This is a genomic window from Psychromarinibacter halotolerans, from assembly GCF_029168315.1.
Lineage (GTDB): Bacteria > Pseudomonadota > Alphaproteobacteria > Rhodobacterales > Rhodobacteraceae > Psychromarinibacter > Psychromarinibacter halotolerans.
Map to the genome: position 1 here is coordinate 1 of NZ_JARGYD010000009.1, position 56,802 is coordinate 56,802.

At 66.4% G+C, this 56,802-nt stretch carries 51 protein-coding genes (1 of these 51 only partly in view); 23 read left to right on the top strand and 28 right to left on the bottom strand.

What is annotated here, in order from left to right:
• From P1K30_RS18930 to P1K30_RS18940, 3 genes are all read left to right on the top strand, one after another.
• On the top strand, nt 1–187 hold a 187-nt coding region (locus tag P1K30_RS18930), incomplete at its 5' end, for a methylenetetrahydrofolate reductase (RefSeq protein ID WP_275634343.1).
• 73 nt (nt 188–260) lie between these two features.
• Nucleotides 261–752, top strand: a complete 492-nt coding sequence (locus tag P1K30_RS18935) for a PaaI family thioesterase (protein ID WP_275634344.1) — start codon at nt 261–263, stop codon at nt 750–752.
• A 160-nt stretch (nt 753–912) separates the two neighbouring features.
• The gene (locus P1K30_RS18940; RefSeq protein ID WP_275634345.1) at nt 913–2,127 is read left to right on the top strand and encodes a DegT/DnrJ/EryC1/StrS family aminotransferase; all 1,215 of its coding nucleotides are present in this window, start codon (nt 913–915) and stop codon (nt 2,125–2,127) included.
• 210 nt (nt 2,128–2,337) lie between these two features.
• Here the strand turns inward: P1K30_RS18940 and P1K30_RS18945 are convergent, their stop codons facing one another.
• Nucleotides 2,338–3,309: a LysR family transcriptional regulator gene (locus P1K30_RS18945; protein WP_275634346.1), complete on the bottom strand. Its 972-nt coding sequence runs from the start codon at nt 3,307–3,309 to the stop codon at nt 2,338–2,340.
• Between the two features lie 111 nt (nt 3,310–3,420).
• On the opposite strand from P1K30_RS18945, the gene P1K30_RS18950 reads away from it, so the two are divergent.
• Nucleotides 3,421–3,807, top strand: a complete 387-nt coding sequence (locus tag P1K30_RS18950) for a GFA family protein (protein ID WP_275634347.1) — start codon at nt 3,421–3,423, stop codon at nt 3,805–3,807.
• 8 nt (nt 3,808–3,815) lie between these two features.
• On the opposite strand, the gene P1K30_RS18955 is transcribed toward P1K30_RS18950, so the two are convergent.
• The 6 genes from P1K30_RS18955 to P1K30_RS18980 form a co-directional block, all read right to left on the bottom strand.
• Complete coding sequence (locus P1K30_RS18955) at nt 3,816–5,594, bottom strand: gamma-glutamyltransferase family protein (RefSeq protein ID WP_275634348.1); 1,779 nt, start codon at nt 5,592–5,594, stop codon at nt 3,816–3,818.
• Nucleotides 5,595–5,648: 54 nt separating this feature from the next.
• On the bottom strand, nt 5,649–6,533 hold the full coding sequence (locus tag P1K30_RS18960) for an NAD(P)-dependent oxidoreductase (RefSeq protein ID WP_275634349.1): 885 nt from the start codon (nt 6,531–6,533) through the stop codon (nt 5,649–5,651).
• Between the two features lie 97 nt (nt 6,534–6,630).
• Nucleotides 6,631–7,887: a lytic murein transglycosylase gene (locus P1K30_RS18965; RefSeq protein WP_275634350.1), complete on the bottom strand. Its 1,257-nt coding sequence runs from the start codon at nt 7,885–7,887 to the stop codon at nt 6,631–6,633.
• 111 nt (nt 7,888–7,998) lie between these two features.
• On the bottom strand, nt 7,999–8,871 hold the full coding sequence (locus tag P1K30_RS18970; protein WP_275634351.1) for a glucosamine kinase nucleotide-binding domain-containing protein: 873 nt from the start codon (nt 8,869–8,871) through the stop codon (nt 7,999–8,001).
• Between the two features lie 68 nt (nt 8,872–8,939).
• A complete protein-coding gene (locus tag P1K30_RS18975; protein WP_275634352.1) occupies nt 8,940–9,674 on the bottom strand; it encodes an SDR family NAD(P)-dependent oxidoreductase in 735 nt (244 codons plus the stop codon).
• A gap of 64 nt (nt 9,675–9,738) precedes the next feature.
• Nucleotides 9,739–11,109: a glutamine synthetase family protein gene (locus tag P1K30_RS18980; protein ID WP_275634353.1), complete on the bottom strand. Its 1,371-nt coding sequence runs from the start codon at nt 11,107–11,109 to the stop codon at nt 9,739–9,741.
• Nucleotides 11,110–11,362: 253 nt separating this feature from the next.
• Here P1K30_RS18980 and rpe point away from each other — a divergent pair, with 253 nt between their 5' ends.
• The 5 genes from rpe to P1K30_RS19005 all read left to right on the top strand — a co-directional run bounded on the left by rpe (nt 11,363) and on the right by P1K30_RS19005 (nt 14,397).
• A complete protein-coding gene (gene rpe, locus P1K30_RS18985) occupies nt 11,363–12,061 on the top strand; it encodes a ribulose-phosphate 3-epimerase (protein ID WP_275634354.1) in 699 nt (232 codons plus the stop codon).
• A gap of 142 nt (nt 12,062–12,203) precedes the next feature.
• Complete coding sequence (locus tag P1K30_RS18990; protein ID WP_275634355.1) at nt 12,204–12,746, top strand: CHAP domain-containing protein; 543 nt, start codon at nt 12,204–12,206, stop codon at nt 12,744–12,746.
• A gap of 76 nt (nt 12,747–12,822) precedes the next feature.
• On the top strand, nt 12,823–13,380 hold the full coding sequence (locus tag P1K30_RS18995) for a thioredoxin family protein (RefSeq protein ID WP_275634356.1): 558 nt from the start codon (nt 12,823–12,825) through the stop codon (nt 13,378–13,380).
• A complete protein-coding gene (locus P1K30_RS19000; protein ID WP_275634357.1) occupies nt 13,377–14,039 on the top strand; it encodes an HAD-IA family hydrolase in 663 nt (220 codons plus the stop codon). Before P1K30_RS18995 ends, P1K30_RS19000 begins: the two co-directional genes overlap by 4 nt.
• Before the next feature lie 187 nt (nt 14,040–14,226).
• The gene (locus P1K30_RS19005) at nt 14,227–14,397 is read left to right on the top strand and encodes a hypothetical protein (protein ID WP_275634358.1); all 171 of its coding nucleotides are present in this window, start codon (nt 14,227–14,229) and stop codon (nt 14,395–14,397) included.
• A gap of 149 nt (nt 14,398–14,546) precedes the next feature.
• Here P1K30_RS19005 and P1K30_RS19010 read toward each other — a convergent pair whose 3' ends face one another.
• Nucleotides 14,547–14,660 (bottom strand): VPLPA-CTERM sorting domain-containing protein, encoded by a 114-nt coding sequence (locus tag P1K30_RS19010; protein ID WP_275634359.1) that lies wholly within the window; start codon nt 14,658–14,660, stop codon nt 14,547–14,549.
• 496 nt (nt 14,661–15,156) lie between these two features.
• Here P1K30_RS19010 and P1K30_RS19015 point away from each other — a divergent pair, with 496 nt between their 5' ends.
• Nucleotides 15,157–16,023, top strand: a complete 867-nt coding sequence (locus P1K30_RS19015) for a hypothetical protein (RefSeq protein WP_275634360.1) — start codon at nt 15,157–15,159, stop codon at nt 16,021–16,023.
• Nucleotides 16,024–16,109: 86 nt separating this feature from the next.
• On the opposite strand, the gene polA is transcribed toward P1K30_RS19015, so the two are convergent.
• From polA to P1K30_RS19040, 5 genes are all read right to left on the bottom strand, one after another.
• On the bottom strand, nt 16,110–18,917 hold the full coding sequence (gene polA, locus P1K30_RS19020) for a DNA polymerase I (RefSeq protein ID WP_275634361.1): 2,808 nt from the start codon (nt 18,915–18,917) through the stop codon (nt 16,110–16,112).
• A 73-nt stretch (nt 18,918–18,990) separates the two neighbouring features.
• Entirely contained in the window at nt 18,991–20,307 is a 1,317-nt protein-coding gene (locus P1K30_RS19025; RefSeq protein ID WP_275634362.1) for an MFS transporter, read from the bottom strand.
• Nucleotides 20,308–20,414: 107 nt separating this feature from the next.
• A complete protein-coding gene (locus P1K30_RS19030; RefSeq protein WP_275634363.1) occupies nt 20,415–21,575 on the bottom strand; it encodes a WD40/YVTN/BNR-like repeat-containing protein in 1,161 nt (386 codons plus the stop codon).
• Nucleotides 21,576–22,312: 737 nt separating this feature from the next.
• Nucleotides 22,313–23,224, bottom strand: coding sequence for a pirin family protein (locus P1K30_RS19035; RefSeq protein WP_275634364.1), 912 nt, complete (start codon nt 23,222–23,224; stop codon nt 22,313–22,315).
• A 117-nt stretch (nt 23,225–23,341) separates the two neighbouring features.
• Nucleotides 23,342–24,010: an HAD-IA family hydrolase gene (locus P1K30_RS19040; protein WP_275634365.1), complete on the bottom strand. Its 669-nt coding sequence runs from the start codon at nt 24,008–24,010 to the stop codon at nt 23,342–23,344.
• Between the two features lie 127 nt (nt 24,011–24,137).
• Between P1K30_RS19040 and glmU the strand changes: the two genes are divergently transcribed.
• Genes glmU through P1K30_RS19055 form a run of 3 tightly spaced genes read left to right on the top strand, consistent with a single transcriptional unit; the run spans nt 24,138 to nt 27,986 of the window.
• A complete protein-coding gene (gene glmU / locus P1K30_RS19045; RefSeq protein WP_275634366.1) occupies nt 24,138–25,493 on the top strand; it encodes a bifunctional UDP-N-acetylglucosamine diphosphorylase/glucosamine-1-phosphate N-acetyltransferase GlmU in 1,356 nt (451 codons plus the stop codon).
• A gap of 1 nt (nt 25,494) precedes the next feature.
• Nucleotides 25,495–27,309: a glutamine--fructose-6-phosphate transaminase (isomerizing) gene (glmS, locus tag P1K30_RS19050; RefSeq protein ID WP_275634367.1), complete on the top strand. Its 1,815-nt coding sequence runs from the start codon at nt 25,495–25,497 to the stop codon at nt 27,307–27,309.
• Complete coding sequence (locus P1K30_RS19055; protein ID WP_275634368.1) at nt 27,306–27,986, top strand: DNA alkylation repair protein; 681 nt, start codon at nt 27,306–27,308, stop codon at nt 27,984–27,986. Before glmS ends, P1K30_RS19055 begins: the two co-directional genes overlap by 4 nt.
• Nucleotides 27,987–28,107: 121 nt before the next feature.
• On the opposite strand, the gene lpdA is transcribed toward P1K30_RS19055, so the two are convergent.
• From lpdA to P1K30_RS19090, 7 genes are all read right to left on the bottom strand, one after another.
• On the bottom strand, nt 28,108–29,505 hold the full coding sequence (gene lpdA, locus P1K30_RS19060) for a dihydrolipoyl dehydrogenase (protein WP_275634369.1): 1,398 nt from the start codon (nt 29,503–29,505) through the stop codon (nt 28,108–28,110).
• Nucleotides 29,506–29,705: 200 nt separating this feature from the next.
• Nucleotides 29,706–29,903, bottom strand: coding sequence for a hypothetical protein (locus tag P1K30_RS19065; protein ID WP_275634370.1), 198 nt, complete (start codon nt 29,901–29,903; stop codon nt 29,706–29,708).
• Between the two features lie 59 nt (nt 29,904–29,962).
• Nucleotides 29,963–30,169, bottom strand: a complete 207-nt coding sequence (locus P1K30_RS19070) for a hypothetical protein (RefSeq protein WP_275634371.1) — start codon at nt 30,167–30,169, stop codon at nt 29,963–29,965.
• 64 nt (nt 30,170–30,233) lie between these two features.
• On the bottom strand, nt 30,234–30,806 hold the full coding sequence (locus P1K30_RS19075) for a DUF924 family protein (RefSeq protein WP_275634372.1): 573 nt from the start codon (nt 30,804–30,806) through the stop codon (nt 30,234–30,236).
• Between the two features lie 87 nt (nt 30,807–30,893).
• Entirely contained in the window at nt 30,894–32,150 is a 1,257-nt protein-coding gene (locus P1K30_RS19080; protein ID WP_338052386.1) for an MFS transporter, read from the bottom strand.
• A gap of 71 nt (nt 32,151–32,221) precedes the next feature.
• Nucleotides 32,222–33,292: a tRNA preQ1(34) S-adenosylmethionine ribosyltransferase-isomerase QueA gene (gene queA / locus P1K30_RS19085; protein ID WP_275634373.1), complete on the bottom strand. Its 1,071-nt coding sequence runs from the start codon at nt 33,290–33,292 to the stop codon at nt 32,222–32,224.
• An 85-nt stretch (nt 33,293–33,377) separates the two neighbouring features.
• Entirely contained in the window at nt 33,378–36,659 is a 3,282-nt protein-coding gene (locus P1K30_RS19090) for a hypothetical protein (protein WP_275634374.1), read from the bottom strand.
• 112 nt (nt 36,660–36,771) lie between these two features.
• Between P1K30_RS19090 and bcp the strand changes: the two genes are divergently transcribed.
• From bcp to P1K30_RS19105, 3 genes are all read left to right on the top strand, one after another.
• A complete protein-coding gene (gene bcp / locus P1K30_RS19095; protein ID WP_275634375.1) occupies nt 36,772–37,233 on the top strand; it encodes a thioredoxin-dependent thiol peroxidase in 462 nt (153 codons plus the stop codon).
• A gap of 168 nt (nt 37,234–37,401) precedes the next feature.
• A complete protein-coding gene (locus P1K30_RS19100; protein WP_275634376.1) occupies nt 37,402–38,724 on the top strand; it encodes a M23 family metallopeptidase in 1,323 nt (440 codons plus the stop codon).
• Nucleotides 38,714–39,229 carry a bactofilin family protein gene (locus P1K30_RS19105; RefSeq protein WP_275634377.1) on the top strand — a complete coding sequence of 172 codons (516 nt, stop codon included), beginning with the start codon at nt 38,714–38,716 and terminating at the stop codon, nt 39,227–39,229. Before P1K30_RS19100 ends, P1K30_RS19105 begins: the two co-directional genes overlap by 11 nt.
• Nucleotides 39,230–39,324: 95 nt before the next feature.
• Here the strand turns inward: P1K30_RS19105 and P1K30_RS19110 are convergent, their stop codons facing one another.
• From P1K30_RS19110 to P1K30_RS19135, 6 genes are all read right to left on the bottom strand, one after another.
• Entirely contained in the window at nt 39,325–40,101 is a 777-nt protein-coding gene (locus tag P1K30_RS19110) for a DUF2189 domain-containing protein (protein ID WP_275634378.1), read from the bottom strand.
• Nucleotides 40,102–40,177: 76 nt separating this feature from the next.
• A complete protein-coding gene (locus P1K30_RS19115) occupies nt 40,178–41,584 on the bottom strand; it encodes an amidase (protein ID WP_275634379.1) in 1,407 nt (468 codons plus the stop codon).
• 161 nt (nt 41,585–41,745) lie between these two features.
• A complete protein-coding gene (prfB, locus tag P1K30_RS19120; protein WP_275634380.1) occupies nt 41,746–42,870 on the bottom strand; it encodes a peptide chain release factor 2 in 1,125 nt (374 codons plus the stop codon).
• 114 nt (nt 42,871–42,984) lie between these two features.
• The gene (locus P1K30_RS19125; protein WP_275634381.1) at nt 42,985–43,455 is read right to left on the bottom strand and encodes a hypothetical protein; all 471 of its coding nucleotides are present in this window, start codon (nt 43,453–43,455) and stop codon (nt 42,985–42,987) included.
• A complete protein-coding gene (locus P1K30_RS19130; RefSeq protein ID WP_275634382.1) occupies nt 43,452–44,297 on the bottom strand; it encodes an arylamine N-acetyltransferase family protein in 846 nt (281 codons plus the stop codon). The genes P1K30_RS19125 and P1K30_RS19130 overlap by 4 nt, the downstream gene beginning before the upstream one ends.
• Nucleotides 44,298–44,323: 26 nt before the next feature.
• A complete protein-coding gene (locus P1K30_RS19135; RefSeq protein WP_275634383.1) occupies nt 44,324–45,076 on the bottom strand; it encodes a DsbA family protein in 753 nt (250 codons plus the stop codon).
• 217 nt (nt 45,077–45,293) lie between these two features.
• On the opposite strand from P1K30_RS19135, the gene P1K30_RS19140 reads away from it, so the two are divergent.
• Nucleotides 45,294–46,433 (top strand): pyridoxal phosphate-dependent aminotransferase, encoded by a 1,140-nt coding sequence (locus P1K30_RS19140; RefSeq protein WP_275634384.1) that lies wholly within the window; start codon nt 45,294–45,296, stop codon nt 46,431–46,433.
• A gap of 258 nt (nt 46,434–46,691) precedes the next feature.
• Entirely contained in the window at nt 46,692–47,903 is a 1,212-nt protein-coding gene (locus tag P1K30_RS19145) for an N-acetylmuramoyl-L-alanine amidase (protein ID WP_275634385.1), read from the top strand.
• Nucleotides 47,904–47,913: 10 nt separating this feature from the next.
• On the opposite strand, the gene P1K30_RS19150 is transcribed toward P1K30_RS19145, so the two are convergent.
• Nucleotides 47,914–48,522 carry a class I SAM-dependent methyltransferase gene (locus tag P1K30_RS19150; RefSeq protein ID WP_275634386.1) on the bottom strand — a complete coding sequence of 203 codons (609 nt, stop codon included), beginning with the start codon at nt 48,520–48,522 and terminating at the stop codon, nt 47,914–47,916.
• Between the two features lie 161 nt (nt 48,523–48,683).
• Here P1K30_RS19150 and P1K30_RS19155 point away from each other — a divergent pair, with 161 nt between their 5' ends.
• The 4 genes from P1K30_RS19155 to P1K30_RS19170 all read left to right on the top strand — a co-directional run bounded on the left by P1K30_RS19155 (nt 48,684) and on the right by P1K30_RS19170 (nt 55,355).
• Nucleotides 48,684–51,233, top strand: coding sequence for a penicillin-binding protein 1A (locus P1K30_RS19155; RefSeq protein ID WP_275634387.1), 2,550 nt, complete (start codon nt 48,684–48,686; stop codon nt 51,231–51,233).
• A gap of 202 nt (nt 51,234–51,435) precedes the next feature.
• Nucleotides 51,436–53,817 (top strand): mechanosensitive ion channel domain-containing protein, encoded by a 2,382-nt coding sequence (locus P1K30_RS19160; RefSeq protein ID WP_379561447.1) that lies wholly within the window; start codon nt 51,436–51,438, stop codon nt 53,815–53,817.
• 127 nt (nt 53,818–53,944) lie between these two features.
• On the top strand, nt 53,945–55,057 hold the full coding sequence (locus P1K30_RS19165) for a pyridoxal phosphate-dependent aminotransferase (RefSeq protein WP_275634389.1): 1,113 nt from the start codon (nt 53,945–53,947) through the stop codon (nt 55,055–55,057).
• Between the two features lie 100 nt (nt 55,058–55,157).
• A complete protein-coding gene (locus P1K30_RS19170) occupies nt 55,158–55,355 on the top strand; it encodes a hypothetical protein (protein WP_275634390.1) in 198 nt (65 codons plus the stop codon).
• 60 nt (nt 55,356–55,415) lie between these two features.
• Here the strand turns inward: P1K30_RS19170 and P1K30_RS19175 are convergent, their stop codons facing one another.
• Nucleotides 55,416–56,612 carry a pyridoxal-phosphate-dependent aminotransferase family protein gene (locus P1K30_RS19175; protein WP_275634391.1) on the bottom strand — a complete coding sequence of 399 codons (1,197 nt, stop codon included), beginning with the start codon at nt 56,610–56,612 and terminating at the stop codon, nt 55,416–55,418.
• A gap of 130 nt (nt 56,613–56,742) precedes the next feature.
• On the opposite strand from P1K30_RS19175, the gene P1K30_RS19180 reads away from it, so the two are divergent.
• A protein-coding gene (locus tag P1K30_RS19180) for a tyrosine-protein phosphatase (RefSeq protein ID WP_275634392.1) crosses the window boundary here: on the top strand, nt 56,743–56,802 show its start. Its footprint extends 633 nt past the window's final position; 60 of the gene's 693 nt are visible here — the first part of the coding sequence; the start codon lies at nt 56,743–56,745; the stop codon falls past the right edge of the window.

Genomic DNA, 56,802 nt, shown 5'->3' on the forward strand with positions numbered 1-56,802 from the left:
AAAGGCCCAGCGCGACGACCGCCACGACCTGCTGGCCGTGTCGCTGTGCAGCGAACTGTGCACCGACCTGATCGAGGGCGGCGTCGAAGACCTGCACTTCTACACGCTGAACAAGCCGCACCTCACCCGCGAAGTGGCCCATGCCCTTGGCGTGGTGCAGCCGGCGTCGCTGCGCGACGTAGCGTAAGAACGCGATCCCGGCGTTGCCGGGGTTTCCGGATAAGACCTAGGCTTCGGTCGTCATCGACCGGAGCCTTTTCATGTCCGCCTTTCCCGCCATGTCCCCCGACCAACTGCCTGACCTGTCGCTCGTCACCTCGATGTCGGGGCTTGCCTACATGCAGGCCGTCGCCCGGGGCGAGATCGCGGGCGCCCCCATCGCGGGTACGCTCAATTTCACCATCGACCTTGTCGAGGACGGCCGCGTCGTGTTCAGCGGCACGCCCGAGTTCGGCGGCCTGAACCTGATGGGAACGGTGCACGGCGGCTGGTACGGCACCCTGCTGGACAGTTGCATGGCCTGCGCGGTGATGACCAAGGTGCCGCAAGGCCGGGTGCAGACGACGATGGAGTTCAAGGTGAACATCATCCGCCCCCTGCCGCTTGGTGTCGCGGTCCTGGCCGAGGGGCGGGTTCAGCACGTTGGCCGGTCCACCGGCATCGCCACCGGCGAGCTTCGTGGCGAACAGGACGGACGCCTGTACGCGACCGGCTCGACCACCTGCATGATCATGGCCCCGCCCCCGGCCTGACCGGCCAAATATTACAGTTTTATGAAGAAATCCCGGAATCCGCCTGTGGCTTCCGCGCCGTAACGGCGTGTTTTCGCGCAGCCGTGAAGGGAAAAGAGCTTCCCTTTTCGGGCCCCGCTTTATAGGCTTCCCGAAGGTAGTTTTCGGAAAAGGTGAAAACATGACGCCCGCCCCCAACGTCTACGACGCCGAGCCAATTCCCGATTCCGCCCGCGCCGAGATCGAGCGGCTGCTGCAAAGCGGTGACCTGTTTCGCTATACCGATCCCGGCGACAGCCCGGTGTCGCTGCTGGAACGCGAATTCGCCGATGCCGTCGGCGCCAAGTACGCGCTGGCCGTCGCGTCCTGCTCGGCGGCGCTGTTCCTGTCGCTGAAGGCGCTGGACCTGCCGCGCGGCGCCAAGGTGCTGATCCCGGCGTTCACCTTCGGGGCCGTCCCCTCGTCCATCGTGCACGCCGACTGCGTGCCGGTGCTGTGCGAGGTGAAGGACAACTACCGCATCGACATTTCCGACTTCGAGTCGAAGCTCGACAGCGTCGACGCCGTGATGATCAGCCACATGCGCGGTCACACCAGCGACATGGACGCGATCATGGCGCTCGCCGAACAGCGCGGCCTGCCGGTGATCGAGGACGCGGCCCACTCGCTGGGCACGACGTGGCACGGCAAGACCATCGGCACCCTCGGCAAGATCGGCTGCTTCTCTTTCCAAAGCTACAAGCTGCTGAACTCGGGCGAAGGCGGCATCCTGATCACCGACGACCCCGAACTGATCGCCCGCGCCGTGATCATGTCCGGCGCCTACGAACATAACTGGAAAAAGCACAAAGGCCCGCGCGGCGAGAACTCGCCCGAGCTGGAGCAGGCCTTTGCCCGCTGGCAGAACAAGCTGCCGCTGTACAACACCCGGCTTGGCAACCTGTCGGCCGCCATCGTGCGCCCGCAGATCGCCGAGATCCCGCGCCGCGTCCGCGATGGCCGCCGCAACCACGATTATGTCGCCGCCGCGCTGGACAAAAGCGCGTGGCTGACCGTGCCGGACAAGCTGGGCCCGGAAGAACGCGCGCCGGATTCGATCCAGTTCAACCTTGTCGACATGACCGACGCCGAGGCCCGCGCCTTTCAGGACGCCGCCGCCGCGCGGGGCGTGAAGGTGCAGATCTTCGGCATGTCCACCGACAACGCCCGCGCGTTCTGGAACTGGCAGTTTCTGGGCGACGTGCCGGACCTGCCGCAGACCCGCGCGATGCTGATGCGCGCCTGCGACGCCCGCCTTCCCGCACGCCTGACCCGCTCTGACTGCGACTTCGTGATCGCGGCGCTGACCGGCGCGGCCGAGGACGTGAAAAGCCCGGAACTGGCCTACGGAACCTGACCCCGCTCGGGTCACGGTCGAAACCAATGAAAGCCGGGGCCTCCACCCCGGCTTCTTCTCTTTCCAAGTACCTCGGGGGGCTGTGCGCAGCACAGCGGGGGCAGCGCCCCCTCCTGCCCCGTCGGGTCGCGCGACCATGATGGGGTGAAACCCCATCCTACGCGGGGCCAGCAGACGGCGTGCCGCCCAGACAACCGCGAATGCACCGGCCTAATCGCCTTCGACCCGCAGCGCGCCGTCCAGCCACGGCATCCGCTCGATCGCCGGCGTAACGATCAGGTCTTGCAGGTAGCCGCGCAGCGTGTCGGCGGTGCGGGCCGGGATGTCCTCCATCACGCCGCGCCGCGCGGTCAGCGAGATCCGGCGGGACAAGGGCGCGAACGGCAGCGGCATCACCTCGGCCTGATCGCGGAACCGGGCCGCGTGCAGGAACCCCAGCGGCGTCAGGATCGTCCATCCCTCTCCGGCCGCGACCATCGCCATGATGGCGTGGTAGCTGTCCAGTTCGAACCGGTGCGACAGGCGGAAGTTCTGCTGCGCAAGGTGCGACCGGATCACCCGGCCCATGTGGTGCCGCTCCGTGTACAGGATCAGCGGCATTTCTCGCAGCACCGCCATCAGGTCCGCGCCCTCGGCCACGGCGCCTTTCGGCACGGCGGCGACGAAAGGCTCGGTCAGCACCGGGTGCACTTCCATCCACGCGGCTTCCGCCCCCATCTCGGCGGCGATGATCATGTCCAGCGCGCGGGTTTCCAGCTTGTCGATCAACCGGTGGGACGCGCCGGTCTCCAGCAGGAACTGGCACCCCGTCATCTCTTGCGACAGGTCGCGCAGCAGGCGGGGCGTGACCTCGGCGTCGAAATCCTCGATCACCCCGATCCGCAGCCGGGTCAGCATCCGGGGATCGCGGCGGGCCAGCTCGGCCTTGGCGCGCGCCGCCTCGTTCAGGATCGCCTGCGCCCGCCGCAGGAACAGGCTCCCCGCAGGTGTCAGGCTCATCGGTCTCTCGTTGCGGTTGAGAAGCGCGGTGCCCAGCGCCGCTTCGAGGTTGGTCAACTGCTGGCTGACCGACGACGGGCTGGCCCCCAACCGCTGCGCCGCGGCAGAGATCGAGGCTTCTTCCGCCGTGGCGACGAAGACCTCGATATGCCAAAGCGTTATCCGTCCAGCCGTTTCAGCCATCGCGTTCCGTCCGCCCGTGTCCGCTGCAGACGCTAAGGCCATTGCCCCCGTTTCGCAACGCGGACATTCTGGCGGCAACGCAACTTGGAAACGCAGAAGGGAACGCCCGCGATGCTGGAAGGGAAAGGCCGCTGCCTGTGCGGGCACATCACCTACAAGTTCGACCCCGACGCGGTCCTGTGGCAGTCCCATTGCCACTGCGAAAGCTGCCGCCGCGCCTGTTCCGCACCGATGACGACCTTCTTCGGCGTGCGCGACACCGCGTGGCGCTGGTCCGGCGGGCGGCCCTCGGTCTTTGCCAGCCCTGCCGGGGTCGAACGGTTTTTCTGCCCCCGGTGCGGCAGCCAGATGGCCTATCGGTCGGATCAAAGCCCCGGAGAGATCCACGGCTATGTCGCAAGCCTCGACCGGCCCGAGCTTGCGGAACCGACCAGCCACGATCACTGGGACGAGCGGCTGCCGTGGCTGCCGCTGTCCGACAGCCTGCCCCACACCTGACGGGCGCCCTACCGACCGACCGCGTAAGCCTGCATCAGCCGCGCCGTGGCGGCCCCGTGCAACAGCCCGTCCGCATCGCGCGCGGCGGCGGTCAGGCGGCCAACGTCCCACGGTCCCGACACCTCGACCCGGTGCCCCCTATCGCGCAGCGCCGCGATGGTGTCCGGCGCAAAGCGGTCCTCTAGCTTCAGGTGTCCGGGGCGCGCGTTGCGCGGATAGAAGCTGGCCTGCAGGTGGTCGGTGTAAAACAGCGGCGCGTCGATGGCCTGTTGCACGGACATGCCGTGGTGGACGTGGCGCAGGAAGAACATCAATTGCCACTGGTCCTGCTGGTCGCCGCCGGGGGTGCCATAGGACAGCCAGCGGCCATCCGCGTCGCGCGCCAGCGACGGCGACAACGTGGTGCGCGGGCGGCGGCCCGGCGCCAGCGAGGTCGGCAGCCCCGGCTCCAGCCAGAACATCTGCGCCCGCGTGCCCAGCGGCACGCCCAGCCCCGGGATCACCGGGTTCGACTGCAGCCATCCGCCCGACGGCGTGGCCGACACGACGTTGCCCCAGCGGTCGATGACATCAAGGTGCACGGTATCGCCCCGGCGTTCCGACAGGTGCGCCATCGTCGGCTCGCCCGCGCCGGTGCCCGGCCCCGCCGCATAGGGCGTGGCGGCGCGGCGCAGGAAGGCATCGGCAAGCCGGTCGTAACCCGGGATCGCGCCGGGGCGGTGATCTAGGCTGGCCGCGTCCGTGATGTCGGCGCGGCGCGTGGCGGCATAAGCCTTGGACAGCAGCGTGTCCGCCGGGATGTCGCCGTCGCCGTAATAGGCTTCGCGGTCGGCGAAGGCGCGTTTCAGGGCTTCGGTGGTCAGGTGGACAAAGGCGGGCCCCTGCGGATCGAGGCCGGAAAGATCGTCCCTTTCCAGCATGTTAAGCGCCTGAAGCTGAACCGGCCCCTGCGACCAGAAGCCGGGCTTGTGGATCTCCCAGCCGTGGTGCGTGGTGCTGACCGTCGGCTCGTAGCTGGCGCGCCAGCCCGCCATGTCGTCAGCGGTCAGCACGCCGGGTCGCCGGTCGCCCTCGGCATCCATCACGCGGGCGTCGCGCAGATAGCTGTCGATCGCCTCGGCCACGAAGCCTTCGGCGAACACGCGGCGGGCGGTTTCGATCTGGGCGTCCCGGCCGGTGGCGGTTTCGGCCTCGTCCAGCAGACGCGTCCAGAACGCCGCCAGCGCCGGGTTGCGGAACATCTGCCCCGGACGCGGGACTGCGCTGCCGGGAAGCCACGTCTTGGCAGAGGTTGGCCATTCGGCGCGGAAGAACTCTGCCAGACCGGCGATGGCGTCGCACATGCGGGCAAGCGCCGGGTGTCCGTGTTCGGCATAGTGGATCGCGGGTTCCAGCACCGCGCGCAGCGGCAGACGCCCGTGGTCGCGCAACAGCAGCATCCACGCGTCGAACGCGCCGGGCACGCAGGCGGCCAGCAGGCCCGAGCCGGGAATGCGGTTCAGGCCTTCATGCCGGTAACGGTCTATCGTGGCGGCGGCGGGGGCCGGACCCTGCCCGCAGATCACGGTCGGCACGTCTGCCCCGGCGGGGCGCAGCAGAAGCGGCATGTCCCCCAACGGGCCGTTCAGGTGCGGCTCGACCACGTTCAACGTGAAGCCAGCAGCGGCAGCGGCATCGGCGGCGGTGCCGCCCTGCTCCAGCAGCCGCATCCCGACGGCCGAGGCGATCCAGTGCGTCGTCGCCACCATGCCGAAGGTGCCGGTCAGATCAGGACGGGTGGTAAACATGATTACCCTTACACTTTTCGAATATTCTAACGGTAAAGCGGCGGGAAAACCGCATCATTTCTTACGAATTTCCGACAACAGGCTGTCCGCTACCACAGCGGCGCCAACCTGCCTCGGGTCCGCTGGCGGGGGCACGTCGGCGGCGGCCAGACGCCGTTGCCAGCCCACCGTCGCCTCTGCCATCGCCGAGGGCAGGCCAAGGTCCGCAAGCGTCTTCGCGACCTCTTCCATCTCGGCGGCGCGGCGGTCGCCGTGGACCATCGCGCGTTCCATGTTGTAGGCCATCTGCGCCGCCCAGTCGACGCCGGGATAGTTGTTCGACAACGAGGGCACGACCTCGTCCGCCACCCCCGCCGCCACGGCGGCAAGCGCGCATTCGGCGGACAGCGCCTCTATCCCTTTGATCATCACGGACCGGATCATCTTGATGGACGAGGCACGGCCCACCGCCCCCTCGACCACCCGCAACGCCATCGGCAGGACCTCAAGCCGCGGGGCGACATCGGCGGCGTGGGGGCCCGAGATCAGCAGCGGCACCATGTTCAGCTTCGGATGCACCGGCGACATCACCGCGACATCCACATAGCGCCCGCCTGCCGCCTCGATCACCTTGGCCGAGGTTTCCTTCGAAGACGGCGCGCAGGAATTCAGGTCCAGCCAATACGCCCCCTGCGGAAGATGCGGCGCGGCGGCGCGCGCGGCCTCGACCGCGCGGTCAGCGGTGACGGTGCAGAACACAAGATCCGCCTCGCCCACCGCATCCGCCGGGCTGTCGCACGCGGTGACGCCCAGATCCGAGCACCGCGCGCGCATGGCGTCCGCAGTGACCGGATCGTCAAGCTTCACGTCATAGGCGCGGATGCCCGGATGCGCCCCGGCCCACCCGGCGACAAGCGCGCCGCCGGCCTCCCCCATGCCGATGAATGCGATCCGGGTCATGATGTCCTCTCTTTCAACCGGGCGACTCGTGGGCCTGGTGGGCAAGATCCTTCAGAAGATTTTGCCACCAAGGATTGTTCAGAAAATCCTTGCGCGATCAGCCCCTTAGCCGTTGCAGGATGGCCAGCGTCGCCTCGCCCGTCACCGGCAAACCCATCGCCGCCTCGTAGGCGCGGATCGCGTCGCGGGTGCCGCTGCCGACCACGCCGTCCGGCGTTCCGGCGTCAAAGCCCGCCGCCGTCAGCCGCCGCTGAAGCTCTTGCCGGTCGGCCAGCGTCAGCCCCTGCGCGTCGGGCGGGAAGCTGCCCCGCAGCGGGCCACCGCCCGCGATCCGGTCTGACAGGTGCCCGACGGCGATCACGTATTTCTCAGAGTTGTTGTACCGCGCGATGGCGCCAAAGTTGCGGAAGATCACGAAGGCCGGGCCGGTGGTGCCCGACGGCAGGATCACCGAGGCGGGCCCGTGATCCGGGATCGTACCGCCGCCCGCAAGGCGCACGCCCTGCGCCGTCCATTCCGACACCGACCGATTGCGCCCGCGCCCGGCCTGCCCGGCGTTGAACCCCGACGGCAGCGACACCTCCAGCCCCCAAGGCCGACCACGCTGCCAGCCTGCGTTCGCAAGGTAGGACCCGGTCGAGGCAAGCCCGTCGGTCGGGTCCTCGCTCCAGATGTCGCGGCGGCCGTCGCCGCGAAAGTCGACGGCATAGGCCTCATAGGATGTCGGAATGAACTGCGTGTGCCCCATCGCCCCGGCCCAGCTTCCGGTCATGCGATCTACGGTGATGTCGCCGTTCTGCAGAATGCGCAGCGCCGCCACCAACTGCTGTTCGAAAAACTGACCGCGCCGCCCGTCGAAAGCCAGCGTCGCCAGCGCCGAGATGACGGGAATGTCGCCCATCCGCGCGCCGAACCGGCTTTCGACGCCCCAGATCGCGACAACGACCTGCTTCTCGACGCCGAACCTTGCCTCGATCTCGGCCAGCACCCCGGCATGGCGGCGCAGCATCTCGCGCCCCGTGGTCACGCGGGCGTCGTCCACCGTCAGCGCAAGATAGTCCTGCAGCGACCGGTCCACCTCGGCCTGATTGCGGTCTCGCTCGATCACGTCGGGCAGGAACCCCGCGCGGCCCAGCGCGGAATCCAGCGTTGCGGCGGAAATGCCCGCCGCCGCCGCGCGGCCCCGGAAACCCGCCAGCCACGCGTCGAAGGCGGGGTTGTCGACGGGGCGGTAATCGGTGCTGGTCACCGCCGGGCCGGTCGACAGGCGACCGCCGCCACAGGCGGTCAGCGCCCCGGCGCCCAGCATGAGAAGAAGCGCGCGGCGGGACGGAGGAAGTGCGGGAAAATGCATGGGGTGCCCTGTTCTGGTGCTGATTTGCGACTGCTCTGCCGCCACCATAACGCGAGCCACCCCGGTCGGTCGAGCCGCCCCGGCACGGGTCGCGGGTTGCCGCCGGGGCGATCAGCCCGCGGCCAGTTCCCGCGCCAAAAGCACCGCGCCGTCCATCGACGTGCCGCGCGGTTCCAGCAGGTTTCGCGTCAGCGCGTTCGGCAAATAATCGGCATAATACGGCCCGATGCCGCCAATCAGGCACACCGCCTCGCCATCCGCCGCGCCCATCGCGCGCAGGCCCTCGGCGACCCAGTCGGCGCCCTCCTGCATCAGCCGCCGCGCCACCGCGTCGCCATCCGACGCCGCCGCGATGATGCGCGGCGCATATCTGGCGAATTCCGTCGGCGTCGCGCGCAACGAGAAGAACACCGCCTCTGCCACGCTGCCGAACTCGGCCACGATCCCGCGCAACAGCTCTGAATCCGGCCCCATGTTGTCGTGGTGATCGACCACCGCCCGCAGCATGTTCCGCGCCAGCCACGCGCCCGAGGCCTGATCCGACACCTGAAGGCCCCAGCCGCCCACGAAGAATCTTTCGTCCCCCGCCTGTCGGCCAAGGAAAGATCCGGTTCCCGTCGCCACAAGACAGCCGTCGCGGCCATCCAGCGCGCCGGTCATGCCGGTCGGGCGGTCGTCGCTGACCCGTACCGATCCGAAGGGCAGCGCCGCCTCGACCCGGGCGCAGGTGTCCGCGTCGATGGCACCGGCAAGCCCCAGCCACGCCGGTGTCGCGGCCAGCGTCGCGGCATCCAGCCCGGCCTGATCTGCGGCCCGGCCAATGGCGTCGGTCAGGTGCCGCAGCGCCTTGTCGAAATCCGAGGCGACGTTCGCCTCGGCCCCTTCGGCGCGCGCCACCGGCGTTCCATCCACCCGGGCGATCGCCACCCGGCATCCCGTGGCGCCACCGTCGACGCCCAGCACATATCGTGTGTCACTGCTCATGACGGCTGAATAGAACAGCCGCGCCGCCTTTGGAACTGCCCCTTGCGCATTCCGCGGCGCGGCGCCGTTCAGTAGGTCGCGCGCCCCCCCGACAGGTCGAACACCGCGCCGGTGGTGAACCCGTTCTCGCGGCTGGCGACCCAGACGATCATTGCCGCCGCCTCGTGCACTTCAAGGAAGCGTCCGCGCGGGATCTTGGACAGCATGAACTCGATGAACTCGGGCTTCATCTGGTCGAAGATCCGGGTCCGCGCCGCCGCCGGCGTGACGCAGTTGACCGAGATATCCTCGGACGCCAGTTCCTTGCCCAGCGACTTGGTCAGGCCGATCACCCCCGCCTTCGACGCGGAATAAGCCGAAGCGCCCGGGTTGCCTTCCTTCCCGGCGATCGAGGCGATGTTGACGATCCGGCCATAGCCCTGCGTCCGCATCGCGGGCACCACGGCCTTGTTGGTGTGGAAGGTGCCCAGCAGGTTGATGTCGATGATCCGGGCGAATTCCTCGGGCGGGTAATGCTCGACCGTGTCGTTCAGCCCGGCGATCCCGGCCGAGTTCACCAGCACGTCGATCCGGCCCTCTGCCGCCAGCGTCGCGTCCCGCGCGGCGGCGACGGCGGCCCAGTCGGTGATGTCGACCTGATCAATCCGCGCCCCGTCCAACGCGCGCGAGGCCTCGGCGGCGGCCGCCATATCCATGTCCCAGATCACGATCCGGGCGCCGTGGGCGTGCAAAAGCTCTGCCACCGCGCGGCCAATGCCCTGCGCGCCGCCGGTCACCACGGCCACCTGTCCTTTGAAATCCATTGTATATATCCTCCCGCCGCGGACTGTTCCGTGTCGCGGCGGGATGGTCAAGCGCCCTTGGCGGTCACGACCGTTCGAAGCCGCGGGCCACTTCCCAGTCGGTCACGCGGCGGTCGTACTCGGCCACCTCCCACTCGGCGGCATGGACATAATGGTCGATCACCGCATCGCCCATCGCGGCCCGCAGCATCTTGGACCGCTTCAGCAGCTTCGCCGCGTCGCGCAGCGTGCCGGGGATCTCGCGCGCTTTCTTGGCGCCATAGGCGTCGCCGGTGAATTCGGGCTCAAGCTCCAGCCCCTCTTCGATCCCGGCGATCCCGGCGGCCAGCATCGCGGCGAAGGCAAGATAGGGGTTCAGGTCGGCGCCGCCGACCCGGTTCTCGATCCGGATGCCCTTGCCGCCCTCGCCCACCAGCCGGAACCCGGCGGTGCGGTTGTCGCGCGACCAGATCGTCTTCGTCGGCGCGAAGGTGCCCGCCACGTACCGCTTGTAGCTGTTGATGTTGGGCGCAAGGAACACGGTCATGTCCGGCGCATAGGTCAAAAGCCCGGCGACATACTGCTCCATCAGCTTCGACATGCCATAGGTGCCGTCCGGATCAAGGAAGGCGGGCTTGCCGTCCAGCGTCCACAGCGACTGGTGGACATGGCACGAAGACCCGGCGGGCGCGTCCGCGTATTTGGCCATGAAGGTCACCGCGTGCCCGGCCTGCAGCGCGATCTCTTTCGTCGCTTCCTTGGTCAGAACGTGATTGTCCGCCGCCGTCAGCGCGTGGGCGTATTTCACGTTGATCTCTTCCTGCCCGGCCCAGGCCTCGCCCTTGGAATTCTCCACCGGGATGCCCGCGCCGTACAGGCCGTTGCGCAGAGCCCGCATCACCACCTCGTCGCGCTGGGTGGTGAAGATGTGGTAATCCTCGTTATAGGGGCTGACCGGATCCAGCTGGCGATAGCCGGTGGCGTGCGCCTCTTCGAAGCTTTGGCGGAACATGTAGAATTCCAGCTCCGACGCCATCATCGCGGTCAGGCCCATCGACTCCAGCCGCGCCAGCTGCGCCTTCAGGATCGCACGCGGGCTGACCTCGATCGGCCCCTCGCCAAGGTGATCCAGCGTATCGCACAGCACCAGCGCGCAGCCGTCCAGCCACGGCAGCCGCCGCAGCGTCGACAGGTCGGGCTTCATCATATAGTCGCCATAGCCCTGCGCCCACGAGGCCGACTTGAAGCCCGGCACCGGCTCCATGTCCATGTCGACGGTCAGCAGGTAGTTGCACGAATGGGTCTCGTGCACCCCGGCCTCAAGAAAGTTCGACACGTGGAACCGCTTGCCCATCAGCCGCCCCTGCATGTCGATCTGCGCCATGATCACGGTGTCGATCTCGCCGCTGGCGGCGGCCGCCTTCAACTCGTCAAGGCTCAGCGGGGCGTCGGTCATGTCTCTCTCCTGTCGGTCTGGTCTTGTGCGTTACGGCGAACATGAGCGGATGCGCGCCGGGTTGTCGAGCCTCGGGGCCTGCCTCCGGGCGCAACTCTCCTTCTTCGGACGAAAAATATCCTCCGGGGTGAATGCGCCGCAGGCGCAGAGGGGGCGGACAGCCCCCTTATTCGGCGTCCGCCGAACATCGACACGGCTGGACCCCTGCCCCGGATGGCGTTAATCCGCGCCCAGCCAAACCGGAGGTGCCCCCATGTCGTTCGACCGCTCGATCAAGATCGCCCCGTCGATCCTGTCCGCCGACTTCGCCGATTTCGGCCGCGAGATCCGTGCCGTCGAGGATCAGGGCGCCGACTGGGTGCATGTCGACGTGATGGACGGGCATTTCGTGCCCAACCTCACCTTCGGCCCCCCTGCGGTGAAGGCGTTCCGCCCGCACGTGAAGACGGTGATGGACGTGCATCTGATGATCGCGCCGGTCGATCCCTATATCGACGCCTTCGCCGAGGCGGGCGCCGATATCCTGACCGCCCATGTCGAGGCCGGGCCGCACATCCACCGCACCCTGCAAGCGATCCGCGGCGCGGGGATGAAGGCCGGCGTCGCGCTGAACCCCGGCACCCCGGCGGACGCGGTGGCGCATCTTCTGGACCTGACCGACCTTGTCTGCGTGATGACGGTGAACCCCGGGTTCGGCGGGCAGAAGTTCATCGACCTGACCGACAAGATCCGCACCCTGCGCGCGATGATCGGCGACCGCCCGGTGCATATCGAGATCGACGGCGGCGTGACGCCCGACACCGCGCCGCTTGTCGCGCGCGCGGGCGCCGACGTGCTGGTCGCGGGCTCGGGCGTGTTCAAGGGCGGGTCCGTGGCCGACCCCGCGCCCTACGGCGAGAACATCCGCGCGATCCGGGATTCGGCAGAGCTGGCGACCGGGCAGTTCGCGTAACGTTCCGGCAAACGGTCCTTCTGTCGCGGGAAACTGGGCGAAGGTCGGTTAATAAAAGCTTGATTTCGCCTCCGGATTTGGCAACCTTCTTGGCGCAGATCCGAAAAGGATCGGGGGCGGACAACGACCGGCCGAGGGACACATGACGACCGACCACGTTTTCAAGCCGTCACGGCTTCGATTCCCGGCGCTTTGCGCGCTGCTTCTGATGACCGCCGCCTGCGGGCAGGTAAAGCGGGAAGACATCCCCGGATTGAACAGCGATCTTGTGGGCCGCGCGGTCAGCATCGCCACCGATATGCGCGCCGCCGGACAGCGGGTCTGGTGCGTGCCCTTCGCGCGCAACGCCAGCGGCATCGAGATTCGCGGCAACGCCGATACGTGGTGGGGTCAGGCCGAAGGCAAGTTCGCCCGTGGCCACACCCCGGCCATCGGCGCGGTCATGGCGTTCTCGGGCACCAGCAAGCTGCCGATGGGGCACATCGCCGTCGTGTCCAAGGTCGTGTCCGAGCGCGAGATCCTGATCCACCACGCCAACTGGCACCGCAATCAGGTGTCGCTGGACATGTCGGTCATCGACGTGTCCGCCGCCAACGACTGGTCCGAGGTCCGGGTGATGACCAACCCCGGCTCGTACGGCAGCGTCTATCAGGTCGACGGCTTCATCTGGGCCCCGCAGGTCTAGGCACCGCGACACCGCGCGGCTGGCGCGTGCGCGTGCCGGCCCTATAGTGCTCCTTCAGAACCGGAAGGAGATCCCGATGGCCACCACCCCGCCCGTCTGCGACTTTGGCGCCAAGGCGCCCGACTTCACGTTGCCCGCAACCGACGGCACGACCCGTTCCCTGTCCGACATCGCCGGACCGAAGGGCACGCTGGTCATGTTCATCTGCAACCACTGCCCCTATGTGAAAGGCATCCTCGACCGCCTGATCGTAACCGCGCAGGACCTGCAGACGATGGGAATCGGGGTGGCCGCGATCTGCGCCAACGATGCCACCTCGCATCCCGCCGACAGCTTCGACAACATGAAGGCGCTGGCCGAGCGGCACGCCTTCCCCTTCCCCTACCTGCACGATGAAAGCCAGCAGGTCGCCAAGGCCTACGGCGCCGTCTGCACCCCGGATTTCTTCGGCTACAACGCGGGTCTGGAACTGCAGTACCGGGGCCGGCTGGACGATGCCGGCAAGAACGCCGCCGGGCCCGACACCTCGACCGACCTTCTGGACGCGATGCACGCCATCGCAGAAACCGGCAAGGGCCCCGAGTCGCAGGTGCCGTCGATGGGCTGCTCGATCAAGTGGAGGACACCGGCATGAGCGCCGTGATCTTCGACCTCGACGGCACGCTGATCGACGCCACCAAGGACATCCACCTGTGCGCCACCCGGATGCTCGAAGCCGAGGGGCTGCCGCCCCTGCCCGAAGAGACGGTGAAAAGCTTCGTCGGCAACGGGCTGGCGCAGCTGATCAACCATTGCATCGCCGCGCAGGGGCTGGAGCCCACGCGCGAACGGCACGACCGCATGTATGCCGAGTTTCACCGGCATTATGAAACCGCCGTCCACAACACAACGGTTTACCCCGGCGTGTTCGAGGCGCTGGATCGGCTGAAGGCGGACGGCTATCGCCTTGCGCTGTGCACCAACAAACCCGAGACCCCGGCCCGCGCGGTGACGGCGCATCTGGGTCTGGACCGCTACTTCGACGCATGGGCCTTCGGTGACGGCCCCTATCCCCGCAAGCCCGACGCCGCCGCCGCACGCCATGTCATCGACCAGCTGCCCGCCCGCCGGTTCCTGTTCGTCGGCGACAGCGCGGTGGACGCAGGTACCGCCCGCAACGCCAAGCTGCCCTTCGCGCTGTATTCCGAGGGGTTCCGCAAAGAGCCGATCGAGCAACTGACCCACGCGGCGGTGTTCTCGGACTATGCGGACCTGCCGGGCATCGCCGCGAAATTCGCGCCCCGACCCGAGTGACACGACGTCGCTGCCTCGGCCCGCACAGGCGACAGCGCGGCCGGGGAAGGAATAAAATTATTCCTTAATTTTCGACAGTTGCAGGCAGCCCCGCTTGCCGTCTCGGCCGCAGACCGCCCCAAAGCGGACGTTACGTCGCCAGCTGCCAACCTTGCCGGACGCACCCGGATGCCTTAAATCCATTGTCATGATAAATACGAAAAGTGACCTGACCCCGACGACCGGCCTTACCACCGTCGCCCATAAAATCTGGACTGCCCTGAACCCTGCCGAGCCCTCGCCGTACTTCCTTGTCGGCTTCATGGCGTGCTCGATCATGATCTTCGCAGCCGGACTCGCCATCGGCGGTCACATCTAAAGCCCCCACGCGGTTTTACAGCTTCTAACCACCGCCGGACTGCAACGTCCGGTGATAGCGGTCGCGCGGCTCTGACTTCGTTTCGGCAGGCGCAGAATGCAAAAGGGGCCGGTCCGCTTCGGACCAGCCCCCCGTCAGATCAGGATTGATCAGGCGCGCTTGCGACGGCGCAGCGCCAGCGAGCCAAGCCCACCCAGCAGCAGGAACGCGCTGGCCGGTAGCGGCACCGGAACCGGCGCATCGATGTCGCCACCGTCGTTCATCAGCGAGGTGCCGGGCAACTCACCCGACGCGCTGTAGACAATGCCGCCGGACGTATTGGTGAACGAGAATGTCGAGGTCTATTTTGACTTCGCCCTTTAAACTATTGACCAGTTCCCCGCGGATCGGATCATCTAAATACAAAAGATGATATGAATTTTGATAAGGATTGCCCCCAACTCACTGTGACCAAAACGGGCGCGATGCTCCTTTTTAACGTCAATAGATAAGTAACGATCGCTCGACCACCGCAGGCCTACCGGGAACCAACAAGCCCTTGGCTCCGTAGAAAGCTTCCTCAACATTGCGAATCAAAAACGAGAAAACTATCGATCCAAAACACAATCGAGATTTAATTTCTCGTGGAGATCATTAAAATAAAAAATTGAATCAATAGATATATACCAATGTGTATAAATAATAATACATGCACTTGATAAAATAAAATAAGATACACGAAGTCATATAAAATAAAGGATGACGCAAGGAAATATGTCTATGAAGAGTATCCTGCAGGACATTCTAGATAAGATCGACGGAATGAAAGTCGCGACCTACATCGGAGCCGTTGCCGCACTTTCTACCCTAGCCGCAACAATATTTTTGACGCTGCCAGGCTATCGCCTTAGCACCAAACAGCTCGGCTTTATAGAGGAAAACCTCGAAATTATCTTTTCGAATGCGCAACTAATCGGTGCAAGCGAGTGTTCTCTGTTTTTTGATCTGAGCTTTTCAATAGTAAACCCGTCAGACAGAGCCATCGTGATCGATGAGGTCGGCTATAGCGAACAAACTCTTCGAGGGCAAAACTTAAGCAGATCAGATTTTCCAATCGAGAGCCTAAGAAATCGATCAATTCTTCCAGGTGAGGTCGCGAACTTCAGTTTCATACATTCCAGAGGAATTGAATATCCAGCCTTGGATTTATGGCAATCGCATTTAGAAGAAAAAGCCTCCATTGCCTTGGACGGTTGCAGCTTCCCATCCAGAAATGGCATAATTTTAGATCGGGAAGAGACAATTAGCGTCTTACAAAATATCTGGCACGCAGGTCTGGGCCTCGAAGGTTCAAGATTCACACCGCCCGAGGCGGAAAACTCGGTATTCATGATGCGCCCCACGCGGAGAGGGGGAACTTGCGGGGAGGCTGTTCTTGTTTCCGCGATTGGTTGCACGAATTTTCAGATCCGAACACTTGCTGGGAATATCTTCGGGCTGGAGCCTATAATTTTCGGAATAGTGCCTTTCTATCTCACCGAAAATGGTCCCTTTGATTATTGGGATTTTTTTTCTATCCGTGCCGAAACCGACGCCGTAACGGTCGAAGACAGCCGCAATCGACCGCGGGGCGGCCGAAGAGAGTAAGTTTGGCGTAGCTAAGGCCGGGGTACTACCCTTAGTTTAGTGCACATCACGATCTTCTAGAAGATCGTGCTCCGGCAGCCGCGGGCCTAGTGCGCTTCGGCCCAGTTGGCGCCCTGTCCGGCATCGACGACCAGCGGCACCGCCAGTTTCACCGCCGGATCCGCCGCGCCTTCCATGACCTCGCGGACGCGGTCGATGACCTTGTCCTCGGCGCCTTCGTCCACCTCGAAGATCAGTTCGTCGTGAACCTGCAACAGCATCCGCGCCGGCAGCCCTTCAATCGCCGGGTCCATACGCGCCATCGCGCGGCGGATCACGTCGGCCGCGGTGCCTTGGATCGGGGCATTGATCGCCGCGCGCTTGGCGAAACCGGCGTGCGGGCCCTTGGCGTTGATCTCGGGCGTGTGGATGCGGCGGCCGAACAGGGTCGAGACATAGCCGTGTTCCTTCGCGAATTTCACCGTCGCGTCCATATAGTCGCGGATGCCGGGGAAGCGTTCGAAGTAGCGGTCGATGAAGCCCTGCGCCTCGGCGCGCGGGATGCGCAGGTTGCGCGCCAGCCCGAAGCCCGAGATGCCATAGATGACGCCGAAGTTGATCGCCTTGGCCTGTCGCCGGATCTCTGGCGTCATCTCGTCCAGCGGCACGTTGAACATCTCGGACGCGGTGGCGGCGTGAATGTCCTGCCCTGCCGCGAAGGCCTCTTTCAACGCCTCGATGTCGGCGATGTGGGCTAGGATGCGCAGCTCGATCTGGGAATAGTCCAGCGACAGCAGGGTCTTGCCCTCGGACGCGACGAAGGCCTCGCGGATGCGGCGGCCTTCCTCGGACCGCACCGGGATGTTCTGCAGGTTCGGATCGGTCGAGGCGAGACGCCCGGTGTTCGCCCCCGCGATGGAATAGGACGTGTGCACCCGCCCGGTGTCGGGGTTGATATGTTCCTGAAGCGCGTCGGTGTAGGTCGACTTCAGCTTCGACATTTGCCGCCAGTCCAGCACCCGCGCGGGCAGGTCGTGTTCGGTCGCAAGGTCTTCCAGCACGTCGGCGGGCGTCGACCATGCGCCGGTCTTGCCCTTCTTGCCGCCGGGAAGGCTCATCTTGTCGAACAGGATCTCGCCCAACTGCTTGGGCGAGCCGACGTTGAACTTCTCTCCGGCCAATTCGTGAATCTCGTCCTCAAGCTGCGCCATCTTCTGGCTGAACGCGTTGGACATGCGCGACAGGGTATCGCGGTTCACCTTGATCCCCGCCATCTCCATCCGCTTCAGCACCGGCACCATCGGGCGTTCCAGCGTCTCGTAGACGGTGGTGACGCGGGCGCGGTGCAGCTGCGGCTTGAACAGCTGCCACAGGCGCAGGGTGATGTCGGCGTCCTCGGCGGCGTATTTCACCGCCTCTTCGATCGGAACCTGCGCGAAGGTGATCTGCGATTTGCCCGAGCCGATCAGGTCCTTGATCGGGATCGGGTTGTGGCCAAGGTATTTCTCGGACAGCAGGTCCATGCCGTGCCCGTGCTCGCCCCCGTGCATCGCGTAGGACATCAGCATGGTGTCGTCGATCGGCGCGATCTCGACCCCGTAGCGGCTGAAGATCTTGGCGTCGTATTTCATGTTCTGGCCGATCTTCAGGACGGCCGCATCCTCCAGCACCGGCTTCAGCATCGCCAGCGCGCGGTCGAGGTCCATCTGCCCCTCGGCCAGCTTGCCGTCGTCGAACAGGCCGCCGTCACCGGACGCCTTGTGCGCCAGCGGGATGTAGCACGCCTGCCCCGGCTCGACCGACAGCGAGATGCCGACAAGATCGGCGCGCATCTCGTTCAGGCCGGTCGTCTCGGTATCGACGGCGACCCAGCCGCATTGAAGGATGCGGTCGATCCAGACCTGCAACGCGGCCTCGTCCTTCACCCACTCGTACGCCTCGGGCTTGAACGGCACCGCTTCGGGCGCGGGGCCCGCGTCTTCGTCGGGCGCCGTGGCCGCGGGCTTATCCTCGATCACCGGGGCCTCGGCCCCCAGCGCCTCGGCCACGCGGCGGGTCACGGTGCGGAACTCCATTTCAGCCAGCCACGGCAGCAGCACCTCGGCGTCGGGCTCTTTGACGTCCAGCTCGTCCAGCGTGACCTCGACCGGCATCTCGCAATCAAGCGTCACCAGCTTCTTGGACAGCTCGATCTGTTCGCGGTTCTCGATCAGCGTCTGCCGGCGCTTGGGCTGCTTGATCTCTTCCGCGCGGTCCAGAAGCGTTTCCAGATCGCCGTATTCATTGATCAGCAGGGCCGCCGTCTTGATGCCGATGCCGGGTGCGCCGGGCACGTTGTCGACCGAGTCGCCCGCCAGCGCCTGCACGTCGATCACCCGTTCCGGGCCCACCCCGAACTTCGCCTCGACCTCTTCGACCCCGATGCGGGTGTTCTTCATGGCGTCGAACATCTCGACCCCGCCGCCGACCAGCTGCATCAGGTCCTTGTCGGACGAGATAATGGTGACGCGCCCGCCCGCCTCGCGCGCCTGACAGGACAGCGTGGCGATGATGTCGTCGGCCTCGTATCCTTCCTGCTCGAGACAGGCGATGTTGAAGGCACGGGTCGCGTCGCGGGTCAGCGGGATCTGCGGGCGCAGATCCTCGGGCATCTCATCCCGGTTCGCCTTGTACAGGTCGTACATGTCGTTCCGGAAGGTGTGCGACCCCTTGTCGAACACCACGGCGACATGAGTCGGCGCGTCGGGGCCTTTGTTGTCCTCGACCATCTTCCAGATCATGTTCACGAACCCGCTCACCGCGCCGATGGGCAGCCCGTCGGACTTGCGCGTCAGCGGCGGCAGCGCGTGGAACGCCCGGAAGATGAAGGCAGAGCCGTCGATCAGATGAAGGTGACAACCTTTGCCGAATGCCATGAACGGGCCCCCTGTTCGCGTTGGCCTTCTAGGTAGCCGTCCGCGCCCCGAGGGTCCAGCCGTCGCAGCCGTCTCATGGGGCGCCCCAGTGGCGGTGATGGTCGTCGATCACGTAATCATGGCTGTGCGTCCGGTGGCCCTGAAGGTGCGGATGGTCCAGCGGCAGGTTCTCATGCGTGTGTTCCACCTTGACCGGGTCGTTGGCGGGCCACAGGCGCAGCGTCAGCGCGATGCCCAGCGCGGCAAGCGCCGCCAAGGCCACGAAGGCAGCCGTCGCGCCCTGCGCCGTCATCAGCCAGCCCGACAGCGGGTAGGTCACCAGCCAGCAGGCGTGGGACAGCGCGAACTGGGCGGCGAACAGCGCCGGGCGGTCGCCGGCATGAGCAGAACGGCGCAGAAGACGGCCAGAGGGCGTCAGGACGGCGGAATAGCCCAGCCCCACCACCAGCCAGACCGCCAGCAGCATGGCCCACGACAGCGCCGCCGCGCCGGTCGCAACCGCGGCGGCCAGCAAAGCGGCGACCATCGCAACCGCGCCCGCCAGCATCACGGCGCGGTCCGCGACCCGGTCCAGCAGGCGCGGCAGCACCAGCGCCGCCGCCATGCTGCCCAGCCCGAACACGCCCATCGTCCAGGCCAGCGCGGTTTCGCCCAACCCGAGGTCGGCACGCACCAGCACAACCGAGTTCACCAGCACCATCGCCCCCGCCGCCGAGGCGGCAAGGTTCAGCCCCAGCAGCCCCCGCAGGCGCGGAGTCGCAAGATAAATCCGGATGCCGCGCGTCGTGCGGTCGTAGATGCCCCGACGCGGCGCTGGCGTCGGGCTTGGCAGCAGCACCGAGAGGACAAGCAGCGCCGACGCTGCGAACCCGGCCGCCGTTCCAACAAAGAGTGCATTGTAACTCGTCACCGCAAGCAACAGGGCCGCCAAGGTCGGAGACACGATGTTCTCTAGGTCATACGACAGCCGCGATAACGATAGCGCGCGTGTATATCGGCCCTCGTCTGGAAGGACGTCGGGGATCGTGGCCTGAAAGGTTGGGGTGAACGCGGCAGAGGCCGATTGCAGCAGCGCGATCAGCAGGTACACCTGCCAGAGTTCGGTGACGAACGGCAGGCATAGGGCCGTGCCCACCCGCACAAGGTCCAGCGCAACCAGCAGCGCGCGCCGGTTCACCCGGTCGGCGAAGGCGCCCGCGAGCGGAGCGATACCGACGTAGGCGACCATCTTGATCGTGAAAACTGCGGCCAGAACCGCCGCAGCGCCGCCCCCTGCAAGATCGTAGGCCAGAAGCCCCAGCGCAACGGTGGCAAGCCCGGTGCCGACGAGCGCGACCACCTGCGCGAGGAACAAGTGACGGTAGGTACGATCGGTCAGGATCTGAAGCATCGGCGGCCTTTCCAGCGGTTCGTGCCCTATGGATACAACTTCGCGGCATGGTCACCAAAGTCTTCAGAAAATTTGGTCCGCACGATCTTCTAGAAAACCGTGCCGGCTCACCCGCGGTCCAGCACCTCGACCGACAGGATCGTCGGAAGGTGGCGGGCGATTTCGGTCCAGGTGTCGCCCTCGTCGAGGCTGGCGAATATGCTGCCCGAATTGGTGCCGAAATAGACCCCCGCCGGATCGCGCCCGTCCCCCGCCATCGCCTGCCGCAGCACGGTGAAAAAGCATGCCTCTTGCGGCAGCCCGTCCCGGCACGGGTGCCAGCTGTCGCCGCCATCGCGCGAGCGCCAGACCGCGCAGGCGGCGTCGGGCGGGAACCGTCCCGCCATGTCGCCGTTCAGCGGCAGGGTCCAGATCGTCTGGGGGTCGCGCGGATGCACCCGGATCGGAAAGCCGAAGGTCGACGGCAGCCCCGCCGTCACGTCGTCCCAGCTGCGCCCGCCGTCCGAGGACCGCCAGACGCCGTGGTGGTTCTGCTGGTACAGCAGGTCGCCCTGTCCCGGCGCGCGCATCATGTTGTGGACGCAATGCCCGACCTCGCCGTCGGACGGCGCCGCCGGGTGGTGGTGCCCTTCGCAGGCCTCGGCGTTCGACAGGCGGTTGCGGCGCTCGAAGCTGTCGCCGCCGTCCTCGGTGGCGAACACCCCGGCAGCAGAGATGCCGACCCACAGTTTGCCCGGATCCTCGGGGTGCGAGACCAGCGTGTGCAGCACCAGCCCCGCCGCGCCGGGGTTCCAGTCCTTGGCCGAGGGGTGCCCGGCCAGCGCCTCGACCTCGGCGAACTGCGCACCGCCATCGGTGCTGGCCAGCAGCTTCGCGGGCTTGGTTCCGGCGTACAGCGTGCCGTGGGCGTGGTGCAGGCTCCAGACCTGCTGAAAGGCATCGCCGAACGGCAGCGGCGTGTCCGTCCAGCCGATCATCTCGGCAAAGCCCGGATCGTTCGCGGCCCAGTCGTCCATCATGCCCTTGGTCAACCGGGTCTTGGACCAGCTTTCGCCGCCGTCGGGCGACATCCACACCCCGGCCCCGGTAAAGTCGCCGCCGCCGCCAGCCCAGATCGTGCCGGTCTCGGGGTCGCCGATCACGTGGTTGATCGGCCAGCCGTCGCAATGGGGGCCGGACACCGTCCAGCCTGCCCTTTCAGCGCCGCCATGCAGCAGGAAAACACCCTTGGTCGTGCCGATCAGCACGGTGACGGAACCGCTGGTCATGGACCCCTCCAATATAGGTTGTGTTCAACGTATCAGAATCATCGGCAGCATATCACGCAACGTCACGCTGCCTAGCCAGCCTGTCGCTGGCGGTCGGAATTCCGCGCAACCCGTCAGGTTTTGCGGGCCTGCGGGGCAGCGCCGCGCCGTCCATCGCGGCCCCCTGTCCTGGCCTTGGCCCGGGCGCGCGGGTTGCAATTCGGGCGCTGGCTTGCCATATCGTCCCCATCGGTGTCGCCGTGCCCCTGCGTGGTGTGGCGACCGACCCGGGGCCCGCGCGTCATCCTGCGCCACATATCCGCCCCCGTCGCTATCCCGTCAGGACGTCGTGTCCGCGTCTGGCTCTTGCAGGGCCGGTCCCGCGTTTCGGCGTTTTGCGTCGCGGCGCCGCACAAAAGAAGGAGAACGAGAGATGAGCATGACCAACGAAGAACTGATCCAGCGTATCGAAGATCTGCAGAAATCGGGTATGCACCTTGCTGCAAAATCGCTTCAGCGCGAGCTGAACTACCGGCAGAAGCAGGCCGCCTGATCGCGGCACATCTGCCCGCCCCCGGACCTGATGCGGTCCGGGCGGCAGGACCGAAGGGGCGGGTTTCCGCCCCTTTTTCTTTGCGCGGATGGTGCATCAGCCTAGCGCGGCGCAGCGCCTCAACCGCGCCAGTCCGAACACGAAAAAAGGCGGCGGCCCGGTTCGGGGCCACCGCCATTCCAGACGATTGTATGACCGAAGGACGCTAGTGCGCGGCCTTGATGAAGGTGCCGTTGTTCAGCTCTTTCATCGCCTGCATCAGTTCGGCGCGGGTGTTCATCACGATGGGGCCGTGCCACGCGACCGGCTCTTTGATCGGCTGGCCCGAAACCAGCAAGAAGCGCACGCCCTCGGGTCCGGCGGTCACGCAGATCTCGTCCCCGGTGCCGAAGCGGACCAGCGTGCGGTTGCCCGACATATCGCGGATGTTCAGTTCCTGCCCGTTGAATTCCTTCTCGACCCGCACGCCTTCAGGCGCGCTGGCGTCGCGGAAGCTGCCGGCGCCGGCGAAGACATACGCAAACGTGTTGGCATAGGTATCGACCGGCAGCACCTTGCGGGTGTTGGGCGGCACGCTGACGTCAAGGTACAGCGGATCAGCGGCGATGCCGTCGACCGGGCCTTTCTTGCCCCAGAACCCGCCGGTGATGACGCGCACGGCGGTGCCGTCGTCGTCCACCTCGACCGGGATGTCGGATTTCTGGATGTCCTGATAGCGCGGCGCGGTCATCTTCAGGCTGGACGGCAGGTTCGCCCACAGCTGAAAGCCATGCATCTGCCCCTTCACGTTGCCCTGCGGCATCTCTTGATGCAGGATGCCCGACCCGGCGGTCATCCACTGCACGGTGCCCGGCCCAAGCCGGCCCGAGTTGCCAAGGCTGTCGGAATGCTCGACCGTGCCTTCCAGCACGTAGGTGATCGTTTCGATCCCCCGGTGCGGGTGCCACGGGAAACCTTGCGCGTACATCGCTGGGTCGTCGTTGCGGAAATCGTCCATCATCAGGAATGGATCCGCTTCGGTCGGGTCGCCGAAGCCGAACACGCGGTGAAGGTGGACGCCGGCGCCTTCCATCGTAGGCTGCGCCATCCGGGTCGAGGTCACGGGACGAAAGGTCATGGCATGGCTCCTGTCATGGGTGCCCCCAATATCGTCGGGCGCAAAGCACTTGCATAGCCCTTGCCCTGTGCGCCGCCGCACAGCCTCCCTGTGCCGCCGCCCAAGGACCGACGGCGGTCAGGGATGACCGATCAGGCGCTGGGTGACGTCGGCCAGATCTTCATAGCCATGCAAAAGCGCCTCGGGCTCCAGCTTGGACACGCCGTGCCCGTCGGGTCCGAAGGTCACAAGTGCGCAGGGCACGCCCACCGCGCGCGCCGTCTTGCGGTCGGTCACCGTGTCGCCCAGCAGATAGGACGTGGCCACCACGCCCCCTGCCCGTTCCACGGCGGCAACATAGGGGGCCGGTTCGGGCTTGCGCACCGGCAGCGTGTCCGCCCCGACCAGCGCATCGAACAGATCGCGCACGCCCAGCCGTTGCAGCAGCGTTTCCGCCAGCCCTTCCGGCTTGTTGGTGCAGACCGAAACCTTGTAACCGGCGCTGCGCAGCGCATCGACCGCATCCACCGAACCCGGGTACATCGTTGTAAAAACGTCGATATTTTCGCCGTACCAGTCCAGAAGGTCGGGATAGGCCGCATCCACCGTCGCCTCGTCCAAGGCGCCTGCGCGTTCCAGACCCAGCCGCAGCATCGCCCGACCGCCGCGAAAGGCGGTGCCCGCATCCGCGACAGGGTCCAGCAATGCCCCGTGGCCCAACCGTTCGAAGCTGGCGTTGGCGGCGGCGATCAGGTCGCCGCTGGTGTCGGCCAGCGTTCCATCAAGGTCGAATACCACGGTCTTCATGCGTCTGCTCCGGCTTGTTCTTGCCGGTGTCTGTAACGCCGCGAAACGCCATTTGATAGCCCCGCCCCTTGCGGCATGGCATACATCCGGTAGAAACCAATAAAACAACGAGCAAAGAACAACACACATGGCAACTGCCCTGATCGTTCTGGCCGCTGGCCAGGGGACCCGCATGAACTCGGACCTGCCGAAGGTGCTGCACGAGTTGGGGGGCGTTCCACTGTTCGCCCACGCGCTTGCCTCGGGGCGGACGCTGGAACCCGAGCGGACCGTCCTTGTTGTCGGGCACGGCGCGGAAGCCGTCGCCAAGGCCGCGCACGAGATCGACCCTCACATCGCCATCGCCGACCAGACCGAACAGCTTGGCACCGGCCACGCGGTCGCGCAGGCCAAGCTGGCGCTGAAGGACTTCGAAGGCGACGTGTTCGTCCTGTACGGTGACACGCCCTTCATCCGGGCCGAAACGCTGGATGCAATGGAAATCGCGCGCGAGGAAGGCAATGCCGTCGTCGTGCTGGGCTTCGAAGCGGAAGATCCCGGCCGCTATGGCCGCCTTGTGATGAAGGGGCACGAGCTGACCCGCATCGTCGAGTTCAAGGACGCGACCGAGGACGAGCTGGACATCACCCTGTGCAATTCCGGCGTCATCTGCGCCGATGCGACGGTCCTGTTCGACCTTCTGGACGCGGTGTCCAACGACAATGCCAGCGGCGAATACTACCTGACCGACATCGTCGAGATCGCCCGCAGCCGGGGGCTGTCCGCCACCGTCGTCACCTGCCCCGAGGACGAGACGCTGGGCATCAACTCGCGCCCGGAACTGGCCGACGCAGAGTCGCTGTTTCAGGACATGTGCCGGGGCGAGGCGCTGGAGAACGGCGTGACGATGGTCGCGCCGGAAACGGTGTTCTTCTCGGCCGACACGGTGATCGGCCGCGACGTGGTGATTGAACCCAATGTGGTGTTCGGCCCCGGCGTGACGGTCGAGACCGGCGCGCGCATCCGGGCGTTCAGCCACCTTGAAGGCGCGCATGTCGGCGGCGATGCGGTCGTCGGCCCCTATGCCCGCCTGCGCCCCGGCGCGGAATTGGACGCGGGCGCGAAGGTCGGCAACTTCGTCGAGATCAAGAACGCGCAGGTCGGCATCGGCGCGAAGGTGAACCACCTGACCTATATCGGCGACGCCACCATCGGCGAAGGCGCGAACATCGGCGCGGGCACCGTCACCTGCAACTACAACGGGTTCGAGAAATTCCACACCGAGATCGGCGCGCGCGCCTTCATCGGGTCCGACACCATGCTGGTCGCCCCGGTGACCGTGGGCGCCGGCGCGATCACGGGGTCGGGGTCGGTCATCACCCAGGATGTGCCCGCCGACGCGCTGGCCCTTGGCCGTTCGCAGCAGGTCGTCAAGGAAGGCGCTGCGCCGCGATTGTTTGAATTGTACAAGAGAAACAAGAAAAACAGGCAGCAGGAGACGTAAAATGTGCGGAATCGTTGGTGTTCTGGGAAAGCACGAAGCGGCCCCCCTGTTGGTCGAGGCGCTGAAACGGCTGGAATATCGCGGCTATGACAGCGCCGGGATCGCCACCGTCGATGCCGCCGCGCAGCTGGACCGCCGCCGCGCCGTCGGCAAGCTGGTGAACCTGTCCGACCTGCTGGTGCACGAGCCGCTGACCGGCAAGGCGGGCATCGGCCACACCCGCTGGGCCACCCACGGCGCGCCCACCGTAACCAACGCCCACCCCCACCGGGCCGGGTCCGTCGCCGTGGTTCACAACGGCATCATCGAAAACTTCCGCGAGCTGCGCGAGGAACTGCGCGCCAACGGGCAGGAGTTCGAGACCGAAACCGACACCGAGACCGTCGTGGCGCTGACCCGCTCGTTCCTTGACCAAGGCCTTGCCCCGCGCGACGCCGCCGAACAGGCGATCGCCCGGCTGGAAGGCGCATTTGCGCTGTGCTTCCTGTTCGACGGCGAGGACAACCTTCTGATCGCCGCCCGGAAGGGGTCGCCGCTGGCCATCGGGCATGGCGAGGGCGAGGTCTTCGTCGGCTCTGACGCGATCGCGCTGGCGCCGATGACGGACCAGATCACCTATCTGGAGGAAGGCGACCGCGCCGTTCTGACCCGCGACAGCGTCGAGATCTTCGACGCGCGCGGCACCCGCGCCAACCGTCCCGTGCGCACGATCCAGATCGATTCCGCCCATATCGACAAGGGCGGGCACAAGCACTTCATGGCGAAAGAGATCGCCGAACAGCCCACTGTTATCGGCGAGGCGCTGGCGCATTACATCAAGGGCGGCGACATCGTGCTGCCAACGCAGCTGGATTTCGCGCGGCTGGACCGGATCGTGATGGTCGCCTGCGGTACGGCGTTCTATGCCTGCCTGACCGCGAAATACTGGTTCGAGCAGGTCGCCGGCATCCCCGTCGAGGTGGATATCGCGTCGGAATTCCGCTATCGCGAGCCGCCGATCGGGCCGAACACGCTGGCCGTCTTCGTCAGCCAGTCGGGCGAAACCGCCGATACGCTGGCCGCGCTGCGCTATTGCGCCGACAAGGCACAAATCGCCGCCGTCACCAATGTCGACACCAGTTCCATCGCGCGCGAAGCGGACGTGAACCTGCCGATCCGCGCCGGGGCAGAGATCGGCGTCGCCTCGACCAAGGCCTTCACCTGCCAGCTGACCGTGCTTGCCCTGACGGCCCTGAAAGCCGCTCACGCCCGTGGCCGGATGGATGACGACACGCTGGCCGACCATCTGGCCGAACTTCAATCGCTGCCGGGCCGGCTGAACCACGCGCTGGGACAGGCGGACGAGATCGCCGCCGCCGCCCGCGCCGTGGCCGAGGCGCAGGACGTGCTGTTTCTGGGTCGCGGGCGGATGTACCCGCTGGCGCTGGAAGGCGCGCTGAAACTGAAGGAAATCAGCTATATCCACGCCGAGGGCTATGCCTCGGGCGAGTTGAAGCACGGGCCTATCGCGCTGATCGACAAGACGGTGCCGGTTATCGTGATGGCCCCGCGCGACGCCCTGTTCGACAAGACGGTGTCGAACATGCAGGAAGTCATGGCGCGCGGCGGCAAGGTGCTGCTGATCACCGACCGCGAGGGCGCGGCGGCAGCCGAGGAAGGCACATGGCGCACGCTGGTGATGCCCGAGTGCCCTGCCCTTTTCGAGCCGATCCTGTATGCCCTGCCGGCACAGCTGCTGGCCTATCACGCGGCGGTCGCCAAGGGCACGGACGTCGACCAGCCCCGCAACCTTGCGAAATCCGTGACGGTGGAATGACGCCCGACGACGCCCTGGCCGCGCTGCGCGACCGGGCCCAGCCCGGCAAGGCGGCAGAGATGGCGGCCTATCACAAGGTGCCGCGCGTGTATCTGGGAACCGCCAACCCCGACATCGACGCGCTGGCGAAAGCGTGGCGCGCGGAACTGTCCTTGGACGACCGGCTGGCGCTGGCTTCGGGGCTTTGGGACACCGACATCCACGAGGCGCGGATCGCGGCGGCGAAGCTTTTGACGCAGGCGCGCATCCGACCGGCTGACGAGGCCGCGTGGCGCCTGATTGCGTCGTGGGTGCCCATGTTCGACGCGTGGGCGGTGGCGGACCATGCATCGATCGCCGGGCAGAAGCGGCTGGTGGCAGATCCCGCGCGGCTGGACGAGGTCGAGGGCTGGACCCGGTCGGATCACCTGTGGACCCGCCGCGCAGCGTTGGTGATGACGCTGCCGTGGACCAAGCAGAACAATCCGAAGCCCACCGAGCTTGAAACACGCGACCGGGTGCTGGGCTGGGCCGCCGGGTACGTGGACGACCCGGAATGGTTCATCCAGAAAGCCGTGGCGTGGTGGCTGCGGGACCTGTCGAAGCACGACCCGGAGCGGGTGCGCGCGTTTCTTGACGCGCATGGCGACCGGATGAAGCCCTTTGCCCGGAAGGAAGCGGCGCGGCTGCTGGTGTAAGGGGGGCTCTGCCCCCGCCGCTGCGCGGCTCCCCCGAGGTATTTCGAAAGAGAAGAAGACGCGAAAAGGGCCGGCGTTTTTGCGCCGGCCCTTGCGGTGGATTTGCGATGGTTTTGCGCGATCAGATGTGGATCACACGGTCGTAGGCGTCGAGCACCGACTCGTGCATCATTTCCGACAGGGTCGGGTGCGGGAAGACGGTTTCCATCAGGTCTTCTTCGGTGGTCTCAAGCTGGCGCCCCACCACGTAGCCCTGGATCAGTTCGGTCACTTCCGCGCCGACCATGTGGGCGCCCAGCAGTTCGCCGGTCTTCTCGTCGAAGATGGTTTTGACCATGCCCTCGGGCTCGCCCAGCGCGATGGCCTTGCCGTTGCCGATGAAGGGGAAGCGGCCGACCTTGACCTTGTAGCCCAGTTCCTTGGCCTTCGCCTCGGTATAGCCGACCGACGCGACCTGCGGCTGGCAGTAGGTGCAGCCCGCGATGCTTTCGGGGCGGACCGGGTGCACGTCGTTCTTGCCCGCGATCAGTTCGGCCACCATGACGCCTTCGTGGCTGGCCTTGTGCGCCAGCCAGGGCGCACCCGCGATGTCGCCGATGGCGTACAGCCCGTCGACCCCGGTGCGGCAGTAGGCGTCGACGACCACATGGGTGCGGTCGATCTTCACGCCGAGTTCTTCAAGGCCCAGACCTTCGACGTTCCCGACGATCCCGACGGCGGAAATGACGGTATCGAAGTCGATCTTTTCGGTCTTGCCGCCAGTTTCGATATGCGCGGTGACCTTGCCCTTGGCGCGGTCAAGCTGTTTGACCGTCGCCTTTTCCATGATCTTCATGCCCTGCTTCTCGAACTGCTTCTTGGCGAATTTCGAGATCTCGGCGTCTTCGACGGGCAGGATGCGGTCCATCACCTCGACCACCGTCGTGTCGGCGCCGAGCGTGTTGTAGAAGCTGGCGAACTCGATGCCGATGGCGCCGGAACCGATGACCAGCAGCTTCTTGGGCATCCGCGCGGGCTGAAGCGCGTGCTTGTAGGTCCAGACGTTTTCGCCGTCCGCCTCGAGCCCGGGAAGTTCGCGGGCGCGGGCGCCGGTGGCCAGCACGATGTTCTTCGCGGTCAGCTCTTCGGTGCCCTTGTCGGTTTCGACGGACACCTTGCCCTTGCCGGTCAGCTTCGCGGCGCCCATCACCACGTCGACCTTGTTCTTCTTCATCAGGCCCTTCACGCCGCCCGACAGCTGGCCCGCGACTTTCCGCGACCGCTTCACGACGGCGTCGAGGTCGTAGCTGATGCTGTCGGCCTTCAGCCCGAAATCGCCCGCGCGTTCCATCAGGTGGAAGACCTCTGCCGAACGCAGCATCGCCTTGGTCGGGATACAGCCCCAGTTCAGGCAGATGCCGCCCAGATGCTCGCGCTCGACGATGGCGACCTTCTGGCCAAGCTGAGCGCCGCGGATCGCGGCGACGTAGCCACCCGGCCCGGCACCGATTACGATCATGTCATAGGATTTGGCGGCCATGTGCTCCTCCACCCGCGTGTTTGTTTAACGTTGAACAATCTTCACATATCGCAAGCGGCGCAACATTCCAACGGCCTGCCCCTCAGGTCCGGGTTTCCCGCAGTGCATGGCTACCATAACAAAAGAGCCCGCGAACGCAGGCCCTTTTTATTCGTCTCGATCTGGAAGCGATTGCGCGGCGCCAGAGTGTACCGCAGCGGTTACTGCGGACCTTGCTGCAGGCACCACGTCATGAACAGCCCGATGGCGCCCGCCATCGCGGTCAGGAAGCCGAAGGGCACCAGCAGTTTCGCGGCGGCGACCGCCGAGCCGTCGCCGGCCTCTGCCAAGGAGGGATAGGCGATCAGGGCGCCCAGCCCCAGGATCAACACCATCGACCAAGTGAACACGTTCTTCATAATGGCAACCTTCTGCTCGGGCACGTGTGGCTTCGCCGGCCCTCGTACCTTGTTCTCGTTTAGTTAAGTTTAACACCGCGTTTGCGAACCCAGGCAAGGACTAATCCCGCCGCCCCCAGGCCGGACAGGAAATATCCGATCGGGATGAGATATTCCGGGAACACTCCGCTTCCCAAGCCCACGGCGTCCGCCGGAACGATGGGATATATTGCAACGATTGCGATACCGGCCAGCAGTGCGATCGTCCACGGTGTCATGCGTGACATAACCAAACCTCCTGCTCACTTAACAGTGAACAGGGGGAAAGGTTCCCGACGAATTTCGGCGGTGTCAGGCGGTGACGCTGTCCAGCGCGGCGCGGTACCCGCCCTCGTCCACGAAGGCGGCCTCGGGCGCCGTGGTAGAGCGGGACAAAGCATCGTTGCGATAGGGGAAGCGGCCGAAGCGGCGGATCACCTCGCGGTGGGCCTTGGCGTGGCGCAGGTTCTCGGCGCCGGTTTCCGGCATCCGCGTCTTCATCAGACGGACGCAGCGGTCCTGATCGGACAGGCATTCGGAATGCATCAGCGGCAGATAGAAGAACTGCCGCGCCGGTTCGTCGATCTTCATGTCGAAGCCGTGCGCAATCGACAGCTTCGCCGCAGCAAGGCCGATGGCGTCGCTGGCGAAGGCCTTGCCGCTGTTGCGGAACATGTTGCGGGGAAACTGGTCGACGAGGATGATGTAGGCCAGCGCGCCGCTGGCATAGGTCAGCCACAGGGCGTTCGAGCCATCCATCGTGCGGGACCACTCGGTCTCGAACCGGTCGCGGATCTCTTCGTCCAGATCCTCGCCGCCGGCGTACCAGCCTTTCGGCCCGATCTCGTCCAGCCAGTAGGCCAGAATGTCTTCAGGGGTTGCCATAGGCATCTCCTCACCAGGTATTTCCCACCAGACAATCAGACGGTTACAAATTCTTCACAGGCTGACAAGTGGGCAAGTCCCGCACCGTCACTCGTGTTCCTCGGTCGCCTCACTCTGCTCGATCGCCCATTCCTGAGCCGCTTCAACCGCAACGGGAGACGCGGTCGGCATAACGCTGACGTAGGCGGCCGTCTCGTCGACCGGGGTCGCGGCGCGTTGCGTCATCCGGTACAGCGAATAGCCGGTCAGGATCAGCATCAGCGTGGCGACGAACAGCCAGAAGGCGTGGCTGCCGAAGCTGCCCATCAGCCAACCCGTCACCAGCGGGCCAGCGATGGCGCCGACGCCGTTGACGAACATCAGCCCGCCGCTCGCGGCGGCCATGTCCTCGGGCTGGAGATAGTCGTTCAGGTAGGCAATCAAAAGCGAATACAACGGGTTGGCTGTACCGCCGATCACGAAGGCCGCGATCAGCAAGGCCACGAAGCTGCCCGCAAGGAAATAGCCGACGATGGCGGACAGCCCGCCGATCAGGGCGACGGCCATGATCAACTGGCGGCGGTCCATGCGGTCCGAGATATAGCCGATGGGGTACTGCATCACCAACGGGCCGACGAAGAACGCGGCGATGAACAACGAGATCTGCTGCACGCTCAGCCCGATCTCGGCGGCATAGACCGAGGACATGCCGTAGGTTGCCGAGAACACCGCGCCCATGATCGTCATACCGATGAAACTAAGCGGGGAAGTCCGAAACAATTCCGTGAGTTTCATGGATTTGGACGAATCGAAAGCGGGCGTGGGCGAGATCGACAGCAAAATCGGTGCGAACGAGATCGACACCAGCACTGACGGGATGATGAAGATCACGAAGCCCGAGGGGTCGCCGAAGGCAAGGATCGACTGCGCCGCGACGATGCCCGCCATCTGCACGATCATGTACAGCGACAGGGTCTGGCCGCGCGTTTCGTTCGTGGCCGTGTTGTTCAGCCAGCTTTCCGCCGTCACATAGACGCCCGAGAAGCAGAACCCGATGACGAACCGCAGCACGGTCCAGGCCCAGGGTTCCGTCACCACCGGGAACAGCACAAGTACCGCCGACACGAAAGACCCCAGCGCCGCGAAGACCCGGACGTGACCGACGCGGCGGATCAGTTCGGGCGTGGTGCGGGACCCGCCGAGAAACCCGGCGAAATAGGCGGACGTCAGCAGCGACAGCTCGAAGGTCGAGAATCCTTCAAGCGACCCTCGAACGCCCATCAGCGTGGACTGCAGACCGTTGCCGATCATCAGAAGCCCGATTCCGAGCATCAGCGCCCACGAGCCGCTTAGTACCTGTCTCATCGCTGCCCTATCCTTCCACTCGTTACACGGCCTAGGTGTTGTACCCATACAGGGTCGGGCCCAAGACCGACTTAATCGTGTCGTTTTCCGCCCTTCGGCAGCAACAGCGACGCATCGCCATAGGAAAAGAACCGATACCCGCCTCGCACGGCGTGATCGTAGATGTCCAGTATCCGGTCCCTACCCATCAGGGCGGACACCAGCATCAGCAGCGTGGACTTCGGCAAATGGAAGTTCGTCATCAGCGCGTCGGCCACATGGAAATCAAAGCCGGGGCGGATGAAAATATCGGTGTCGCCGGTCCACGGCGCGATGGCGCCGCTGTCGCGGGCCGCCGTTTCGATCAGCCGAAGCGCGGTGGTGCCCACCGGGATCACACGGCCGCCCGCCGCCTTGGTCGCCGCGATCTCTGCCGCCGCCGTGGCCGAGACCTCGCCCCATTCGGCGTGCATCTTGTGCTGGCTGACATCGTCGACCTTCACCGGCAGGAAAGTGCCCGCGCCGACGTGAAGGGTGACATGGGTGAAGCCCACGCTGCGCTCGGCCAGCGCCGCCAGCAGCGGCTGGTCAAAGTGCAACGACGCGGTGGGGGCGGCAACCGCGCCCGAGCGTTCGGCCCAGACGGTCTGGTAATCCTCGCGGTCGGCCTCGTCGGCGGGGCGCTTGGCGGCGATGTAGGGCGGCAGCGGCATCGCGCCCGCCTGTGCCAGCGCGGCGTCGAAATCGTCGCCGGTCAGGTTGAACGCCAGTTCTCCCATGCCGTCGCCCCGCGTCACCAGCCGGGCGGTCAGCGCGTCCGAAAAGACGATCTCTTCCCCTTCGGCAACCTTCCGCAGCGGCTTGATCAGCGCCTGCCATGTGCCGGATGCCGTCGGCTCGACCAGCGTCGCCTCGATCCGGGCGGTGGCCGGGCCCTGCCCCGTCTGCCGGGTGCGCGTGCCGAACAGGCGCGCCGGGATGACCTTTGTGTCGTTCAGCACAAGGCGGTCGCCGGGCTGCAGCCAGTTCACAAGGTCAAAGACGTGGGCGTCCTCGGTCCAGTCCGGGCCGGCGACCAGCAGACGCGCCGAGGAACGCGGCCGCGCGGGGCGCGTCGCGATCAGGTCGTCGGGCAGGTCAAAGTCGAAATCCGATAGCTTCATGGGCGGGGCACTTAGTCGTCGTCGTCCGCCGCCGCAACGGGTGATCGACATGGAACGCCGGAAAGGCGCGCGCCGCTGCGTCAGGCTATTGCGTGGGGGGCGGCCTGCGGAAGATGTCTCGGAACATCCCGGGGGTCAGGATCGACAGCGGATTGACGGAAACGCTGGGGCTGGTCGCCTCGCCGCGCATCCGGAAAGAGAAGCCGAACAGACCTTCGCCCCGGCGCGACACCACCTGCCCGATCCCGTTCAGGAAATAGACCGGAGAGACGACGCCCTGCATATCCAGCCGCCCGCTCGCAAGGTCGAAGATCCCGTCCAGCGACAGGCCCAGCGACGGGCCGACGCCGCTGGATCGCAGCAGGGTCAGGCGCGACGGGGTCAGGCGGAACTCGGCATCGACCTCGTTGAAGGTGATGCCGCCGGTGTTGAACTGGTCGATCAGCCCGACGATCGAGATCGCGGACAACAGGTCGGTCATCGCGGGCGCGTCGACGATGCGGGTGTCGCGGACGCGCAGATAGCCATCATAGACGCCGTCCTGCCCGGTCGGGTTCAGCGTCAGGTCCAACCGACCGCCCCGGGCCGTCTTGAGAACCCCGGCAGAGGCCAGCGCCCCGCCCGCGTCTTCGGAAATCAGCCGGATCGCGGCGCCCGACGGTGTCGGGATCACGTCGCCCGACACCCCTGCGCCGCCGTTGATGCGGGCGGCAAAGCGGCCTTCCAGCCCGCCCCGATTGCGGAACTGGCCGACGAAGCTGGTGAAGGCGATGCCCTCTGACACGATGAGCCGGTCAAGCTGCAACGACAGCGGAGACCCCTCGCGCCCGCCCTGCCCGCCGCCGCCGCCACCGCTGCCGCCAAGGTTGGCCTGCCGCAGATCGACGGTGCCGCGCGTCATGGTCACGCCCGGCGGGCGTCCGGGACCGCGCCCGGTCAGGATCACCGGGCCGTCCAGCCAGTTGCCAACCCTGACGCGGTCGAAGCTGGCGGTCTGCAACGCGCCGTCGGGGCCAAGGTCGATGACGCCGCTCAGCGACAGACCGGGCGCTTCCAGCACAAGCTGGTCGATGCCCGGCTCTTGGCCGAGCGTTCCCGCGACCTCTAGCCGGCCGGTGCGGTTGACCGCCTTGCTCCAGCCCAATGCGTCGATCCGCATTCCCATCCGGTTCAGGTCCGACACCAGCCGGAAGGTGGGCGGTTCGTCCTTCTTCAGGTTCACGGTGATCGTCCCAAGGCCATCGCCCGTGATCGCGTTCGGGGGCAGCCCGATGCCGAATTCGCTTAGGAACGCCTCGCCCAGCTGGACCGTGCCCTCGACGGTGCTTTCGCCCGCGTGTTCGGGACCAAACTGCTGCGACCAGACGACGTTCGCGGGCAGCTCGCCCAGAAAGCCCGTGCCCGAAACCGCCACACCGCCGGGGTTCGCCCGCAGTTCCAGCCGGTCCGACCGCAGTTCGCGCCCGGGGATCAGCGTGGCCGAGAACACGTTCGTCAGCGTGGCGGCGGCGTTGTAGTCGACATCCTCGACCTGCACCCGTTTGACCAGATCAAAGCCGATCTCGGTGGTGGTTTCCGCGCGCCCCGTGAACAGGTCGGGCGGACGGCCCGCCTTGGTCATCAGCTCGAACGGCGGCAGGTCCAGCAGCGACAGCGCCGCCTCGATGCTGCTGTCGGTCTGCAGCGTCACTTCGCCCCGGCCCGGCTTTCGTTTGATGTTGGGCACCTTGAACGAGGTGCCGGTGACGTCGATCATCCCGCCCTGCGGCGCCGCGACCTGCCCCGATTCCAGCGTGGCGGTGAAGGTCTGACCGACAAGACTGGCATATCCCGACGCGCCATTGATCGGCGGCAGCGTCTTCATCGGCTTAAGGTCGGCGTCCAGAAAGCTGAAACTGAGGGAAAAATCGCCATCCGGCCTTTCAGGGCTGACGCGCAATGCGGCGGCCATGTCGGCGACGGTGCCCTTGAACACGTTCTTCTCCAGCCACTCGCGCGGCTTGGGGGCGACGGACACCGGCCAGATCGCAAGCAGCCGGTCCAGCCCGATCGGTTCCAGCGCAAGGTCCAGCGCCGCGTCCCAGCCGCCGCGCGTGGCCCGCACGTTGCCATAGCCGTGAATCCGGCGGTCCTCGTCCACCAGCGAGATCTGCCCGATCTCGACAGAGAATGGGTCCAGCCGCACTCGGAAGTCGATCGCGCCCTCGGCAAACCCGACCGGTTCGGGGAACAGACCCTCTGGCTGCACCACGACATCCGTCAGCCGGTACTGACCGACCATCGTGGCAGGCCACCCGTTCTCGAAATCCCGCAGAAAGGCCTGCCCTTCAGCCCGGCCCTGCGCGGCGCCGGTCTGGATCTGAAGGTCCTCGACGCTGATCTGCTGCCGCGCCGCGTCATAGGCCATCCGCCCCGAAGCGCCGTCGAACCGGATCGGCTCGGTTTCCGGCGTCGGCTGAAGCACCCCTGCGCCGATATCAAGCGCGCCCTCCAGCCCGGTCATCTGCCCGTCCGGCCCGATCTGCGCGCTAAGCGCCCCGGCGATGGGCGCATCCAGCACCTCTAGAAACGCCAGTGCCGGGGCTTGCGCGGCGATGTCGGCGGTCGCCGCATTCTGAAACACGGCATCCAGACTGGCCTGCGAGGTACCCTTCTCTGTCTGCATCGTCAGGACCAACGTGGCGAGGTCCTCGGTCCCGTTGAACACGTCCGCGGTGACGGTCAGGCCAAGGGTGTTGGCCCCGGGTTCCAGCACGATGCGGCCCTCGGTCACCTGCCACAGCCGCCCCGACCGGGCGTCTTCCAGCGTGATTGTCAGTTGGTTCGCCTCGATCCGCCGCATCCCCGCCAAGGGCGGCTTCTCGAACGCGGCGTCGATGCGGTCCAGCACACCGGCCAGCGTGCCCGACGCGCCAAGCCCTTCGCCGAAGCTTAGGTCGAAGGTGCCGTCCGACAGCCGCCGCACGGTGATCTGCGCGCCCGACACCTGCACCGAAGACATCTGCACCGTGCCCTGCAGCAGCGCGGGCGCGGTCAAAGCGGCGCTGACCTCGTTCAGGCGCGCGACTTCCAGCCCCCGGCCGTCGATCAGACCGACGTTGCGCAGCCGCACCCGCGGCACCATCCCGCTGTCGACGCCGACCGAAATACCGCCCAGCGACACCCGCCCGGTCTCGATCTCGGCATTCAGCCGCTCTTCCATCTCGCGCGTGACCCAGTCCGGCGCGGTCAGCGGGATGCCGGTCACAGCAAGGAACCCAAGCCCCCCGAACACGGACAGCAAGGCCACGCTGAACAGCACCAGCAACCCGGCACGCCTGCGGCGGCCGCGTCCCCGACGTGGCTTCTCTTCTGCCGTGTCGCTCATTTGCCTCCGGTCACCGGCAATACGATTTGCCTGTCTTTATCTTGGCCTGAACCTAGCTAGAACTGAACCAAAACCCACGCTTCCGCATTACACCCAGAGAAGGAGCGACAAAATGATTGAAAAAGGTCAGACCGCCCCCGACTTCACACTTCCTCGCGATGGCGGCGGAACCGTGACCCTGTCCGAGCTGCAGGGCGCGCCGATTGTTCTGTATTTCTATCCAAAGGACGACACGTCGGGCTGTACCCGCGAGGCGCAGGACTTCACCGAAGCTGCCAATGCCTTCAAAGCCGCCGGATGCACCGTTCTGGGGGTCAGCAAGGACACTGTAGCAAAGCACGACAAGTTCCGGGAAAAGCACGATCTTGGCATCACGCTGCTGTCCGACGCCGAGGGCAACGTGTGCGAAACCTACGGCACCTGGGTCGAGAAAAGCATGTATGGCCGCAAGTTCATGGGCATCGAGCGCACCACCTTCCTGATCGACGCGAAGGGCACCGTGCAGCACGTTTGGAACAAGGTGAAGGTCGCCGGTCACGTGTCCGAAGTGCTTGCAGCGGCCAAGGCGATCTGACCTAGGGGAACCGAAAAATCGGCGGTTTTTTGCCGGTTCCCGGCAGATTCACCCCATGTTCTTAGCGTGTTGTGAACAGTTGTTGCCCTAAAATCCCGTAGCGGCTAGGCACGATCCTGTGCGGCAGACTGGGGATTGTGCCGTGCTAAGAAACGGGGAAACGGGACAGTGCAATCGATTTATGGGATCGGGCATAAGCTGCGCGCGGGTCTGGAACGTACATTTCCGGAGCAGCGCATCTTCCTTCGGTCCGAGACCGACACCAAGTTCATCCGTCTCAGCGCACCGACGCAGGCCATCGCCTGGTCTGGGTGTGCGATCTTCGTCGGATGGGCCATCGTCGCCACCGCGATCATCTTGATGGACAGCGTCGGCTCGGGATCGCTTCGCGACCAGGCCGAACGGGAACGCACCCTTTACGAAACACGCCTTGCCGCGCTTTCGGAAGAACGCGACCGCCGCGCCGAGGAAGCCGCAGCCGCGCAGGAACGCTTTACCGCCGCGCTGGAACAGATCTCGGTCATGCAGTCCGCGCTTCTGGACTCTGAGGATCGCCGCAAAGAGCTGGAAACCGGCATCGACGTGATCCAGACCACCCTGCGCCGCACCATGAAGGAACGCGACGCCGCGCGCGAAGACACCATCGCCGCGCTGGACCGCCTGAACGGCGTGGTCGCAGAGAACCGCGGCCATAGCAGCGAAGACGACGAAACCACGCTCGACTTCCTGACCGCCGCGCTTAACGACGCCGCCACCGAACGCGACACGATGGCGATGATCGCCGCCGAAGCGAAGTCGACTGTTTCCGAAATGGAATTCGAACGTCGCCTTGCCGAGGAACGCAACGACCGGATCTTCACCCAGCTTGAGGACGCCGTGTCGATCTCGCTGGAACCGCTGGACGGCATCTTCTCGTCCGCCGGCCTGTCCGCGGATTCGATCCTCGACACCGTTCGCCGCGGCTACTCGGGCCAGGGCGGCCCGCTGACGCCGCTGACCTTCTCGACCAAAGATGAAGTGCCGGACGCCGACAGCATTCGCGCCAATTCCATCCTGACCCAGCTGGACCGGATGAACCTGTACCGGATCGCACTGGAAAAGACCCCGTTCGCGATTCCGATCAAGAACTCGTTCCGCTTTACCTCTGGCTTCGGCCAGCGTTGGGGCCGGATGCACGAAGGCACCGACTTCGCGGCAGCGCACGGCACGCCGATCTACGCCACCGCCGACGGTGTCGTGATCCACGCCAGCGCGCAGTCGGGCTATGGCCTGCTGGTCAAGATCCAGCACGAGTTCGGGATCGAGACGCGTTATGCCCACATGAGCAAGATTCGCGTGAACGTCGGGGATAGGGTCTCGCGCGGGGATCGGATCGGTGATATGGGAAACACCGGCCGGTCGACAGGCACTCACCTCCACTACGAAGTGCGGATCGGCGGCAAGGCCGTCAACCCGATGACGTATATCAAGGCAGCGAGAGATGTTTTCTAAGAGCCGAATCAACGAGCCCGGATCAAAGCCGGCCGAAGACCAGGCGGCGAAATCCGCCTCCTCCGACGCCCCGGCACCGTCCCGCCCCACCTCTGGCGACTTCTCTGCGCCGCCCGCGCCCAAGGCCAAGCCTCCGGCGTCGACGCTGTCGCAGGACCTGACCATCGTCGGAAACATCAAGACGACCGGCGACGTGCAGATCGAAGGCAATGTCGAGGGCGACATTCGCGCCCACCTGCTGACCGTTGGCGAAGGCGCCACCGTCAAGGGCGAGGTTGTCGCCGATGACGTGGTGGTCAACGGCCGCATCATCGGTCGCGTGCGCGGCCTGAAGGTGCGCCTGACGTCGACCGCCCGGGTCGAGGGTGACATCATCCACAAGACCATCGCGATCGAATCCGGTGCCCATTTCGAAGGCTCGGTTCAGCGCCGCGACGATCCGCTGGCGAAGGAAAACGCCAAGGGTCAGGCCGCGCCGCAGAAGCAGCAGCCCGCCAACGGCTGATCCCTTCGCAGGGCCATTCGGCCCGCAAGGCACTGACAGAATTCAACGGGCGACGCAGACACCTGCGTCGCCCGATTTCGTTTCGGATTGGGGACCTAGGGCAGCGGGTCGTACAGCGCCCGGCGGTACAGATGCCATGTCGCGTGGCCCAGCACGGGCAAGACCACGAACAGGCCCAGAAACCACGGCAGCATCCCGACGAACAGCAACAGCGCGATGATCGCCGCCCACGCCAGCATCACCGGCACGTTCGCAAGCGTGCAGCGGAAGCTCAGCAGCATCGCCGAGACGAAGTCGATTTCCTTCTCCAGCAACAGCGGCAGGCTGACCACGGTCAGTGCGAACAGGATGAAGGCCGCGACGCCGCCCACCGCGAACTCGACCCCGATCATGGTCAGGCCGATTGGCGTCAGGAAGCTGTCCCACGAGGTCGACACGTTCATCAACGCCGATGGCCCCATGAACAGGGCGAACAGCATATGCGCGAGGAAGGACCAGAACAGGAAGTAGATCACGATGATCGCCCCCGCCCACGGGATCTGCCGGTTCCGTTCCCGCGCGACCACGCCCAGCACGGCGGGCCATGTCAGGGGTTCACCGTCCTCCAGCCGCCGCGACACCTCGTACAGGCCCACCGCCGCGAAGGGGGCGACCAGCGGGAAGCCCAGCGACAGCACCAGCGTCCACGTCCAGTTCCCCGCCCCCAGCAGCGTCAGCACCAGCCCGGCCAGCGCATAAACGCCACCGAAGAACAGGCCGAACCCCGGCGCGGCCAGAAAGTCGCGCCAGCCGCAGCCCAGCGAAACGACGATCTCTGCAAACGTCACCCGGCCGATCTGCGGCAGCGGGGACGGTTCGAATGTCTCGGCCATAGGCACCTCCCATGGCGGGAACCAGAGCATGACCGATGCGCGCCGAAAAGATGTATTCGCGGGTCAGAATACGGGCTTAAAGCTTCGGGGGCCGCGTCTCGGGCCAGCGGGTGGCATCGTGATAGGCGGCGGCGAGCTGCAACAGCGCCCCGTCCGATCCGCGAGGACCCGCCAGTTGCACGCCCATCGGCAGGCCCCCTGCCCCGAACCCGGCGGGCATCGCGGTACAGGGCAGCCCGATCAGGCTGACCGGCACCACGCATTCCATCCAACGGTGATAAGTGTCCATCGCCGTGCCTTCGATGTCTTTCGGCCAATCCCAGTCCGCCGGGAACGGCCAGACCTGCGCGGTGGGCATCGCCACCGCGTCCACCGACGCGAACATCCTTGCGGCGGCGCGGAACCAGTCGGACCGCACCGCGCTGGCCTGACGGATCTGCTCGTTGCTCAGCGCCATGCCGCGCTCGATCTCCCAGACCATCGCGGGCTTCATCATCTCGCGCTTCGCGGGATCGGCCCAAGCGGCCGCCTGCCCGCCCGCCACGGCCCAGCTGCGTAGGGTCGTCCAGCTGTCCCACAGCTTGTCCGACGGGAATGGCGGGGCAAGGTCCACCACGGTGCAGCCGAGGTCCTCGTAGACCGCCAGCGCCTTGCGGCACAGATCCAGGATGCCCCGCTCGGTCGGCCACGCGCCGCCCCAATCGCCCAGCCAGCCGATCCGCTTGCCCGCGATGTCGCCGGACAGCTTGCCCGCCACGAAGGGGGCCCCGCCGGGCTGTCCCGGTTCCGGTCCCGCCAGCACCTCTAGCAACGCCGCAAGGTCGCGGGGGTTGCGGGCCATCGGGCCCAGCGTGGACAGCGGGTGCAGGAACAGGTCGCCCTGACCGTCGCCGGGCACCAGCCCCACGGTGGGCCGGTGGCCGTAGACGTTGTTCCAGCCCGCCGGGTTGCGCAGGCTGCCCATCATGTCCGATCCGTCCGCAACCCAGCCCATACCGCAGGCCAGCGCCGCCCCCGCGCCGCCGGACGAGCCCCCCGCCGCGCGCGACAGGTCATAGGGGTTCCGGGTCACGCCGAAGATCGGGTTGTAGGAATGCGAGCCAAGACCGAATTCCGGCACGTTGGTCTTGCCGATCAGGATCGCCCCCGCCGCCCGCAACCGCGCCGCCAGAACCTCGTCGGCGGCAGGCACGTAATCGGCAAACATGGGCGATCCCCAAGTCGACCGGATGCCCTTGACCGCGACAAGATCCTTCACCGCCATCGGCACGCCATGCAGCGGCCCGCGCCACGGGCCGGCGTCGACCTCTGCGGCCTCGGCCATCAGCGCATCGTGGTCGCGCAAGGAAACGATGGCGTTCACCTGACCATTCACCGCCGCGATCCGATCCAGCACCGCCGCCATGACCTCAGAGGCGGACAGCGCCCGCGCCGCCAGCCGCTCGGTCAGTTCCGCCAGCGTCAGCCCAAGAACCTCGTCCATCCCGCGCACTCCCGTTGCTTTCGCTTCAACGGCTAACGCCCCGGCGCGCTTTGCGAAAGTCGCAGGCGTCGTCCTGCGCCGGAAAAACTGCGGCGTGGCACGAAAAGAGGCGCCCGGTATGCCGCGGCGCCTCTGGTCTTTCCAAATTCGTCAGGTGGAGATCAGTCTTCCGCCGTCGCCTCGGCCCGGCTTTTACCCGACACGTCCATCGCCAGCGTCGCGGCCATGAAGTCGTCAAGGTCGCCGTCAAGCACGCCGGACGTGTCCGACGTCTCGTGGCTGGTCCGCAGGTCCTTCACCATCTGGTACGGCTGCAGGACGTAGGACCGGATCTGGTTGCCCCAGCCCGCCGAGCCCTTGTTGTCGTGCGCTTCGTTGATGGCGGCGTTCCGGCGGTCCAGCTCCATTTGGTACAGGCGCGACTTCAGGGCCTTCATGGCGATGTCGCGGTTCTGGTGCTGCGACTTCTCGGACGAGGTCACGACGATGCCGGTCGGGTGGTGCGTGATCCGCACCGCCGAGTCGGTTGTGTTGACGTGCTGACCGCCAGCACCGGACGACCGGTAGGTGTCGATCCGGATATCGGCGGGGTTCACCTCGATCTCGATGTTGTCGTCGACCACCGGATAGACCCAGACCGACGCGAACGAGGTCTCGCGCGTGCCCTTGCCGAAGGGCGAGATCCGCACCAGCCGGTGCACGCCGCTTTCGGACTTCAGCCAGCCATAGGCGTTGTGGCCGGAAATCTTGTACGAGCACGACTTGATGCCCGCCTCGCCGCCGGGTTCCTCGGACTGCAGTTCCACCTTGAAGCCGCGCTTCTCGGCCCAACGGACATACATCCGCTGCAACATCTGCGCCCAGTCGCAGGCCTCGGTGCCGCCCGCGCCCGCGTTGATTTCAAGGAAGGTGTCGTTGGCGTCCGCCTCGCCGTTCAGCAGGGCTTCCAGCTCTTTCTGGGCGGCCCGGTCGCGCAGCGTCTTCAGCGCGGCCTCGGCGTCGGCGACGACTTCGGCGTCGTCCTCCATCTCGCCCAGTTCGATCAGTTCGATGTTGTCGCTCAGGTCGGTGTCGATGCTTTCGAACGTCTGCATCTGATCCACCAGCGCCTGACGCTCGCGCATCAGCTTCTGGGCGTTGTCGGGATCATCCCACAGCGTCGGGTCCTCGACGCGCGCGTTGAACTCCTCCAGCCGGTGGCTGGCGGTGTCGTAATCCATCCGCTGCCGCAGCAAGGTCAGCGACTTGCGGATTTCCTCGACAATGTTCTGCGTTTCGGCGCGCATGGGTCCACCTCTTGTTCAGGCGCCGGTGATACCAACGGCTTTGGTCGGCGGCAAGACCACGGGGCAACCCGCCTGTATATCTGCCGCAAACATCTGCGTCAGGCGCGGCGCGGGCTAGTCGGACAGGTAGCGTTCCAGCACGATCGCGGGCATCGCGCCCCGGACAAGGCTATCGGGCAACACGTAGGACGGCAGCAGATCCAGCGTCAGTCGGCGCATCAGGTCGGCGTTCCCGGCCTCCGACACGTCGATCACGGTGGCGCGCACGCCCAGCCGCTGGGCGAGCGCGGCCAGTTCGTCGACAGCGGGCCCGCAGTCGGCGCAGTCCGGCGCGGTGAACACGGCGGCGCGCACCGGGCCGTCCGGTGCCCCGACGGTCGGGCGGGACGCATCGAACAACGTGTCGGCCTCGGCCGCGATCAGGTCGCGGTCTGCTTCCGCCTCGACCGCATACGCGTCCTCCAGCGTCGGGCCGTCGGTATCCAGCGACTTCAGGCGGTCCAGCACGTCCTGCGCCGGGGCCGCCGTGGCGGACAGCACCAGCACCGCCACAAGCGCCTCCCTGCCCCGCGCCGCACGGGTCATGCGGGCACCGGCAGCGGGTTCTCCAGCCGTTGCCAGACCCGGTCCAGCAGGTCGGGCGCAGCCTTCAATCCGATGCGGTCGAACACGCGGCCCAGCGCGGCAGCATCCGCGATGTCGTGCCGCGACAGCGCGTCGGGCGTCTCTTCGGTCAGGTTGCGGTTGAACACGCCAATGCGGGTGTCCCCGTCGAAGCCCGCCACCATCAGGTTCCACGGGAAAACGCTGTTGCGCCACGTTGCGGCGACATGATTGGCGGCTTCGACCTCGGCATCGGTGACCGAGGCGCCGTCGAAACTGTACAGCTTCTGCCAGCCGTCGGGCGTCAGGCGTTCCAGCACATCCTCGCCCAGCGTCTCGTTACGGGTCATGCGGTAGGTGCCGTTCGCGGCGGCCTGCTCGCCCGGCCTGATCTCGATCGGGGTGCGCGCGCCGGGGCCGCCAAAGCCGGTGTCGGCCAGCCAGCGGCTGTCGCCGATGCGCACTATCCAAGCAAGATGGCTGCGCGCACCGGGTTCGGGATTGCGCTGCAGCACGCGGGCCAAGGCGCGGCGGGCGTCGAACCCGGCGGCGGTCATGGCCGCGCCGAACAGCGTGTTGAGTTCATAGCAATACCCGCCCCGTCCCCGGTGCAGGATCTTGGCGGCGATGTCAGAGGGGGCAAGCGACGGGGTGTGGCCCAGAAAGGGCTCGATCCCCTCGAACGGGAGGCTGCCCAACTGCGCGGACTGCAGGCGCGCCAGACCCTCGGGCGTGGCGGGCGGCAATGTATCGAGCCCGAGACGGGCGCAATACCGGGCAAGGTCGGTGTCGGTCAGCATCGTCAAAGCGCGGGCGCCGCGCATCCGGGCGCCCGCAGAAGGCCGGGCGATCAGCCCTCGGCCCGAACCTCGGCGAGGATCTCGCGCATGCCGTCCAGCGGGACATAGCCGCGCACCATCTCGGATTCGAAGATGAAGGAGGGCGTGCCGCTGATCGCCATGCGCTGCGCCAGCGCGCGGTTCTGGGCGATGATCGTCTCGGTCTCGGCGCTGTTCATCGCGTCGAACACGGCGGGGGTGTCGAAGCCCTGCTCCTCCGACATCGCCGACAGGCCTTCCTCGGTGACTTCGCCCCGCATCGTCATCAGCAGGTCGTGCACGGTGCCGTAGGCTTCGTCGCCCTCGACCGCCTTCACGGCGATCGCGAAGCGCGACGCCAGAACCGACTGTTCACCGAGGATCGGGAATTCCTTGACGATGTAGCGGATGTTGCCGTCGCTTTCGATCAGCTCGGACACCTCGGGGTGCGCCTTGCGGCAGTAGCCACAGCGGTAGTCCATGAACTCGACGATGGTGATGTCGCCGTCCGGGTTGCCGCCGACCCACGAATAGCCGTCGTCGAACAGTTCGTCGCTGTTGGTCTCGACCAGCGTCACGTCGTTGGCGGCCTGCACTTCGGCCTGACGCTGTTCCAGCACATTAATCGCCTCGAGCAGAACCTCGGGGTTGTCCATCAGGTAGTTGCGGACCTCGGACCGGAAGATCATCCGCTCTTCCTCGGTCATCTGGGACAGGTCGAAAGCGGCCAGAGGCGTGGCGGTCATCGCGACCAGCGCGGCGACCAGCGGAAGACGGGTTTTCATATGGTTTTTCCTCACTGAATTCCGGCGGCGTGCGCCGCTGATAACATATCCCGGGACCGGATCCATCCTGCGACGCCGCGCGACGGGTGCGGGCCAACAGCCGCACGACCGGCGTCGCGCGCATCTGCGCGCAGTCGCGTGGGTACGTGGGGCGCCATTGACTGTCCGTCTCTCCGGGTGCAGGTCCTGCGTTGCGGCAGAGCATAGAGAGGGCGGGATGCGGAACTCAAGGCGCAGCGAAGTCGATCCCTTCATTGTGATGGATGTAATGGAAGCGGCGCGGCAGGCCGAGGCTTCCGGGCAACACGTTATCCATATGGAGGTGGGCCAGCCGGGCACCCCGGCCCCCGCCGGCGCGCGGGCCGCGCTGACCCGGGCGATGGGCGCGGACCCGCTGGGCTATACCGTATCGCTGGGGCTGCCCGCGCTGCGCGAGCGGATCGCGGGGCTGTACCAAGACTGGTACGGCGTCGATCTGGACCCGGCCCGCGTGGTTGTCACATCGGGGTCGTCGGGCGCGTTCCTGCTGGCCTTCTCGGCGCTGTTCGACAGCGGCGACAAGGTGGGCATCGGCGCGCCGGGCTATCCGTCGTACCGCCACATCCTGACCGCACTGGGCCTGACCCCGGTGATGATCGAAACCGCGCCGGAAAACCGGCTTCAGCCGGTGCCGGGCGACCTGCCGCCGGATCTTGCCGGGCTGATGGTCGCCTCGCCCGCGAACCCCACCGGCACGATGCTGGACCGCGACGCGCTGGCGGCGCTGATCGGGGCGGCGCAGGCGAACGGCACGGCCTTCATCTCGGACGAGATCTATCACGGCATCGAATACGAGCGGAAAGCGGTGACGGCGCTGGAAATCTCGGACGACGTCTATGTGATCAACTCGTTCTCGAAGTACTTCAGCATGACTGGATGGCGGGTCGGCTGGATGGTGGTGCCCGAGGACCACGTCCGCGCCGTCGAGCGGCTGGCGCAGAACATGTTCATCTGCGCGCCCCACGTCAGCCAGGTCGCGGCGCTGGCGGCGATGGACTGCACCGACGAGTTGCAGGCGAACATGGCGGTCTATGCCGAGAACCGGCGCCTGATGCTGGAGGGCCTGCCGGACGCGGGCTTTACCGAGATCGCGCCGCCGGACGGGGCGTTCTACGTCTATGCGGACGTGTCGGCGCTGACCTCGGACAGCCGCGCCTTCGCGGCGGAGATCCTGCGCGAGGCCGGGGTGGCGGTGACGCCGGGGCTGGATTTCGACGCCGCACGCGGTGCCGGAACGCTGCGGTTTTCCTATGCGCGGTCCACCGAGGACATCCGCGAGGGGCTGGCACGGCTGAAGGCGTTCATGGCCGCACGGTAACGCGCGGTCGCGGGGCGGGATGGGCGCGCGTCGGAGGCGCGATTGCGACAGGGCGGATGGGGGCTCTGCCTCCCGTCACACCGAAGGTGCGCTAGTATCCAGCGCGATGGGGGCGCTGCCCCCGTCGCTTCGCGACTCCCCCGAGGTATTTGGAAAGAGAAGAAGCAAGCGGAGGGCCCGTCTTGCGGTCGGTGCTTTTCGTGCGTCGGGAAAGCCGGTATGGTTCGGCGCACATCGGCGCAGACCGGCGAAGGCGACATGAGCAGGCTTTTCATCATATTTTGCGCGCTCTTCTGGGGCGTGGCGGTTCAGGCGCAGGACCTTGCGGGACTGGCGCGCGTCGACGCGGCCGCGTCCTCGATCAGCGACAGCGCGGAGGGTGCGGAACTGGTCCTGGCCCTGAGCCAGCCGGTGCCCTACCGCGTCTTCACGCTGGACGCGCCGCGTCGGCTGGTGCTGGATTTCTCGACCGTCGACTGGACCGGGCTGGACCCCGAGGGGTTCGACCGGTCAAAGGCGGTGACGTCGGTGTCGGTCGGCCCGTTCCGTCCCGGCTGGTCGCGGATGGTGGTCGAGCTGGCGGCGCCGATGGCGGTGTCCGAGGCCTGGATGGACACCGGCGCGGAAGCCGCCGTCACCGTGCGGCTGACCCCTGTGGCGCCCGAGGCGTTCGCCGAAGCCGCCGGTGCGCCGTCCAGCGCCCTGTTCGCCCTGCCCGAGCCCGCCGTCCCGGCAGAACCCGCGCATCGGCGGCAGGACGGGACGCGCCCTGTGGTGGTGGTGCTGGACCCCGGCCACGGCGGCATCGACCCGGGTGCAGAGCGCGACGGCGTGGTCGAGGCGGCCCTGATGCTGCAGTTCGCCCGCGACCTGCGCGACGTGCTGCGCCGGACCGGCGGGTTCGAGGTTTATATGACCCGCGACGACGATATCTTCGTGCCTTTGGAGATGCGCGTCTCGATCGCGCGGATGGCGGGGGCGGATGTGTTCATCTCGCTTCATGCCGACGCGCTGGCCGAGGGGCGTGCGCGGGGCGCCACGATCTATACCCTGAGCGAGATCGCGTCGGACGTCGCGTCCGAGAAGCTGGCGGAGCGGCACGACCGGGGCGATCTGCTGGCGGGCGTCGACCTGACCGAGCATGACGACCGGATCGCGCGGGTTCTGATGGAACTGGCGCGGAACGAGACGCAGCCACGGTCGGACCGTTTGGCGGACGCGCTTGTCGCAGGGCTGCACGACACCATCGGCCCGCTGTACAAGCGTCCCCGGCTGGAGGCGTCGTTTTCCGTTCTGAAGGCGGCGGACATCCCGTCGGTGCTGATCGAATTGGGGTTCCTGTCGTCCGAAACCGACCGCGAGAACCTGACGTCCGAAGACTGGCGCGCCGCCGCCGCGCTTGGCATTCGCGACGCGCTGCTGGCGTGGGCCGCGGCGGATGCCGCCGAGGCAGAGCTGCTGCGGCAGTGACGCGGGCGCGTCAGGCGTCTTCGTCGCGGCGCTTGCGGGCCAGCCAGACCGAGTGGCCGGCGCAGGCCGGGTCCTCGGGCTTGAAATCCACCACGTCGAACCCGGCCGCATCAAGGCAGGCGCGGTACTCATCCGGTGACAGGCTGGCGTGATAGACGGGCTCGCCCTCGACCCGGCCAATCGGCTCTCCGGCGTCGGGGCCCGAGGTGAACATCAGCACCGCGCGCGGCGCGGCATGGGCGGCGAAGGTCGGGAACATCTCGCGCTGATCGCCGGGCGACAGGTGGAAAAAGCTGTCCCAAGCCAGCAGCGCGTCGAACCGGCGGCCAAGGTTCAGACCGCGCATGTCGGACCGGATGCAGTCGGCCCCGGGCAGGTTCTGCCGGAACAGCGCCACCATCGCAGGCGCGCCGTCGACCCCGGTCACCACGCAGCGGCGGTCCAGCAGGTATTCGGCAATCGGCCGGCCGGGGCCGCAGCCGATGTCCAGCACGCGGCGCCCCGGCGCGAAGTTCAGCATCCGGTCCAGCCAGCGCCGTTCGAACAGGGTCTTGTCGCGGCTGGCGGCGTAACCGCGCGCAACGCGTTCGTATGTGGGCAGAATATCCTCGGGTCTCATCCCGGAAGCGTTATGGACGGGGCGCGCCCTGCGCAACCCCCCGGCAGCGACGCGGCCTTGGGCCGCACCATCACATGGGCGCGATGCCGCCGATCCTTCTTTTGACGTGAACCCAAAGCTTCTATAGTCCCCGTCTGATCCGGGAAAGGCAGGAATTGTCCATGCTGCGCATCATCGCATCGTTCTTCGGCGCCATCTTCAGCTGGATCACGATCGGCATCGTCATGGCCGCGCTGACCATCGGCGCGGTGTTCTACATGTACGGCCGCGACCTTCCGAATCACGAACAGCTGGCGCTGTACGCGCCCCCCACCATCAGCCGCATCTACAGCGGCGAGGGGCGGCTGATCGACGAGTTCGCCAAGGAACGCCGCCTGTTCACCCCGATCGAGGACATTCCCGACATCGTGAAGCAGGCCTTCATCTCGGCCGAGGACAAGAACTTCTACCAGCACCGCGGCTATGACCCGCGCGGCATGGTGGCGGCGGCGCTGGACGCCTTGCGCGGCGGACGGCTGCGGGGCGCCTCGACCATTCCGCAGCAGGTGGTGAAGAACTTCCTGCTGTCGTCGGACCGGTCGGCGGAACGGAAGATCAAGGAACTGATCCTGTCGGTGCGGCTGGAGAACACGCTGACCAAGGACCAGATCCTGGAACTGTACCTGAACGAAATCTATCTGGGCCAGAACTCGTACGGCGTGACCGCCGCCGCGCAGGTGTATTTCAACAAGACGCTCGAGGAGCTGACCGTGGCCGAGGCCGCCTATCTGGGCGCCCTGCCGCAACAGCCCGCGCGGACGCACCCGGTGCGCGACCGCGACTTTGCCCTGTCGCGGCGCGACTATGTGCTGCGCGAGATGCGCGAGAACGGCTATATCACCCCGGCCCAGTACGACATCGCCTCGGAAGACCCGCTGCGGACGGTGCAGGCCGGCGACTTCGACAGCTTCCGGTCGGTGCTGCCGCCGCGCGATTACTTCACCGACGAGATCCGCCGCCAGCTGTCGCGCGACTTCGGGACCGAGGAATTCTTCGGCGGCGGCCTGACGATCCGGGCCACCATCGACCCCGAACTGCAGCAGGTTGCGGCGACCGCGCTGCAAAACGGGCTGGAAACCTACGACCGGGGCCTTGGCGTGTGGCATGGCACGGTCACCACGCTCGACCCCTCGCTGCTGACGACCGAGGACGACTGGCGCGCGGCGCTGGCCGACGTCGACATCGCGCGCGACATCGCGGGCTGGCATCCCGCCGTGGTGCTGGAGGTCGGCAACAACGACGCCCGGATCGGCATCGAGGGCGTGGACGAAGACGACGACGGCCACTGGATTCCCGCCAAGGACGTGACATGGGCCCGCCCGCGCCGGGAAGACGGATCGCTTGGCAACCGCGCCAACGTCGCGGGCGACCTGCTGAAGGTGGGCGACGTCGTGCACATCCGCGCCATGACCTCGGACAGCGACGGCAGCTTCATTCGCTGGACGCTGCGGCAGGTCCCCGAGGTGCAGGGCGGTTTCATGGCGATGGACGTCGAGAACGGCCGCGTGCTGGCGATGCAGGGCGGCTTCAGCTACGACGATTCCGTGTTCAACCGCGCGACACAAGCGACGCGGCAGCCCGGGTCCAGCTTCAAGCCCTTCGTCTATGCCTCGGCGCTGGACAGCGGCTTCACCCCCGCCACCATCCTGATCGACGCCCCGATCGAGGTCGACACCGGCGCCGGTGTGTGGCGGCCCACCAATGCCTCGCAACAGTTCTACGGGCCGACGCCGCTGCGGACCGGCATCGAACGGTCGCGGAACCTGATGACCGTGCGCCTTGCGCAAGAGATCGGGATGGACCTTGTGGCCAGCTACGCGGAACGCTTCGGCGTCTACGACCGGCTGGAACCCTTCCTTGCCAACAGCCTTGGCGCGCAGGAGACGACGCTGTTCAAGATGGTCGCCGCCTACGCGATGTTCGCCAACGGCGGGCGGCGGGTCGAACCGACGCTGGTCGACCGTGTGCAGAACCGCCGGGGCGAGACGATCTATCGCCACGACCAGCGCGAATGCGTCGACTGCGAGGTGGCGTCGCTGGAAAACGGGCTGGCCCCCGAGATCGTGTCGCACAACGAACGGGTGATGAACGCGATCACCGCATACCAGCTGACGTCGATGATGCAGGGCGTGGTGCAGCGCGGCACGGCCGCGGGCCGCGTCAACGTCGGCGTGCCGGTGGCCGGAAAGACCGGAACCACCAACGACGCCAAGGACGTCTGGTTCGTGGGCTTCACCTCGAACATCGTGGCGGGCTGCTATATCGGCTATGACCGGCCGCGCCGGATGCCGGGCGCTTCGGGCGGCGGCATGTGTGCCCCGGTCTGGAACGAGTTCATGAAGGTCGCGACCGAGAAGTACGGCGGCGGTCCGTTCGACGTGCCTCCTGGCGGGCGGTTCATCAAGATCGACCGCTTCACCGGCGCTCGCCTGCCCGATGACGCGCAGGGCGAAAACGTGGTGGCCGAGTATTTCCGCAGCGGCGAAGAGCCCGTGTTCGGCGTCATGTTCGATGGCGGCTGGGCGATGGGGTCGAACCTGCCGATGTTCGCCCCGGGCGAAGGCGAAGGCGTGATCGATCAGGGCGTTACCGTCGAAACCTCGGACGGTCAGGTCACGATCATTCCCGACAAGGCCGACTTCGGAACGCTCAGTACCGGCGGGCTGTACTAGGCCCGCCACCGCCGCCTTCAGCCGGTCAAACGCCCCTTTCCCCTCCCCGCCGCCTCGCCCGCGGAACGCAGACCATATGCGCCAGACCGCCGGAAAGGGTGGTGCCGGGAGAACATGCTTGCGACATGCACGGATTCACGATTGATCCTTAGGCAGACCCGATCTGTATATCGGGCACGTTGGTAATAAGACGCGAGTAACGATGCGACGATCTCTGGCCCGGTTTCTGACCGCTGTTCTGCTTTCCCTTTCCCTTCTGCCGATCCTGCCAGCCATGGCGCAGGAGGCCGCGCCGTCAAGCGTCGACCTGCTGATCGAGGTGCTGGAAGACGACACCCAGCGGGCCAAGTTGCTGGAGAAGCTCAAGGCCGCTGGTGCTGGATCTGACACCACGCCCGACGCCATCGTCGAGACGCTGGAAACCGCGACCGCCGAGGAACCGGCCGACCTGTCGTTCGGGCGGCGCATCGCGCTGGTCACGCAAGAGGTCGCCGAAGGGGTCGCAGGGCAACTGGGGGCGGTCTGGACGCAGGTGACCGGCGCGTCCGCCGTGTTCGACGGCTTGTCGGGGAACGAGACATCCGTCCTTCTGGACGCGCTGAGAGAGCTTGCGCTGGTGATCATCGGGACGGTGCTGGTGTTCATCGTGCTGCGCCGGATCGCCAAGGGCATCTACGCCCGCATGGGTGGCCGGGCGCGGGACAGCGGCTGGATCCGCACCGTGGGGCTGTTCGCGGTCTCGTCGATCATGGACGCGCTGATCGTGATCGTCGCGTGGGCCGCGGGCTATGCGCTGGCGGTGCTGGCGCTTGGCGATTTCGGCACCATCGGCATCCGGCAGACCCTGTACCTGAACGCCTTCCTGCTGGTCGAACTGGCCAAGGTCGGCGCACGGATGATCCTGTCGCCCTCGTCCGGCGCCCTGCGGATTCTGCCGGTCACCGACCGCGCCGCCCGCTACATGTCGCGCCGCCTTGGGCTTATCATCGGGGTCATCGGCTACGGGATGCTGCTGGTCGTTCCGATCATCAACGTGAACGTCTCGTTCGCCGCGGGCCGCGCCGTATCGGCGCTGATCGCCTTCGCGGTGCTGGCCTTCGCCGTGTTCCTTGTGATCCGCAACCGCCGCGCCGTGGCGGACTGGATCCTTTGCGACAAGACCCGGCTGGCCAAGGCGCCGGGCGCGGAACCGGCCGAGGTCCATCCCGAAATCGACGCGGAACTTCAGGCCGACGCCGAAGCCGCCGCTCCGCACCGCAGGCATGGCCCGCTGGCTTATCTGGCCCGCAACTGGCACTGGCCCGCGCTGCTGTACCTGCTGGTCCTGTTCTTCGTCGTCCTGGCCCGTCCCGGAGACGCGGCGTTCCAGACGCTGCTTGGCTCTGGGCAGGTGGCTGTGATCGCGTTGCTGGGTCTGCTGCTGTCGGGCGTGCTGACCCGTGTGATGGTGCGCGGCGTGCAGGTCCCCGAGGGGCTGTCCGCACGTCTGCCGCTGCTGGAACGGCGGCTGAACCGCTTCGTGCCCAAGGTTCTGTACATCCTGCGGCTGGTGATCTTCGCGGCGGTCGTGCTGCTGGCGCTGAACGCGATCAGCCTGATCGACCTGCGCGGCTGGATGGTCAGCCAGTTCGGCATCCGCGCGACGGGGGCGATCTTCTCGGTCGCGCTGGTGCTGCTGGCGTCGTTCCTTGTGTGGCTGGCGCTGACGTCGTGGGTCGACTACCGCCTGAACCCCGAGTTCGGACAGGTCGCCACCGCGCGCGAACGCACCCTGCTGACGCTGCTGCGCAACGCGGCGACGATCGCGCTGATCATCATCACGCTGATGTTCGTTCTGTCGGAACTGGGGCTGGATATCGCGCCGCTGCTGGCCTCGGCCGGGGTGCTGGGTCTGGCCATCGGTTTCGGCGCGCAGAAGATGGTGCAGGACATCATCACCGGCGTGTTCATCCAGCTTGAGAACGCGATGAACGTGGGCGACGTGGTGACCGTCGGCGGCACGACCGGGTCGGTCGAGAGGCTGACGATCCGGTCCGCTTCGCTGCGCGACGTGCAGGGCGTCTACCACATCATCCCCTTCTCGTCGGTCGACATGGTGTCGAACTACGTGAAGGACTTCGGCTATTACGTCTGCGACATGGGCATCGCCTATCGCGAGGACACCGAAGAGGCGAAGCAGGCGATGATCGACGCGTTCGAGATCCTGCGCTCCGACCCGGAACAGGCAGAGGCTATCATCGGCGACTTCGAGTATTTCGGGGTCAACAGCCTTGGCGACAGCGCGGTCGTGCTGCGCGCGCGGATCAAGTGCGCGCCGGGCAAACAGTGGGGCGTGGGCCGCGAGTACAACGGCATCGTCAAGCGCGTCTTCGACGAACGCGGCATCGAGATCCCGTTCCCGCAGCAGACCATCTGGCTGGGCGAAGCGAAGGACGGCTCGCCCCAGACGCTGAAGGTGGCCAACCCCGAGCGGTCGGCGAAATCGCTTCCGCCCGCCGACGACACCGCCACAACGCCGACTTCGGCGACCGAGGCGGTCGAACCGACCCGCGACATGCCGATGGACGACGACGACAACACCTGACGGCAGGTCCGCCAAAACTGCCGGCGCCATCGTGGCGCCGGCCCCTCTGTCCACCAGCCGGCCCGCGCGCGATCACGTCATGTGTCGCAATCTTTACCGTGCTGCAAAAAAGTGCATTCTGCCGACGATGACGACACCACGCTACACCCCGCTTGCCGCCTCGCTGCCCTCGACCGTGCCCTTCGTGGGGCCCGAAACGCAGGAGCGTGGCCGCGGCGCCCTGTTCCGGGCCCGGCTGGGCGCGAACGAATCGGTCTTCGGCCCCTCGCCGCTGGCCGTCGCCGCGATGCAGGCCGCCGCCGCTGACACATGGATGTACGGCGACCCCGAGAACCACGATCTGCGCCACGCGCTGGCCGAGGTGGAACAGGTCCAGCCCGAGAACATCATCGTCGGCGAAGGGATCGACGGCCTGCTGGGCTATATCGTCCGGCTGATCGCCGGACCCGGCGACGCGGTCGTGACCTCGGACGGGGCCTATCCGACGTTCAACTACCACGTCGCGGGCTATGGCGCCGAGCTGCACAAGGTGCCCTATCGCGACGACCGTGAAGACCCGCAGGCGCTGGTGGCGAAGGCCGCCGAGACGGGCGCCAAGCTGATCTACCTTGCGAACCCCGACAACCCGATGGGGACGTGGCACGACGGCACGGTGATCGAACGCATGGTCGCGGACCTGCCGGACGGCTGCCTGCTGGTGCTGGACGAAGCCTATCACCATTTCCTGCCCAACGAGGCGCTGCCCCGGATCGCGGCGGAAGACCCCCGCGTGATCCGCTTCCGCACGTTCTCGAAGGCTTACGGCATGGCTGGCGCGCGCGTCGGCTATGGCATCGCGGCGCCTGACCTGATCCAGTCCTTCGACAAGGTCCGCAACCATTTCGGCATGAGCCGGATCAGCCAGGCCGGTGCGCTGGCCGCGCTGAACGACCCGGATTACATGATCTCGGTCGTGGCGCAGGTCGGCTGGGCCCGCGAACGCATCAGCGCCATCGCCTCGGCGAACGGGCTGACGCCCCTGCCCTCGGCCACCAATTTCGTCACGCTGGACTGCGGCGAAGACGGCGTCTTTGCCCGCAAGGTTCTGACAGAGCTGCTGTCGCGGGACATCTTCGTGCGGATGCCCTTCGTCGCGCCGCAGGACCGCTGCATCCGCATCTCGGCGGGCACCGGTGCCGACCTCGACCTGCTGGCCGAGGTGCTGCCGCAGGCGCTGGAGGCCGCGCGCGCGGGATCGTGACGCAACGAGGCTATGGCCGGCGCGGTTCGGCGTGCTAGATTGCGGGATCTAGGCATCGGGCGGAGCGGGAGGACGACCGCCCCCGATCACGGAGTAGCGCATGTCGTACCAGCACGAGCGCAGTCAAAGGCATCCCCTTCCCAACGCGGGCCGGGTTGAAGATTTCACCGCACCTTTTCTCTGGACGGCAGGTCTGTTGCTGTTCGTCGTGCTGTTCGCGATCTGGGCGGCCTACGGCATGGCGACCGTGCTGATCCTGTCGGCCCTTGCCGACGTGCTGCTGAAACGCAGGCGCTGACGCCCGTTTCCCTTGGCAGGTGACGGGGCGCGGTTTCGAACCGCACCCCAGCCGTATACGTTACCGTCCGGCGCAGACCGCCGCGGCTGCTTCCAGCGCGCCGGTTCCGTGCGGGATGTCCAGCGCGGTCAGCGCGGCTTCCAGCGATCCCAGCGCGCCCAGCACCATGTGCGTGTTGACGTGGCCCATGTGGGCGATGCGGAAGAAGCCGTGCGACGACGGGTTCGAGCGGTCGACCATGCCGATCCCCAGCCCCAGCGTCACGCCCGCGTTCGCCTCGACCCACTTGCGCACGTCGTTGCCCCACGGCGCGCCGATCGACAGCGCCGTGACCGCGTTCGACCGCTTCGACGGATCGGCGATGTTCATCTTCAGCGGCCCTTCGGTGCCCCACGCATCGAACGCGGCCCAGACGGCGCGGGCCAGCGTGGCGTGGCGCGAGAAGACCTCGTCGAGCCCTTCCTCGAAGATCATGTCCAGCGCAGCGCGCAGGCCGAACAGGTGGTGCGTCGGCGCGGTGCCGCCGAAGTACTGGTAAAACTCCTGCGGCCATGCGCGCGGGCGCCAGTCCCAGTAGGTCGTCACGCAGTTGGCGCTGTCGCGCAGGCGGTCGGCCTTGTCGTTGAAGAACACGAAAGACAGGCCCGGAGGCGTCATCAACCCCTTCTGGCAGGCCGCAACCATCAGGTCGACGCCCCACTCGTCCATCGGGAAGTCGTCGCAGGCCAGCGACGCGATGCAGTCCACCATGAACAGCGCGGGGTGCCCGGCCTCGTCCAGCACGCGGCGGATGCCGGGGATGTCGTTGCGAACTGAGCTTGCGGTGTCGACATGCACCACGATCACCGACTTGATCCGATGCTCTGTGTCGGCGGCGATGCGTTCGGCCACCTGTTCAAGGTCGACGTCCGAAGACTTGCCGAAGTCCATCACGTCCAGTTCGATCCCAAGCCCCTGCGCGTGCATCGACCAGCCAAGCGCGAAGCGGCCGGTGGCCAGCACAAGGCACAGGTCCCCGCGCGAGTGGGTGTTGGCCATCGCCGCCTCCCATGCGCCGTGACCGTTGGCGATATAGATCGCAAGGTTGCTTTCCGTCTTCGCGACCCGCTTCAGATCCGCCGCGATGCCCGCGACCTCGTCGACGATGGCGCCCTCGTAGATATTGGGCGCCGCGCGGTGCATGGCGCGCAGCACGCGGTCGGGCATGACCGACGGTCCGGGGATGGCAAGGTATTCGCGGCCGTTGGCAAGCGACATGGGCTTAACTCCGATCAAGTACTCCATTCCGTTAGTCCCGCCCGCAGGCCGCGTCAATCGGCGCCCGGCTTGTCCTGAAGCCCGATTGCCATTACATCCCCGCTCTGCAGTTCCACCGTTCGGACCCTACATGCTCGGCAAGCTCTTCCAGCGTATCCACGAGGCCGAACGGCGCTTTTCCAAGTCGTTC

Excerpts from the sequence above, each read along its gene's own strand:
- P1K30_RS19160 (WP_379561447.1), top strand. The coding sequence starts at position 51,436 with ATGCGACGATCTCTGGCCCGGTTTCTGACCGCTGTTCTGCTTTCCCTT.
- queA (WP_275634373.1), bottom strand. The coding sequence starts at position 33,292 with ATGAAGCTATCGGATTTCGACTTTGACCTGCCCGACGACCTGATCGCG.
- P1K30_RS19080 (WP_338052386.1), bottom strand. The coding sequence starts at position 32,150 with ATGAGACAGGTACTAAGCGGCTCGTGGGCGCTGATGCTCGGAATCGGG.
- P1K30_RS19110 (WP_275634378.1), bottom strand. The coding sequence starts at position 40,101 with ATGGCCGAGACATTCGAACCGTCCCCGCTGCCGCAGATCGGCCGGGTG.
- glmU (WP_275634366.1), top strand. The coding sequence starts at position 24,138 with ATGGCAACTGCCCTGATCGTTCTGGCCGCTGGCCAGGGGACCCGCATG.
- P1K30_RS18975 (WP_275634352.1), bottom strand. The coding sequence starts at position 9,674 with ATGGATTTCAAAGGACAGGTGGCCGTGGTGACCGGCGGCGCGCAGGGC.
- P1K30_RS19040 (WP_275634365.1), bottom strand. The coding sequence starts at position 24,010 with ATGAAGACCGTGGTATTCGACCTTGATGGAACGCTGGCCGACACCAGC.
- lpdA (WP_275634369.1), bottom strand. The coding sequence starts at position 29,505 with ATGGCCGCCAAATCCTATGACATGATCGTAATCGGTGCCGGGCCGGGT.
- P1K30_RS19170 (WP_275634390.1), top strand. The coding sequence starts at position 55,158 with ATGTCGTACCAGCACGAGCGCAGTCAAAGGCATCCCCTTCCCAACGCG.
- P1K30_RS19150 (WP_275634386.1), bottom strand. The coding sequence starts at position 48,522 with ATGAGACCCGAGGATATTCTGCCCACATACGAACGCGTTGCGCGCGGT.
- P1K30_RS18970 (WP_275634351.1), bottom strand. The coding sequence starts at position 8,871 with ATGAGCAGTGACACACGATATGTGCTGGGCGTCGACGGTGGCGCCACG.
- P1K30_RS18980 (WP_275634353.1), bottom strand. The coding sequence starts at position 11,109 with ATGACCGACGCCCCGCTGAGCCTTGACGAGTTGAAGGCGGCCGCCGCC.
- P1K30_RS19145 (WP_275634385.1), top strand. The coding sequence starts at position 46,692 with ATGAGCAGGCTTTTCATCATATTTTGCGCGCTCTTCTGGGGCGTGGCG.
- polA (WP_275634361.1), bottom strand. The coding sequence starts at position 18,917 with ATGGCATTCGGCAAAGGTTGTCACCTTCATCTGATCGACGGCTCTGCC.
- rpe (WP_275634354.1), top strand. The coding sequence starts at position 11,363 with ATGTCGTTCGACCGCTCGATCAAGATCGCCCCGTCGATCCTGTCCGCC.
- P1K30_RS18935 (WP_275634344.1), top strand. The coding sequence starts at position 261 with ATGTCCGCCTTTCCCGCCATGTCCCCCGACCAACTGCCTGACCTGTCG.
- P1K30_RS18940 (WP_275634345.1), top strand. The coding sequence starts at position 913 with ATGACGCCCGCCCCCAACGTCTACGACGCCGAGCCAATTCCCGATTCC.
- P1K30_RS18960 (WP_275634349.1), bottom strand. The coding sequence starts at position 6,533 with ATGACCCGGATCGCATTCATCGGCATGGGGGAGGCCGGCGGCGCGCTT.
- P1K30_RS19155 (WP_275634387.1), top strand. The coding sequence starts at position 48,684 with ATGCTGCGCATCATCGCATCGTTCTTCGGCGCCATCTTCAGCTGGATC.
- P1K30_RS19035 (WP_275634364.1), bottom strand. The coding sequence starts at position 23,224 with ATGACCTTTCGTCCCGTGACCTCGACCCGGATGGCGCAGCCTACGATG.
- P1K30_RS18950 (WP_275634347.1), top strand. The coding sequence starts at position 3,421 with ATGCTGGAAGGGAAAGGCCGCTGCCTGTGCGGGCACATCACCTACAAG.
- P1K30_RS19115 (WP_275634379.1), bottom strand. The coding sequence starts at position 41,584 with ATGGACGAGGTTCTTGGGCTGACGCTGGCGGAACTGACCGAGCGGCTG.
- P1K30_RS19030 (WP_275634363.1), bottom strand. The coding sequence starts at position 21,575 with ATGACCAGCGGTTCCGTCACCGTGCTGATCGGCACGACCAAGGGTGTT.
- P1K30_RS18965 (WP_275634350.1), bottom strand. The coding sequence starts at position 7,887 with ATGCATTTTCCCGCACTTCCTCCGTCCCGCCGCGCGCTTCTTCTCATG.
- P1K30_RS18995 (WP_275634356.1), top strand. The coding sequence starts at position 12,823 with ATGGCCACCACCCCGCCCGTCTGCGACTTTGGCGCCAAGGCGCCCGAC.
- P1K30_RS19070 (WP_275634371.1), bottom strand. The coding sequence starts at position 30,169 with ATGTCACGCATGACACCGTGGACGATCGCACTGCTGGCCGGTATCGCA.
- P1K30_RS19055 (WP_275634368.1), top strand. The coding sequence starts at position 27,306 with ATGACGCCCGACGACGCCCTGGCCGCGCTGCGCGACCGGGCCCAGCCC.
- P1K30_RS18945 (WP_275634346.1), bottom strand. The coding sequence starts at position 3,309 with ATGGCTGAAACGGCTGGACGGATAACGCTTTGGCATATCGAGGTCTTC.
- P1K30_RS19000 (WP_275634357.1), top strand. The coding sequence starts at position 13,377 with ATGAGCGCCGTGATCTTCGACCTCGACGGCACGCTGATCGACGCCACC.
- P1K30_RS18955 (WP_275634348.1), bottom strand. The coding sequence starts at position 5,594 with ATGTTTACCACCCGTCCTGATCTGACCGGCACCTTCGGCATGGTGGCG.
- P1K30_RS19090 (WP_275634374.1), bottom strand. The coding sequence starts at position 36,659 with ATGAGCGACACGGCAGAAGAGAAGCCACGTCGGGGACGCGGCCGCCGC.
- P1K30_RS19135 (WP_275634383.1), bottom strand. The coding sequence starts at position 45,076 with ATGAAAACCCGTCTTCCGCTGGTCGCCGCGCTGGTCGCGATGACCGCC.
- P1K30_RS19075 (WP_275634372.1), bottom strand. The coding sequence starts at position 30,806 with ATGGCAACCCCTGAAGACATTCTGGCCTACTGGCTGGACGAGATCGGG.
- P1K30_RS19015 (WP_275634360.1), top strand. The coding sequence starts at position 15,157 with ATGAAGAGTATCCTGCAGGACATTCTAGATAAGATCGACGGAATGAAA.
- P1K30_RS19165 (WP_275634389.1), top strand. The coding sequence starts at position 53,945 with ATGACGACACCACGCTACACCCCGCTTGCCGCCTCGCTGCCCTCGACC.
- P1K30_RS19025 (WP_275634362.1), bottom strand. The coding sequence starts at position 20,307 with ATGCTTCAGATCCTGACCGATCGTACCTACCGTCACTTGTTCCTCGCG.
- P1K30_RS19010 (WP_275634359.1), bottom strand. The coding sequence starts at position 14,660 with ATGAACGACGGTGGCGACATCGATGCGCCGGTTCCGGTGCCGCTACCG.
- P1K30_RS19130 (WP_275634382.1), bottom strand. The coding sequence starts at position 44,297 with ATGCGCGGCGCCCGCGCTTTGACGATGCTGACCGACACCGACCTTGCC.
- P1K30_RS19125 (WP_275634381.1), bottom strand. The coding sequence starts at position 43,455 with ATGACCCGTGCGGCGCGGGGCAGGGAGGCGCTTGTGGCGGTGCTGGTG.
- P1K30_RS19175 (WP_275634391.1), bottom strand. The coding sequence starts at position 56,612 with ATGTCGCTTGCCAACGGCCGCGAATACCTTGCCATCCCCGGACCGTCG.
- P1K30_RS19140 (WP_275634384.1), top strand. The coding sequence starts at position 45,294 with ATGCGGAACTCAAGGCGCAGCGAAGTCGATCCCTTCATTGTGATGGAT.
- P1K30_RS19065 (WP_275634370.1), bottom strand. The coding sequence starts at position 29,903 with ATGAAGAACGTGTTCACTTGGTCGATGGTGTTGATCCTGGGGCTGGGC.
- prfB (WP_275634380.1), bottom strand. The coding sequence starts at position 42,870 with ATGCGCGCCGAAACGCAGAACATTGTCGAGGAAATCCGCAAGTCGCTG.
- P1K30_RS18990 (WP_275634355.1), top strand. The coding sequence starts at position 12,204 with ATGACGACCGACCACGTTTTCAAGCCGTCACGGCTTCGATTCCCGGCG.
- P1K30_RS19105 (WP_275634377.1), top strand. The coding sequence starts at position 38,714 with ATGTTTTCTAAGAGCCGAATCAACGAGCCCGGATCAAAGCCGGCCGAA.
- bcp (WP_275634375.1), top strand. The coding sequence starts at position 36,772 with ATGATTGAAAAAGGTCAGACCGCCCCCGACTTCACACTTCCTCGCGAT.
- P1K30_RS19005 (WP_275634358.1), top strand. The coding sequence starts at position 14,227 with ATGATAAATACGAAAAGTGACCTGACCCCGACGACCGGCCTTACCACC.
- glmS (WP_275634367.1), top strand. The coding sequence starts at position 25,495 with ATGTGCGGAATCGTTGGTGTTCTGGGAAAGCACGAAGCGGCCCCCCTG.